This window comes from Vibrio fortis (assembly GCF_024347475.1).
Classification (GTDB): Bacteria; Pseudomonadota; Gammaproteobacteria; order Enterobacterales; family Vibrionaceae; genus Vibrio; species Vibrio fortis.
In genome coordinates, this window is record NZ_AP025487.1 from 519,043 (window position 1) to 576,713 (window position 57,671).

The following is a 57,671-nucleotide window of genomic DNA, read 5'->3' on the forward strand; positions in this document are numbered from 1 at the left end:
AATATCTGCACCGGCTTTGGCGACACCAACAGCAATAGTCCCGATGCCTTCAGACGACACCAGCTTAACAATTACACGTACACGTGCGGCTTTGGCGTCATGAATCAGCTGGCCTAAATCTTCAATCGAGTAGGTATCGTGATGTGGCGGCGGGCTGACAAGTTCCACACCCGGAGTACCACCACGCGCAGCAGCGATTTCGACCGTTACTTTTGGTGACGGCAACTGACCACCTTCACCCGGCTTCGCCCCTTGGGCAATCTTGATTTCGATCTCCTCAAGCTGTGGGTCTGCTAGGTAGCCAACCCAAACGCCGAAACGACCTGAAGCAAACTGCTTAATCTTGCTCGATTTGATCGAATTGAAGCGAGAAGAGTGTTCGCCACCTTCACCTGAGTTACTCATCGCCCCTGCGATATTAGTACCTTGTGCTACGGCTTGGTGAGCATTGGCATTTAGGGCGCCGTGGCTCATTGCGCCTGAAGCAAAGGCTGGTGTAATAAGGTGAGCGGGTTCGACCTGTTCAAGCGCAATTGGCGGCTTGGTCGATTTCACGCGAGACAAAAAGCTTTCAAGAACAGGTTTCGTGGTGAGCTCTATCGAGTCTCCAACCACAGCGACATGTTCAATTTTTTCTGACCACGTTGTTTCAATCGCAATTCTAAGTGAGTTAGTGAGTTCACGGTTGTTCAGTGTTAGGACGAATTGATTCGACTCTTTAGAAGAGGCTTGAACCTCTAAACCTGACCACAAGTAGTTCACATTCCCTTCAAAATGGAAACGATCCAGCAAGTGAGAGAACTCATCAGCACTTTGAGCCTGATTGAAGTTCAGTGGTAGTAGTAAGATATCGCGCAGTGTTGCCGGGCGAGTTTCACGCTCACGGTACAAGTTGTCAGCAAAGGCACGATAAGCAGGCGTTACTTGGAACTTATCGATCTCTTCAGGGCTGAGTTTTTCATAACCGGTCTGCTTGTATGCGATGTCTTCGCTGGTGGCGACGGTGGATTCGAGGGCTTGCTCAGCAACTGGGTCAACGTAGCGCACCTCTTCCTGCGTCATGTTGATGTACTCACGAACCGCAGTATTACCGAAGCTGTGGCCCGCACCATCTTGACGCTCTTTAAATAGTCCCAGTAGTGGAATTTGATTCTCTTCGTTGATCGCTAGGGCTTTAAAGTGCCACTTTGCTGAGCTCCACGCGAGATCATCAAACTGTGCACCGCCAACTGGCGAGCTGATATTCGGGAAGAAACTGATGAGTTGTTCTGAATCGGTATCCAAGAAGTTAGACTCGAAGAACTCACCACCGATATAACTCTCTACCGTACAAAGGCCAAATTTACCCATGGTCTTCATCAAGGATTTTTCACAGGCTTTCTGGAAGTTCTTTAATCCTTGTTCAATCGATTGGTTGTTACACAGTGTTTTCGCTCGGTGGTAGACAGAGATTGGGCAGACGGCTGAGATACCAAAACCTAATAGACAGGCGATGTCATGGCTACTTGCTGCCTGACCCGTTTGGTAAATCACGCTTGCATCGAAACGCAGACCACGCTTAATAAGTCTTTGGTTGACGGCTGTTGCAACAAGAATTGCTGGCAGTGCAGCCTTGCCATTGCCAATCTGTTTGTCGCTCAATACGACAATATTGGTGCCGTTTTCTACCGAAGCCTGAATCTGGTCACAGAGTTCCGTGAGCGCTTCAGCAACGCGTGCGGCGTTATCTTCTCGGCTGTTCAATGTTGGATTGAAAAGGGCATCAAATGTTTCAACTTTGATTCGATCTTGCGAGAAAATCTGTTCAAGTTGTTGAGGCTGTAGAATTGGAGAGTTAAGAACCAATTGTACGGTTTCGCTAGGGCTGAAGTTAGGTTTGGCGCCCAGCGCAACACGCAGTGTCATGCCATCTGATTCACGCAAAGAGTCGAGAGGTGGGTTGGTGACCTGTGCAAAACGTTGGCTGAAGTACTTGGACATGCCACCTTCTTCATCGGTCAGTACGTTTGGGGCAAGGCCAAAGCCCATTGCGGTGATCTTCTCGGCACCATGCTCGATCATAGGATCAAGGAAGAACTTAAAGCTCTCTTGGTTCAGAGAGTAGGCGACATGACGACTGTAGGCGCTGAAGTTTTCATTCTCAGTTACGTTATCTAAAGATGCTGTCTCAAGATCGCCAAGGGTAATACGAGCTGACTCAAGTAGAGCACTATAGTTACGCTCTTTAGCCAAGGTTTCTAGGATCTCGTTGGTCTCGTAGCTGCGTCCTGTCGCATGATCGAAGTAGATCATTCCACCGGCTTGAATTCGGCCAAAGCGCACAATCTCTTCTGCAGGAAAGTCAATCTGACCCGCTTCACTCATCACTGCAAGGTAACGGTCGGTTTCAACACTACGCAGTGGACGCAGCCCCAATCGATCTAATCGAGCTCCGACTTTTTGGCCGTCAGAAAATATCAGTGCTGCAGGACCATCGTTTTTCTCTTCCGAAAGACTGAAGTACTCAAGCATCGCTTTCACTTCAGGCGAGAGTCGTTCGTCGTTTTCCCAAGCTGGTGGCATCATTGCCAATACAGCGGTAACGATGTCTAGCTCATCTTCCACCACGCGACGTGCCAATGTTTGATCGAGTCGAGCAGAATCTGACTGACCTTTTGGAAAGATCACTCGTTTCTTTTGTTGACGAGCGATGGCATCTTCACTGAGTCGGTTTTTCTTATCGGTGTTCAATTCACCGTTGTGCGCCATGCGACGGAAAGGCTGAGCCATCATGGTGGCTGGTGCAGTATTGGTCGAAAAACGTGTGTGAAAGAATAGGGTTGTGATGTGATGCTCAGGGTGGCTGAGGTCACTAAAGTAGGGCACAACTTCCCATGAATTTAGGCGTCCTTTGTAAACCTGAGTTTTTGAGCTCATCGATAGTGGATAAAAACCGGATAAAGCATCATCGGTAAAGCCGACAGATTCAATCTCACCTAATGCTAGGTTGATTTGGTGTTCGAAAAGATCAGCATTGCGAGACAAATCACCATTCAAAAAGACCACTTGCTGGATCGATTGCTGTACTTGACGTGATGCATCATTGACGGCAGATGGATCGATAGGCACTTCGCGCCATAGGGCAATATCTAATTGATATTTAGATAGGTTTTCTTCTATGAGTTGTTTTGCTTGAGCGTGGTGTTCGCGATTGAAAGGAAAGAAGAAGTTCGCTACACCAAAGTCTCCAGACTCAAGGTTTGAGGTCTTGAGTAGATGACGGTAAAAGTTAATCGACAGGTCAATGTTGACCCCTGCGCCATCACCAATACCTTCTGCATTCATACCTCCACGGTGTGGAATAGTACACAGAGCTTGGTGGGCCAGAGACAGCAATTGATGGGTCTGTTCACCAGTTTTATCGGTGATGAAGCCCACCCCACAGCTGGAGTGTTCATGCTCGCGGTCATAAAGCGAGCGAGATTCCTGATTCATTCGATCATTTCCTTGATTGCTTGCAGTTGAGACTGCGGGTTCCTTTGGCATGTATCACTACAGTGCCGAAGCCTCAGCTTATGTCCCAATCGCGAGTGAAGCCTTTCACAACATCGAGTGGGGAAACCAACTAGACTGCTCCTGCAGAAAGTGTTGGTTTTCTTATTTGAACGATTCTTGTTCTATTAAAGCGATCTCCATACTTATCATGTTAAAAAATTGATAGCAAGTAGTTGGTTTTCTAGCTAGGAGTATTTTGAATAGTTAATTAATCTGAAAATGCGCACTAAAAATGACCAAGTTATGATTTTTTCTATTGTTTTGTTGTGTTTTCTAGACTTATTAACCCAGTTGATAATGATTATTAATCATTTTTGTTACATGTCATTTTTTCGTCTTAATTCATAAAAAATGGATAAATAGATAAATTAGAAGGGGGCAGTATTGCAGAAACAAAAAAGGCCAACACAGAGTGTTGGCCAAAAGTTTGGAAGGAATTGTTATTAAAATTCTATGCTGAAAGCATCAAAGAGTTGGCTTTCGCTTCTAGGTTAGAGTTGCCCATTAGGAAATCATCGATAGCAATCGCACATTCACGACCTTCGTTGATACAGCGTACAACCAGAGATTGACCAGTACGCATATCACCCGCTGCAAACACACCTTTTTGGTTAGTTGCAAAGCCGTCAGTCGCAACGTTACCGCGATCATCCAGTTTGATATCAAGTTGAGCAAGTACGCCTGTTGGTTCTGGATGTAGGAAGCCCATCGCTAGGAATGCCATATCACATGGAATCACACGCTCTGAGTTTGCCACTTCTTCAAATCCTGGGCGTTCACCTGGCTTAGCATCTTGCCAAACGATGTCAGCAATACGTAGACCAGTGACTTCGCCTTTATCGTTACCGATAAATTCTTTAGTCAGGATATTCCAGTGACGCTCACAACCTTCTTCATGAGAAGTAGTTGTCTTCATGATCATTGGATACTGAGGCCAAGGCATATTCGCTGGGCGCTTCTCTGGCGGGATCGGCATGATCTCAACCTGAGTAACGCTTGCTGCTTTATGACGGTTAGAAGTACCCACACAGTCAGAGCCCGTATCACCACCACCGATAACTACAACGTGCTTATCTTTTGCGTGAATCTCTTCAGTCTTCAGATCCATACCGTTTGCACGGCGGTTGTTTTGACCTAGGAATTCCATTGCGAAGTGAACACCTTTCAGTTCACGACCTGGAACTGGAAGATCACGTGGCACTGTTGAGCCACCGGTTAGTAGCACAACATCGAACTCTTGACGAAGTTGTTGAGCATTCACATCAACACCGATGTGTTGGTTTACTTTGAACTCAACACCCGCTTCAGCCATTAGGTTGATCTTACGATCAATCACGTCCATACCCAGTTTGAAATCAGGGATACCAAAACGCAGTAGACCGCCAACTTTCTCATCACGCTCAAATACGGTTACTGAGTGACCAGCACTGTTGAGCTGCTCTGCCGCTGCAAGACCTGCAGGGCCAGAACCGATGATTGCGATTGTCTTGCCGGTGCGTGAACGTGGTGTTTTAGGTTTTGCGTACCCTTCACGGTACGCAGTTTCTACAATCGTTTTCTCGATGTTACAGATAGTGATTGGGTCTTGGTTGATACCAAGTACACATGCGCTCTCACAAGGAGAAGGGCACACACGACCTGTGAATTCAGGGAAGTTGTTGGTTGAGCTTAGAATGTTCCAAGCTTCTTCCCAGCTATCACGGTAAACCGCATCGTTAAATTCTGGGATGATGTTACCAATCGGACAACCGCTGTGACAGAAAGGGACACCACAGTCCATACAACGAGAAGCCTGAGTATTGATCTTGTCACCAAACTCTTCGTTGAGTACGAACTCTTTGTTGTCTTCGATACGAACTGATGGGTCGAGCTTCTTAGGAAGCTCACGACCGTGTTCTAAAAATCCAGTAGGCTTACCCATTATACTGCCTCCACTTGTTCCGTTTGTGCTTGCTCTGCTTCAGCCTTACGCTTTTGAAGTACCGCTTTGTAGTCGCGCGGCATCACCTTAACCATTGAGGTTAGGCTTGCTTCAAAGTTGTCTAGGAAAGACTGAGCAACTTCACTTCCTGTGAATTGAACCTGCTTAGTTAGCATCTCTTTCAGTAGTTCACGATCTTCTTCTTCGATTGGATCTAGGTCTACTAGTTCAGGGTTTAGCTTAGTTTCAAAGTCGCCCGACTTATCCCAAACATAAGCCACACCGCCACTCATACCTGCCGCAAAGTTACGACCCGTTGAGCCAAGGATAACCGCGACACCACCAGTCATGTATTCACAACCGTGGTCACCAACACCCTCTACAACCACTTTCGCGCCTGAGTTACGTACACAGAAACGCTCACCCGCCATACCGCGGATGTATGATTCACCAGAGGTCGCACCGTAGAAACATACGTTACCTACAACGATGTTATCTTCAGCAACGATGGTTGATTTCGCGTCTGGGTAAAGTACTAGCGTACCGCCAGATAGACCTTTACCCCAGTAATCGTTCGCATCACCTTCCACTTCGAACTTCACGCCCTTAGCAAGGAAAGCACCGAATGATTGACCAGCAGAACCGTTAAACTTAACGTTCATTGGTTGAGGTAGACCTGCGTCTTTGTAAACCTTCGAGATTTCGTTCGACAGCATAGTACCCGCAGAACGGTCCGTGTTGATGATAGGGAATTCTGCATCGACAGCTTCGCCTTTCTCAAGTGCTGGAATCGCAGCTTGAATCAACTTACGGTCAAGAACTTCTTCTAGGTTGTGGTTTTGCTGTGTTTGGTTGTAAACACCATCTTCGTCACGAGCTTGCTCAATGTGAAGAACAGGAGACAGATCTAGGTTCTTGTATTTCCAGTGTTGGATGTCTTCACGAACTTTCAGTTTGTGTGACTGACCAACCATCTCATCGATAGTGCGGTAGCCAAGCTCAGCCATCACTTCACGTAGACCTTCAGCCATGTACTGGAAGAAAGTCACTACGTCTTCTACGCGGCCATCGAAGCGCTCACGTAGCGTCTTGTTCTGAGTTGCGATACCCACAGGACAGGTGTTCTTATGACACTTACGCATCATGATACAGCCTTCAACAACCAGCGCTGCTGTTGCTACACCCCACTCCTCTGCACCCAGTAGTGTTGCGACTGCAAGGTCGCGCGGCGTCTTCATCTGACCATCAGACTGAACCACGATACGGTTACGTAGGCCGTTCTTCAGAAGCGTTTGGTGCGTTTCCGCTAGACCAAGCTCCCAAGGTAGACCTGTGTGACGGATAGACGACATTGGTGATGCACCTGTACCGCCATCGAAACCAGCGATAAGGACAACGTCAGCTTTTGCTTTCGCAACACCTGATGCGATGGTACCTACACCTGCTTCCGATACGAGCTTCACGTTTACGCGGCCAGCACGGTTCGCGTTCTTCAAGTCGTAGATAAGCTGAGCCAAATCTTCGATTGAGTAGATATCGTGGTGTGGTGGTGGCGAGATTAGACCTACGCCCGGAGTCGAGTGACGTGTTGCACCGATCCAGTCATCAACCTTGTCACCTGGTAGCTGACCACCTTCACCTGGTTTCGCGCCTTGAGCCATCTTGATTTGTAGCTCATCTGCGTTAGTTAGGTAGTAAGACGTCACACCGAAACGACCTGAAGCAACCTGTTTGATTGCAGAGCGTTCCCAGTCGCCGTTCTCTTTGCGCTCGAAACGCATTGGGTCTTCACCACCCTCACCAGAGTTCGACTTCGCGCCGATACGGTTCATCGCAACGGCTAGCGTTGAGTGCGCTTCGTAAGAGATCGAACCGAATGACATTGCACCTGTTGCGAAACGCTTCAGGATGTTTTCGATAGGCTCAACTTCTTCTAGTGGGATTGAACCTGCTGGGTTCTTAACAAAGTCGAGCTGGCTACGTAGTGTTGCCGCGTTATCGCCTTGGTCATCAACCGCTTTCGCGTATTTCTTGAACTGAGCGTAGTCTTTGTTACGTGTTGACTCTTGCAGTAGTGAGATGGTTTCAGGGTTAAATAGGTGTTTTTCGCCACGCTGTTTCCACTGGTAAACACCACCTACATCTAGAACTTGTACTGGGATTTCACGCGTTGGGAAGCCGATACGGTGACGTACTAGAACTTCCTTAGCGATATCATCGATCGTTAGACCTTGGATACGTGAAACTGTACCTGTGAAGTACTTATCAACCACAGACTTACTGATACCCAATGCTTCAAAGATCTGTGCACCGTGGTAAGACTGTAGCGTTGAGATACCCATCTTCGAGAAGATCTTCAGAAGACCGCCGTTGATTGACTTACGGTAGTTCTCGAACAGTTCGCGAATGTCTGTTTCTGGATCAAGTTTCTTCGTACGTTGCAGGTCAACCATAGTTTCGATAACTAGGTATGGGTTCACTGCGTTTGCACCGTAACCGATCAGAGTGGCAAAGTGGTGCGTTTCACGTGCGTCACCTGTTTCAACCACGATGTCACACTTCGCACGTAGACCCTTACGGATTAGGTGATGGTGAACAGCGCCAACCGCCAGCATTGCTGGGATAGCCGCGTGGTTAGAGTTAACCGCACGGTCAGTTAGTAGGATGATTGAGTAACCATCGATAACTGCGTCTTCTGCGTACTGGCAGATACGTTTAAGTGCACGCTCAAGTTTGCCTTCGTCTTCGCTTGCTTGGAATACGATGTCTAGCGTTTTAGCTTGAAGGTGCTCGTTATCGATAGCACGCAGTTTTTCTAGCTCAGAGTTAGATAGAACTGGAGATTCAAGCTCTACTTTTTGACAGTGTTCTGGAGACTCTGCAAGTAGGTTCTGATCTTTACCTAGGTAAGTGTTCAGAGACATAACCATACGCTCACGGATCGGGTCGATCGGCGGGTTAGTTACCTGAGCAAACAGCTGCTTAAAGTAGTTTGATAGATGTTGTGACTGGTGCGATAGAATCGCTAGTGGCCAGTCGGCACCCATTGCAGAAAGTGGCTCTTTACCATCTTTCGCCATCGGTACAATGATTTCGTTAACTTCTTCTGAGCTGACACCAAACGCTTGCTGCTTGTGCAGTAGCTTCTCTGGTGAAGGTTGGCTGAATTCGTTGCTCGCATCCGGCAGCTTCTTCAGGCTCAGTAGGTTCTCTTCAACCCACTTTTCGTATGGTTGTGCTGATGCAATGCCATCTTTCACTTCTTCATCAGAAATGATGCGGCCTTGCTCTAGGTCAGCAACGAAGATACGACCTGGTTGTAGACGACCACGGAACTCAACGTTCTCAGGCTCAATCTCAACAACACCAGACTCAGAAGCCATTACTAGGAAGTCATCTTTAGTCACTGTGTAGCGAGAAGGACGCAGACCGTTACGGTCAAGCGTTGCACCTACTTGAACACCATCGGTGAAACAAACTGATGCTGGGCCATCCCACGGTTCCATCACGTTCGCGTGGTATTGGTAGAACGCGCGACGAGTTGGGTCCATGTTTTTGTTTTCTTGCCATGCTTCAGGGATCATCATCATCAACGCATGTGGCAGGCTGCGACCAGATAGAACTAGGAGCTCAAGTGCCATATCGAAGTTAGATGAATCCGAGCTACCTTCCTGACAGATAGGAAGTAGCATGTCGATCTCAGCCTGAGTAAACAGGTCAGATTCGATGATCGCTTCACGTGCCTTCATCCAGTTCAGGTTACCGCGAACTGTGTTGATTTCACCGTTGTGAGCGATGTAACGGAAAGGCTGTGCTAGACGCCAGCGAGGGAATGTATTGGTAGAGAAACGAGAGTGAACCAGTGCTAGAGCACTCACCATCGTTGGGTTTTGTAGGTCTAGGAAGTACTGAGGTACTTGTTCAGTGGTGAGCTGACCTTTGTACACAACCGTCTTGTAAGACATAGAGTTGATGTAGAAGTCGTCACCAATGTTAGACACACTCTCAAGGCATACTCGAACCGTGTAGTTACGTAGAACGTACAGTTTACGCTCTAGCTCTTCAGGTGTGATACCTGGACCACCAGAGATAAATACATGTTCAAATTGAGGCTCAGTGCTCAGTGGATCTGCGCCGATCATTGAGTTATCAGTAGGCAACACACGGTAACCAATCACTTCTAACTCTAGGCGTTGTGCATTGCGCTCCAGAATATCGCGACACTGTGCACGTTTGTGTTCATCTTTAGGGAAAAGTACAACACCAACACCGTATTTTTCAAAAGATGGCAGCTTAATACCCAGCTTTACCGTCTCTTCAAGTAGAAACTCGTGTGGTTTCTGCAGCAAGATACCTGCGCCATCACCTGAACACGGATCGCAGCCTTGGCCGCCACGGTGTTCCATTCGAGCTAGCATATCTAGTGCTTGGGTCACTACTTCATGAGACTTACGGTTTTTGAGGTGAGCTACAAAACCGATACCACAAGCGTCATGCTCCAATTCAGGAGTATACAGACCCTGTGAGTTCTGCTCTTGATCTACCATAGATACATCCTTCCAGTTAAATCTAGGCGTAACTAGTTTGCACTTCGTCAGCCTTGTCCTTTTATATTTATGAGTCTAAACCTGCCCTGTGTTGGCGGTTTGAGTCCTTTCTGTCTCTCGCAGGAAAAATTTTGCGAGAAAAACAATCCTTAGTGATATCCGTTTTTTTTTGACCACAAACTAGTGGTTTATATAGGTGGGATTTGGATAACACCGATTTATTAGCAAGTTTGAGTTGTAATAAAATACTCAAAAAAGGCCAATATGTGTAAGTATCCTACAATTTTGTTAAGGATAATTGCAATGAAAGTTGAACGATGTAGACCATTTTTTTCGTTTTGAATTGAATTTTTTGCATAACATTTGTGCAACATTAGGCAAATAGAGCCGTTTTTTTGCATTTTTATTGATATTTGTTAGGTGTCTCGCAAATGCTTTTCAGTAAGCTGCCTGGCTTTATTTATGAAATCCTGTAATTAACTTTCATAGATGAAATTGATATTCATTCTTATTTAGCTTGGTGCATCTCTCATGCAATTACACGAATTGGTCAATACGATTGGTCAAGATCTCCAACGTCGCTACGGCGAAAAGGTTCATAAACTGACTTTACATGGTGGTTTCAGTTGCCCTAACCGTGATGGAACGATAGGCCGAGGTGGCTGCACTTTTTGTAATGTTGCTTCTTTTGCCGATGAAGAGACTCAGGTTCAAAGTATTGCTGCTCAACTGACAGATAGAGCGGGTGAGATTGCACGTGCCAAGAAATATTTGGCGTATTTTCAGGCTTATACCAGCACCTATGCAGAGGTTCAGGTGCTCAAAAACATGTATGAAGAAGCGTTAAAAGCACCGGGTGCCGATATCGTTGGTCTATGTGTTGGCACACGCCCTGACTGCGTGCCAGATTCCGTACTAGAGTTGCTCTCGGGCTACGTTAAGCAAGGTTACGATATCTGGTTGGAGTTGGGACTGCAAACGGCAAATGATCAAACGTTGAAGCGCATCAATCGTGGTCATGACTTTGCTATCTACGAGAGCATTACCAAGCGCGCCAGAGCTCTTGGAATCAAGGTATGTACGCATTTAATTGTCGGCCTACCGAAAGAGACCAAAGCCGACAACCTTGAAACCTTGGAGCGTGTTTTAAACGTCGGTACTGACGGAATCAAACTGCACGGTTTACATATTGTTGAAGGCAGCACTATGGCAAAGGCTTGGAAAGCCGGAAAGTTAGAGGCGCCATCACTCGAAGAGTATGTTGATATCGCCACTGAGATGATTCAGCGCACTCCGGCTGAGGTCATTTATCATCGTGTCTCTTCCGCAGCACGCAGACCCACCTTGTTATCGCCATTGTGGTGTGAAAACCGTTGGCTGGCGATGACAGAGATTGGTCGTTCGTTAGATAGAAGCGGCGCGCAAGGTTGTAAGAATGGTGATGCCTTTGAGTACACGCTGCCACTGCTCAATTCCACTCTGAAGTAACCCTTTGCGGCTTTTAGAGATAAAAAGATCAATTGATGATAACATCTGCCCTTATTAGAGATGTGTATAGATAGAGGGTAGATGGAACCGTTGATGACTTGGTTGTGGGACAACGCGATTTGCTATGGATCGTTTATTGTTACCCTTCTACTGTTTACCTTGTTCGGCTGGTATCTCTATTCCCGTTATCAAGCGCATATCGAACACTTGCTGCTCGCTACGCCAACACCTTTGTGTATGGTCGATTTAAAGAGCGGTGAAATCGTATATACAAATCGCCAAGCCATGCAGTTATTGGGTATCCGTCAGATGGGGACTCACTTCCGCTATCCAACCAATGACTGCAAAACCGCTTTTACTGAAAGTCTGTCTAATCACCAAAGTAGCCACTCCTTCGAACAACGTTTGATGTGGGCGTTATCCGAGTTTGAATCCTGTAAGATCCACATGCTAGGGCGCAAGATGATCTTTCGTGGTAAACGCGTATGGATGATCTACCCAACGCCGCACAAATACTCTAGTGAAGAACAATCTCAAGAGTTGCGAGAGCTAAATATTGCTCGAACTGCCTTGGATTCACTATCAGAATTGATTCATGTAAAAGATCAAAAGGGTGAACTTGTTGCCAGTAATCGCTCGTTCAAGAAGTTTTGGCATGGTCGATTAGAAGAGGGCACGCTGAGTGTGTCGAGTGGCGTGCTCAAAGGACGAGTCAGTCAACGCAGTTGGACGACGGATCAAGAGGGAAAGAGTTGCCTGCTTGAAACCTATCAAAGCGTGTTGATTGATGGAAATGGCGAGAAGATTGGAACGCTCTCTATTAGTCATGACGTGACGGATTGGCACGACATGCAACAACAACTGCGTGATGAGATGGAGAAGCGTAAAGACACCGAGGTGGCTCTGGCTCAGAGAGATACCATTCTTCAAAATATTTTAGAGGCAAGTCCAGACTCGATCGGTATCTTCAACGAAAACATGGTCTATCAAGCGTGTAATAAACCGTTTGTCGCCGCTTTGGGGATCTCTGAAGTCAGTGATTTGGTGGGTAAGCGCCTTCAAGACGTGGTGCCAAACAGCATGTACTTGCGTCTCTCTGACTCTGATCATCAAGTTCTGCATCAAGGGAAATCCCTGCGCTATATCGATAAAGTTGTCTCAAGTGATGGTGAGCAGACGTGGTATGACGTGGTGAAATCGCCATTTAAAGATCCGGCATCAAGTACCAGTGGTGTCTTGATCATGGCGCGTGATATCTCTGAGCGCTACCTCGCTGAGCAGAAACTGGAAGAGGCTAATCTTGAGCTAGAGCGTTTGAGCTTCTTGGATAGCCTGACTCAGGTATCTAACCGCCGTCGTTTTGATGAGCAACTTTCTACCTTGTGGCACTTCCATGTTCGAGAAAGGCAGCCTCTGACCATCATGCTATGCGATATTGACTACTTCAAAGGCTACAACGATTTCTATGGTCACCAACAGGGTGATGATGCCTTGATCCAAGTATCGAAAGCCTTCAAACGTGTTCTGAACCGCTCCTCTGACTGTGTTGCACGTTATGGTGGCGAAGAGTTTGCCTTCATACTGCCGAATACGGCGACGGAAGGTGCTCAGCTGGTGGCGCAACGTATTCATGATGAGATCCAAAGCTTAGGGATTGTTCACGAAAAGTCACAGATTTCTGAGTGGGTGACAGTCAGTATCGGTGTGGTTTCTTATATCCCAACGCTGGATGATGAGATGGAATCGGCGGTTGCGTTGGCAGATAGCGCGCTCTATCAGGCTAAAGCGAACGGTCGTAACCAGACCAGTGTCCACCCTAACTCAACGGGGCGTCTTCATACCTTGGACTCATGAGTCATTCACTGGCACTAGATAAGCTCAATTAAATGGTGGGATGGGTGTTGCATGTGATGTGGCTAGCTTACCTCCCTTGTCTAAACAGGGTAGAATATTGCTAGTCTTATCGCATGGAGCGCTAAATGAAACCCATGAAAAATCTCGCCCAGTATTACGTTGATCTTCTCGTAAAGCTGGGTATCGTCCGATTCTCTATTCTCCTCGCATTAGCACTGGTCGCGCTTGCGGTCGTGGTTCAAGTTGGTATCACACTGGCTCTCAAAGGTAATGTCGATGATATCGATATTGTCCGTTCTGTCTTCTTTGGTCTCGTTATCACGCCTTGGGCCGTCTATTTCCTTTCTGTGGTTGTCGATCAGCTCGAAGAGTCTCGTCAGCGTTTAGCAAAGCTGGTTTCTAAGCTCGGCGACATGCGTGAACGTGACCAAGAGCTAAACAGCAAACTGCAGCTTAATATCGAGAAACTGAATCAAGAAATTGAAGAGCGTGAAAAGGCCGAAGAGGCGCGTGCTGAAGCAATGCATGACCTAGAAAACGAAGTCTTTCAGCGCGAGCGCACTCAACTCGAACTCGCAGAACGCACTGCGCTGCTTCGCTCATTCATTGATGCATCTCCTGACCTTATCTATTACCGAAACGAAGATGGCGTTTTCTCTGGTTGTAACCGAGCGGTTGAAGAGCTAACTGGTAAAACAGAGAAAGACCTAGTGGGCCTAACCCCTTGGGATGTCTACAGCAAAGAGGTAGCTCAACAAGTTGTTGAAACCGATGAAAAGGTCTTTGCAGATAACCAAGCCGTCACTTACGAGCAGTGGCTTGAGTATCCAGACGGACGCAAGAACTACTTCGAGCTGCGTAAAGTACCTTTCTACAGCAAGGATGGTCGCCATCTTGGTTTGGTTGGTTTTGGACGTGATATTACCGAACGCAAAGAGCATCAAGAGTCGCTTGAGAAAGCCAGCCGCGATAAGACCACGTTTATTTCAACCATTAGCCATGAATTACGTACTCCGCTAAATGGCATTGTCGGCTTAAGTCGTATGCTGCTCGATAGTCAACTGACTACAGAGCAACGCAAGCACATGCAGACCATTAAAGTCAGTGCGGTTACGCTTGGTAATATCTTTAACGATATTATCGATATGGATAAGTTTGATCGACGCAAGCTTGAGCTGTTCCCAACGCCAATTAACTTCGAAGATTTTGTTTCTGAGATGGAGAGTATCTCTGCATTGATGGCGGAACAAAAAGGATTGAGGTTTGATCTGGAGAGATTGTCTGACCTGCCAACCGCAGTCGAAGTAGATGGGACTCGCTTACGCCAAGTGCTATGGAATCTCGTCAGCAATGCAATGAAGTTCACCAAAGATGGTGGTGTGGTGATGACGGTGAGCGCGGACATTGAAGACGATTTCGCACACATCACGATGGAAGTGGAAGATACTGGTATCGGTATCCCAGAAAGTGAAATCGATAAAATTTTTGCGATGTATTACCAAGTGAAGTCGGGCTCCGATAACTTACATGCAGTAGGGACAGGGATTGGCTTGGCCGTTTCTAAGCAGCTGATTAACATGATGGATGGGGATATCACCGTAAGCAGTGAAGAGGGCTTTGGCAGTACCTTCACAGTGTCGATTCGCGTACCCGTTAATCACGATACCCAGGCTTTGGTGAAGACGCCAAGAAAACAGTCGCAATTGAACATCTTCATGGTTGAAGATATTGAACTCAACGTTACCGTTGCTCGCTCGCTGCTAGAAAGTTTGGGGCATCAAGTCACGGTGGTGATGACAGGTAAAGAGGCACAGATCGCCTTTAACCCACAAGAATTCGATCTGGTGTTACTGGATATTCAGCTTCCAGATATGACGGGCTTTGATATTGCTAAGTACTACCGTGAGAAATACTCTGAGCTACCGCCGCTGGTGGCGCTGACTGCCAATGTACTCAACAACAAGAAAGAGTATCTAAACAAAGGCATGGACGATGCGATCAGCAAGCCGCTATCAGTCAAAGCGATTCAAGATGTGATTGCGAAGCTGATAGAAAAGGAGCACTCCGATAAGCCACAGGTGATTGAGGAAGCGCAAGTGGTTGAACCGAAAACCACATCGATAGACACCAGCTTACTTGATATTGAGATGCTAGAGTCATATGTTGATATTGTTGGCCCTAAGCCTGTGCTCGACAGCATCGCGATGTTTGAGGAGATGATGCCTGACTACATGGATATCTTGAACTCGAACATGGTGGCAAAAGATCAAGCTAATATCGTTTCAGAAGCGCATAAGATCAAAGGTGCTGCAGGTTCGATTGGCTTGAAGCGCATTCAACAAGTGGCGCAAAAAGCGCAATCACCAGATCTTCCAGCATGGTGGGAGAATATTTCAGATTGGGTTGATGAAATTAACAACGAATATCAGAACGACATTGAAGTTTTAAAGAGTTGGTTAAATCAAAGGTAGAAGAATAATGAAAAAATTAGCATTCGCCGCCTGTGTAGTGGCATTAGCGGGTTGTTCTGCACCACAAGTAGAATGGCAACAAGATAACCAAGTCGAAGTCTCTACTACGACCATCACAATGAAAAGCAACCTGTGGCTGAATAAAATGCCAACCATAGGTGAAGCGCAAGATAAGACGCTACATGGTGCTATTTATCTTGAGTCTGACTCACAGCTACCGGCATCACTAGCGGTGGAGAGTGTTACGGTTAAGCAGGGTGCGGATACACTGCTCATTACAGCAGATGACCTAGACCTAAGAACGCATAATGAAACTCAGTGGGAAGTAGCGTTTGTGTGGCAGTTAGAGATCGACAGTGAACAGCCAGTTGATGTTGCCGTGGAGCTGAAAGATGGTGAGACTGTGAAGTGGCTGGTTGAGAAAGACGTTAAGGTTGATACGGTTTACTAAAGAAACGTTTGTGTAGGAATAGCATGTTTAGGCATGTGATTCATGCCGAATGAAACGGATATTAAAAAAGGGAGGATGCTGAGCATTCTCCCTTTTTCGATTCACTATGATGGCGTAACCATCACATGAATTAGTCTTCTAGATCACCACAGAAGCGGTAGCCTTCACCGTGAATCGTAGCAATGATTTCTGGAGTACCAGATACTGATTCAAAGTGCTTACGAATACGACGAATAGTTACGTCTACTGTACGGTCATGTGGCTTAAGCTCACGGCCAGTCATCTTCTTAAGAAGGTCTGCACGTGTTTGGATCTTGCCTGGGTTCTCACAGAAGTGCAGAAGTGCACGGAACTCAGAGCGAGGTAGCTTGTAGCCTTCGCCATCTGGGCTTACTAGAGAGCGGCTGTTGATATCCAAAACCCAACCGTTGAATTCGTACTTCTCAACGCTGCGCTTCTCTTCTTGAACAGAGCTTGTGCTCATTGAACGGTTCAGAAGGTTGCGTGCACGGATAGTCAGCTCACGAGGGTTGAAAGGCTTAGTGATGTAATCATCTGCACCAATTTCTAGACCAAGGATTTTGTCTACTTCATTATCACGACCAGTCAAGAACATTAGCGCAACATTTGCTTGCTCACGTAGTTCACGAGCAAGTAGAAGGCCGTTCTTACCAGGTAGGTTGATGTCCATGATAACAAGGTTCACTTGGTTGTCAGACAGCACTTGGTGCATCTCTTCACCGTCGCTAGCCTCAAAAACAGCATATCCCTCTGCTTCAAAAATACTCTTAAGAGTGTTACGAGTTACTTGCTCATCTTCTACGATAAGAATCTGCGGGGTTTGCATTTTGGCGGTACCTAAATTTGTGACGAAACTGTGCTAATAGAATAAATTCTAGGCAAAAACATAACATACAGGTAATGTAATTTTGATGATAACTCAAAGTTTTCAAAAATACACTTACTTCCAGCTGTCTGCCTTCCTTGAAGTATTGCCAATAACGTAAATCCAGTACGCCTTTTAATCATTCTGTTAGTGATTGCTGAGAATTCTATAATGTTAACAGCATGCTAACAACGCGATAATGTTAATTCCATTCACTTTGTTGATTTATATCAATTGCTGTCTGGTATCAAACTTGATTAGTATGAGCTACTGCTTAATCAACACTATAAATGATTAAATAGCCATAAATATGGAATGGCTATTCGAACTGGCTCGTATATTTTGCTTCCATAGTCACACTTAACCATATCAGAGGTAGGCTGTGGAACCTCGGAAGCGATAAGCTGTCTTTTTATTATAGACGGATTGAAAACAAAGGATTTATTTTTACTTTAAGCATGGGGCTAGCAGCATGGGCTGCCTGTCTCGCTCATGGAGGATATATGCACGATATAACACCGGACTTATGTGATGAGTTCGAAAGCAAAGTGACGCTACTCAGACTCCCTTTACAGAATTACGGCCAACGTGCTGCGTTCTGGGGCGAAATTGTAACAGTGCGTTGCTATCACGATAACTCTAAGGTTCGTGATGTGTTAGAAGGTGATGGCAAAGGTAAAGTACTGGTGGTCGATGGCAATGGCTCTTGCCAAAAAGCCTTGCTGGGTGATCAACTTGCCATTTTAGCGATTGAGAATGGTTGGGAAGGGGTAATCGTCAATGGAGCAATTCGTGATGTCGGTATGATGTCGCAGATGGATCTTGGCGTTCAAGCACTCGGATCTTCACCATTCAAAACCGAAAAGCGCGGTAGTGGTCAGGTTAATGTAACACTGACAATCCATAACCAACTCATCCAGCCTGGCGATTACATTTACGCTGACTGGAACGGAGTATTACTCTCTTCAGAGCTTCTCATTAATTCTTAGAGTCGCTTAGCTTAGAAGCGGAAACCAATTCCGACTTCAACACCTTGCTGCCACTCTTCATAATCGAGAGTGGCATGCAGATCTAGGTTATCAGTCAGTTGTACTCGGCTGGTCACCTCAGCCGCAATTAATTTTTCTTTCCCTTGTTCGACATCATCGTCACTGCTGTAGGTGTGCAGAGTACTGTTGAAAGAGATGCGATCACTCAATTGATAGCTCACACCACTGAGAAATCCATTTTCATGTCTTAGGGCATCGCTATTGATCCTAGCTCCCACGAATAGATCAACGTTCTTGAACACGGAATAGGAGTAGCCGCTGTCGACTTTCCACACATCGAAAGACTCATTGGTTGAGCTTTGGCTAGAGATAAAAAATTTGTGTACAGAGGTGTCGAGCTGACTCGGCAAGAGAGGTAATGAGTTAGCGCTACAAATAACAGGCATAGCAAAGGCTAAAAGAAATAGTAATCTTTTCACTTCCCACTCCTGATGTCGTTATTATTTGTTATATACGCTTGTTGTCTAATTAAAGCACAGATTTTGATGGTTAGCTGTACGACCTAGATACCTTTTTGCTCGATCTATATAGGCAACTGATTGCTTTTGCGATCTGGGGCAAACTCTGTTCATTTTTTATACCTTGCATTTCATGGCTACATTCTGCTCTAAATAACGTCTTACTATGAAAAATGTCGTGAATGCGAAAAAAAAGTAACTTTTCATTGACGAGATGTAGCAAAACTTGATACACGTAGAGATAAGCAAACGCAGAGAATTGAATATGCAGCACTCAAGCCACCTAGTAATGACCACAACCATTATTATTACCGACATTACAATTGTTGGGGCAGGCTGCTAACTAACGGATTTACAAATAAAGGCCTGTATCCCACAAGATACAGGCCTTTTTTTATACCATTTTTACGACTTATGGAGAGGAAGGGATGCGAGTTTTAAAGTTTGGAGGTTCATCATTAGCGGACGCCGATCGTTTTTTGAGAGCGGCGGATATCATTGCTAATAATGCCCAGCAAGAAGAGCTAGCGGTCGTGCTATCAGCACCGGGTAAAACAACCAATAAACTGGTTGCGGTGATTGAATCAGCACTTAAACATGGTGAAGCAGAATCTCAAATCAAAGAGATTGAGTCTTCTTTTGTTGCACTGTTTTCTGACATCAAAGCACTGGTTCCAGGTGTAGATGGTACGGCTTTCCAAGAGCAAGTGGATACGTCACTGACTCAACTACGTCAGTTTGTTAATGGTATCGACCTGTTAGGCATGTGTCCTAACCACGTTAACGCGCGCATCATCAGTAAAGGTGAGCGTATCTCTATTCAGTTAATGAAGGCGGTATTAGAGGCAAAAGGTCAGCCAGCTAACCTTATCGACCCTGTTCAGTACTTGTACGCGAAGGGTGATCACCTAGAAGCGATGGTCGATGTTGATGTATCAACGCAAAACTTCCGCCAAAACCCTCTTCCTCAAGGACACGTAAACATCATGCCTGGCTTTACAGCCGGTAATGACAAGGGTGAGCTAGTAACACTAGGCCGAAATGGCTCGGACTACTCAGCCGCAGTGTTAGCAGCGTGTTTGCGTGCCGATTGTTGTGAAATTTGGACTGACGTAGACGGCGTTTACAACTGTGACCCTCGCCTTGTTGATGATGCTCGTCTTCTTAAGTCATTGAGCTATCAAGAAGCAATGGAGCTTTCTTATTTCGGTGCTTCAGTTCTTCACCCTAAAACAATCGCGCCAATTGCGCAGTTCCATATCCCATGTTTGATCAAAAACAGCTTTAACCCTCAAGGTGCTGGCACTCTTATCGGCCAAGATACTGGCGAAGACAATCTTGCAATCAAAGGCATCACTACGCTAAGTGACCTGACAATGGTTAACGTGTCTGGTCCGGGTATGAAGGGCATGGTTGGCATGGCAAGTCGTGTCTTCGGTGCAATGTCTTCAGCTGGCGTTTCCATCGTTCTTATTACTCAATCATCATCTGAGTACAGCATCAGCTTCTGTATCGAATCTGCAGATAAGCAAAAAGCGCAACAAGTATTGTCTGAAGCGTTTGAACTTGAACTGAAAGATGGCCTACTTGAGCCAGTTGAGTTCATGGATGACGTAGCTATCGTTACACTTGTTGGTGACGGCATGCGTACTTCACGCGGTGTTGCTTCTCAGTTCTTCTCGTCATTAGCAGAAGTGAACGTAAACATCGTCGCGATTGCACAAGGCTCTTCTGAGCGAGCAATCTCTGCAGTGATCCCTGAAGATAAAATCTCTGAAGCGATCAAAGCGTGTCACGAAAACCTATTTAACTCTAAGCACTTCCTTGATGTCTTCGTTGTCGGTGTTGGCGGCGTTGGTGGTGAGCTGGTGGATCAAATCAAGCGCCAACAAGGTAAATTGGCAGAGAAAGGCATTGTTATCCGCGTATGTGGCCTAGCAAACAGTAAAGGCCTACTGCTTGATAGCGAAGGACTACCACTGGATCACTGGCGTGATCGCATGAACAGCGCAACTGAAGAGTTTAGCTTGCCACGTCTTGCTGCTTTGGTTCAGCGTAACCACATCATCAACCCAGTCTTGGTGGATTGTACTTCAAGTGAAGCGATTGCAAATCAGTATGCTGACTTCCTAGCGGCGGGTTTCCACGTTGTTACACCGAACAAGAAAGCAAACACAGCAAGCATGGCTTACTACCATCAGCTTCGTGAAGTTGCACGTAACTCACGTCGTAAGTTGATGTACGAGACAACAGTAGGCGCAGGCCTTCCGGTTATCGAGAACTTGCAGAACCTTATCTCTGCTGGTGATGAACTTGAGAAATTTAACGGCATTCTATCGGGTTCTCTATCTTACATCTTCGGTAAGCTAGATGAAGGTATGACACTAAGCCAAGCAACCAACATTGCGAAAGACAACGGCTTTACAGAACCAGACCCACGTGACGACCTTTCAGGCATGGACGTCGCACGTAAGCTACTAATCTTGGCTCGTGAAGCGGGAATGGCTCTAGAGCTTGAAGATGTAGAAGTTGATCAAGCACTGCCACCAGGTTTTGATGATTCCGGTAGCGTGGAAGAGTTCATGGCGCGTCTACCAGAAGCGGATGCCTACTTCCAAGAGCAGTCTGCGAAAGCGGCTGAAGAGGGCAAAGTACTACGTTATGTTGGCGAAATCGCCGATGGTAAATGTAAGGTTCGCATTGCAGCAGTCGATGGCGATGACCCAATGTTCAAGATTAAAGATGGCGAGAACGCACTCGCATTCTACAGCCGTTACTACCAACCAATTCCACTAGTACTGCGTGGTTACGGTGCAGGTACTGAGGTAACGGCAGCGGGCGTATTCTCTGATGTAATGCGTACCCTTGGCTGGAAATTAGGAGTTTAAGAATGAGTTCAAGTGATATGGATGTTGTAGTTTACGCTCCAGCTTCAATCGGTAATGTCAGCGTTGGCTTTGATGTACTTGGTGCAGCCGTGTCGCCTATCGATGGCACACTGCTTGGTGACCGAGTGATGGTCAAAGCGGGTGATGAACCATTCTCCCTAAAAACTGCAGGTAGCTTTGTTTCTAAGTTACCAACGGAAGCAAAAGAGAACATCGTTTACGATTGCTGGACCGTGTTTGCTCGTGAAATCGATAAAAAGGGTGTCGCTCTTAAACCACTAGAGATGACGCTTGAAAAGAATATGCCGATTGGTTCAGGTTTGGGCTCAAGCGCATGTTCAATTGTGGCGGCGCTGGATGCTCTAAACCGTTTTCATGGTCAGCCATTAGACGAGACTGAACTGCTCGCACTTATGGGTGAGATGGAAGGTAAGATTTCAGGCGGCGTTCACTATGATAACGTAGCTCCGTGTTACCTTGGTGGCGTACAACTTATGCTGGAGGAGCTGGGCATTATCAGCCAAGAAGTGCCTTGCTTTGATGACTGGTACTGGGTAATGGCGTATCCGGGCATTAAAGTATCAACCGCAGAAGCGCGAGAGATCCTACCATCTCAATACCGTCGTCAAGATATCATTGCTCATGGTCGCCACCTTGCAGGCTTTATTCACGCTTGCCACTCTGGTCAGCCTGAGCTTGCTGCAAAGATGATCAAAGACGTGATCGCAGAACCATATCGTGAGAAACTGCTACCAGGTTTTGCTGACGCTCGTAAATACGCGTTGTCAGCGGGAGCGCTTGCCACGGGAATCTCCGGCAGCGGACCAACCTTATTTAGCATTTGCAAAGAAAAAGATGTCGCTGAGCGTGTTGCACGCTGGCTAGAACAAAATTACGTACAAAATGAAGAAGGATTCGTCCATGTTTGTCGTTTGGACAAGCAAGGCTCGATCGTTACAGGAAGTGAGTTATGAAGCTGTACAACATCAAAGAAAATGATGAGCAAGTCTCTTTTGGCCAAGCCGTTCGCCAAGGTCTAGGCCGTAATCAAGGTCTATTTTTCCCATCAGAGCTACCAAAGTTTGATGATATCGATGCACTGCTAGCAGAGGACTTTGTCCCTCGTAGCGCAAAGATTCTCTCTGCACTGATTGGTGACGAACTACCAAAAGAGCAGATCGATCAAATGGTAGATGCAGCGTTCCAATTCCCTGCGCCTATCAATCAAGTGAAAGATGGCGTTTATGCGCTTGAACTGTTCCACGGCCCAACGCTGGCATTTAAAGATTTTGGTGGCCGTTTTATGGCGCAATCTTTGGCTGCGGTTTCCGATGGTGGCAAGATTACCATTCTTACAGCAACATCAGGTGATACGGGTGCGGCGGTTGCGCATGCGTTCTATGGTATGGAAGACATCAACGTTGTGATTCTGTACCCGAAAGGCAAGATCAGCCCACTGCAAGAGAAGCTGTTCTGTACACTAGGTAAAAACATCCACACTGTTGCTATCGACGGTGACTTCGATGCGTGTCAGGCACTGGTTAAGCAAGCGTTTGATGACGCAGCACTGCGTGAAGAGATCGGTCTTAACTCGGCGAACTCTATCAACATCAGTCGCCTAATGGCTCAGATCTGTTACTACTTTGAAGCCGCTTCTCAGCTAACGAAAGAGCAGCGTGAAAAGCTGGTTATCTCAGTACCAAGTGGTAACTTCGGTAACCTGACAGCGGGTCTGCTGGCGAAAGCATTAGGCCTACCAGTGAAGCGCTTCATTGCCGCGACCAACGAAAACGACACAGTGCCACGTTACCTAGAAACAGGTGAGTGGGATCCAAAGCCGACGGTTGCAACCACATCGAACGCAATGGATGTGAGCCAACCAAACAACTGGCCTCGTATCGAGGAGCTTTGCCAACTGAAAGGCTGGGGCTTGGATACTCTGGGTAAAGGTAAAGTATCTGATGAGCAGAGTGCAGAATCAGTTCGTGACCTAAAAGCACAAGGTTACCTATGCGAACCGCACGGTGCGATTGCTTACCGTCTACTGGACGAACAATTACAAGACGGTGAAACAGGTCTGTTCTTATGTACGGCTCACCCTGCTAAATTCAAAGAAGTGGTTGATGATATTCTAGGTTCAGATATCGATCTACCAGGTCCTCTAGCGAAGCACGCGGCGATGGAGCTGCTGTCTGAAGACCTTGCGAATGACTTTGATGCTCTGAAGGAAGTACTGCGCCGAGTTCAGTCATAGTTCTGAATACGCCAGTTCTGATAAGAGTATAACAACGACAAACTCATTGCGGTTTTGTTAGATTGAATGAAAAGGTGAGTACCATTGGTATTCACCTTTTTTATTGGATATTGATATGAGGAGAAGGTATGCACTTTTTGGTGTTTTTAGGATCCGTGCGAGAAAGCACACCACCGAAACCTGCCAGAGTGGGCGAGCGAGTAAGTCGAGCCTGTATGAAACTACTCAATAAGACCTATCCTGAGCATACGGTTGAGATCATCGATCCTCTGAACTATGAACTTGGACCGATTTTCAAACCGGAGTTCTCTTATCGACGTTCTCAGGTGCCGGCTTCTCTGAGTGAGTTAGCAGAAAAAATCCAACAAGCGGATGGTTACGTGATGGTAAGCCCTGAATACAATCATTCGATGAGTCCTGCGTTGGCTAATATTCTCAACCACTTCGGTAGTTCTCTATTTTCTTACAAGCCGAGTGCGATCGTAACGTACTCTGCAGGTCAGTGGGGCGGTGCACGCGCTTCGGTCTCAATGCGAACTTTCTTATCTGAGCTTGGTTGTTTGCCGGTGTCGGCGATGATCCATCTACCAAAAGCACAACAAGTGTTTGATGAGGAGGGGGATATAGCAGATACCACTGAGCAAGAGCAATGGGATGAGTACATGAACCGTACTTTACATCAATTAGTTTGGTGGGCTGAGGGAGCTGCACTCCAAAGAGAAAAGCAAGATCCTACCATATTGGCTAAAGCGTTTCGTAAAGATCCGTCGCAGCGTAATGCACCTTAACGCCGCTGATATTGAGACGAAAAAAAAGCTTGGTCGCGATGACCAAGCTTTTTCAAATTCGGTAACTCTAGAGTTCTAAATTATAGAGACTCAGTGAACGTACGTGCGATAACATCACGTTGCTGTTCAGTAGTTAGAGAGTTGAAACGTACAGCGTAACCCGATACACGGATAGTAAGCTGTGGGTAGTTCTCTGGGTGAGCAACTGCGTCTTCTAGCGTTTCGCGCTTAAGAACGTTTACGTTTAGGTGTTGACCACCTTCGATGCGTGGTGCAGTTTCGATTGCAACTTCACGGCTCTCGTACTCACCTAGATCAGCAGTTGGGATAACTTGGTCAGCTTCGAAACCAGCTGTTGCTGCAACACAACGCGCTTCGTTCTTTTCGCTATCTAGTAGCCAGATTGAGTTAAGTAGTTCGTCGTTTGCTGCTTTAGTAATTTGAATACCTTGGATCATCACTATCTCCTAGTCCACTGAATGTGGTTTGATTTATGGTGTTAACTTTCGAATTTTGTTGAGCTGGGTTATATATACCCATTTTGTGCTAGTGTAATATTGATTTAAGTCAAAAAACAACCAAAAACCTTAATTTTTTAATGGTAATTACTTTGAGTTAAATCAATAAAACCTTTGAAAACAATGTAGTTACAAAATATTTTAAACTATAAAAAATATTTAACGGTCGATTTTGTTGTAATTTTACTACAAAATTTGTGCTTTTATTGAACTGACGCGGATATAAACAAGCTTTTATCCACCATTCTGTAAGTGTGAAGTGATTTAATGACAAACAGCAATTCTCTGGAAAAAAAAGACTCAAATTCTCGCCAAAAGTTTATTGGTGCGCATGTGTCGGCAGCTGGCGGTGTCGATCAAGCGCCTATGCGAGCGCGTGAAATTGGCGCGAATGCTTTTGCGCTATTTACTAAGAATCAGAGACAATGGGCAGCGAAGCCATTAGAGCCAAAAACCATCAGTGCGTTTAAAGCCAACTGTAAGATGTTAGGTTTTAGCTCAGAGCACATTCTTCCCCATGACTCCTATCTGATTAACTTAGGTGCGCCAGAAGAAGAGAAGTTAGAAAAGTCGCGCGCTGCTTTTATTGATGAAATGGAGCGTTGTAACCAACTCGGCCTGACGTTACTGAATTTTCATCCTGGGAGTCATTTAAAGAAGATTTCCGAAAGTGACTGTTTGGCGAGAATCGCCGAATCTATCAATATTGCTCATCGTGCAGTGCCAGATGTGATCGCTGTGATTGAGAATACCTCTGGGCAAGGCACTAATTTAGGTTGGAAATTCGAACACCTTGCTGAAATTATTGATCAGGTTGAAGATAAAACTCGTGTTGGTGTTTGTTTAGATACCTGCCATACCTTTACTGCAGGCTATGACTTACGTACTAAAGATGCGTGTGAAGCCACTTTCGCTGAGTTTGATCGCATTGTTGGAATGCACTATCTCAGAGCAATGCACATCAATGATTCAAAAGCTGAGTTCGCAAGCCGCGTCGATCGACACCATTCGCTTGGTCAGGGTGAGATCGGTTGGGCGTGTTTTGAATATATAGCGTCAGATTCGCGCTTTGATAACATGCCGTTGATCTTGGAAACGATCGATTCTTCGATTTGGAAAGAGGAAATTCAACAGCTTAGAATGTATCACCATACGTCTGTTAATGCAGAGTGACGGTGGAACATACTAAGCCATAAAAAAACTGTGGCTAAATAGGATTGTTGGCACCTTTCTTTCATAGTGTTTAATGAATATGTATTTCACTATGTAATAGAGGAGGGTGCCATTATGTATTCGACCACTTACACACCTAAAGCTAATCTTCATGTTTCAACGATTCATGCGACCCCTAGATTGCCAACTCCGAATCGTCACATTCACAGCCATGGTCATCATCGAACGCCTCAGAAAGGCCAATCATGATTCTCCCTCTTTTTACTCAGCGGTGAGTATCAATGAATCTCTATCTGCGAACTTGGACAACGATGTCTATTAATAGCGGTATGAGGTATAACTAGGCTTTACAGTCACAGTTATCACTCATACCGTTATTTTTATGCAGGGAACTAGTTTAATCCAAAGAGCTAGCTCTACTCGAGTGACACCGTTTGGGAGCAATTCAATGAGTTCGTCGCAGACTTGGCAAGAGATTATTCGTCAGCAACAGAGCCAACCTTACTTTCAGAAAATGAACGACTTTGTAGAGCAGCAAAGACGTGATGGAAAGGTCGTATACCCACCAGAAAATCAAGTGTTCAGCGCCTTTGATATGACGCCATTCGAGGACGTACGTGTCGTGATTCTAGGACAAGATCCTTATCATGGTGCTCAGCAGGCACATGGTTTGGCTTTTTCTGTGCTACCTGGCGTTAAGATCCCACCCTCCCTGCGTAATATGTATAAAGAACTTGCTGATGACATAGAGGGCTTTGAAGCGCCAACACACGGTTATCTAGAATCTTGGGCACAACAAGGTGTATTGATGCTCAATACTGTATTAACAGTAGAAGAGGGCAAGGCGCACTCACACGCTAAATGTGGCTGGGAAACCTTTACTGACCATATCATCGCGCAACTTAATGAACGCACTGAACCGATTGTCTTTTTATTGTGGGGCGCACATGCTCTGAAGAAAGGCCAAGCCATTGATGAGAACAAGCATTTTGTATTGAGTGCGCCACATCCATCACCACTATCTGCAAGACGCGGCTTTTTTGGCTGTAAGCACTTCTCTCAAACTAATGAGCTATTAAAGTCACAAAATTTGCCTGCAATTGATTGGTGTTTACCATTTGATGTCTAGTTTGATGGTTTTCTGAGCAGTATCAAACCCTATTTTCGCATCTTCATATACACTTACAAAGAGTAGGTTTAATGGAGTGCAATACTATGATGATAGAAAGGATAAGAAGAGAGCATGGTTACATGGCTCGTCTGCTCACGATCTTGAATACCAAGCTTGAGCTTCTAAAGAAAGAACGAGCGATAAACTACAGCTTAGTGGCGGAAGTGGTGCATTATTTAATGAATCACTCAGATAGTGTGCATCACCCTAAAGAAGACATAATCTACCGTCACTACTTAAAGCACTATGGTAAACAACAGGCAATTGAAGACCTAGAGCTTGAACATCAGATACTCGCTGAAAAGACCGCTGACTTTTTAGATGTCGTTGAGATGATTCTTCAAGATGCGGTTGTTCCGCAGCAGGTGTTTATCGATCAGCTCGCAGCGTTTATAGAAGCGCAGAGAAAACACATGGAGTATGAAGAGAAAGTGATTTTGCCGATTATCGTCGGTGCTTTCTCGGTGCAAGATTGGCGCAGTGTTGAAGAGCTTTGGCAACAGCCGGAAGACGACCCTGTGTTTGGTGACACGATTGCAGACCAATACCGTCAGTTAGCGACTCGCGTTCGCCAAAGTGAAAAAGAGTGTGTATAGCCAGCGAAGTCGGTAGGTAATCAAAAGAAGACCCGTATCAGTAATCTGCTATCTATGTTACGACAGAAAAAGGAAAGGCACCCAACGTGGGTGCCTTTGTTTTGTTTATCGTGTCTATTAAAGCTTAATATCGTCGAGGTCGAAATCTAAACCAAGATTCATGTCCATGAGTTCTTTTTGAAGGCGTCGACGATCGTTAATCTCTTCAATCTCTCGCCACTTGCGTTTTAGAGGTTTTGAACGCGCTTTTTGCGTTGCACGAGGTAGATCAAGTTCAGTGATTTCATCGTATTGAAAGTTATCCATAAGCTATATCTCCTTCCGTGGGAATAGTCCTTTCGGACCCATTAAATACCATAATTAATGCCACCATAACTTTGATTTGTTTCTCATTTGTTTCATATTCATGAAGGTTTCGTGTGGTTTTTTGACTTACCCTCACACATACGGTCGACATTTATGTTTAAAAATTAGGCAAACAAACTTAGGAAAACGATTAAATTCACTCTCTGCGAATGTTAATTCATTGTGCGAAGCTTATGCTCCTTTCGTTACAATGCAACCAATTACCTATCAAGAGAATGGGTAGGAGTTTTACTTGATACTTCCAAAAACGGTGATTGTTCACTATACCTTGTAAAGCCTAGCCTGACGGCTATTTTATGGGATGCTGTGCAGGTTGAAGTGAGATACTGTCCATTGTTGAGCTTATGTCCCGATAATGTGACTTTTATGAGGTGTTGTTGTTGCGGTTTGTGTTAATAAAAGGTGATTTTTTAGTGAAATGTCACTTTGATATGAATTTGTTTGCATATTGATTTTTGCTAAATCTCACTGCATTATCCGCCCGTCAAAAATACACTGATACGTAAAATGGATGCATGAAGCGACATTTACAGTCTCAATCGCTGCAAGAACATAACAATGAATGCCGACACAACATTGACAGAGGCATAGGCGATTAAGAGGAAGGCTAGGAAGCATGATCAGTGCTTAAACTCAATACGAGGTTCACGTGACAGATTTAATCAATTTAATGAACGATCTTCTTTGGGGATCAATCTTAGTTTACTTACTCGTTGGTGTGGGTATCTACTTCACCGTACGACTAGGCTTCATTCAATTCCGCCATTTTGGCCACATGTTCTCTGTTCTGAAGAACAGCCGTAAAGCAGACAGCGCTGGTATCTCATCTTTCCAAGCTCTTTGTACTAGTCTTGCTGCACGTGTTGGTACTGGTAACATGGCTGGTGTTGCTGTAGCTCTAACAGCGGGTGGCCCTGGTGCTATCTTCTGGATGTGGCTAATTGCAATGCTGGGTATGGCAACGTCGTTTGCCGAGAGCACACTGGCTCAGCTATACAAAACGCGTGATAACGACGGTAACTACCGTGGTGGTCCTGCATACTACATGGAGAAAGGCCTAGGCATGCGTTGGATGGGGGTTCTATTCTCTATCTTCCTAATCATCGCATTTGGTCTGGTTTTCAACGCGGTACAAGCAAACGCGATCGCAAGCGCAATGAATACAGCGTTTGACTTTGAGCGCAGCTACACAGGTGTCGCGATTGTGGTTATCTCTGCATTCGTTATCTTCGGTGGTATCCGTAAGATCGCACGTACTGCTGAAATCATCGTACCAATCATGGCGCTGGCTTACCTTGCTATTGCACTGTTCATCATGTTTGCAAACATCGAGAAAGTGCCTGAAGTATTGGCTCTTATCTTCAAGAGCGCATTCGGTCTGCAAGAAGCAGCAGCGGGTGGTCTAGGTTACGCAATCGCTCAAGCAATGATCAACGGTATTAAACGTGGTCTGTTCTCGAACGAAGCAGGTATGGGTTCTGCGCCAAACGCAGCGGCATCAGCGACGCCTTACCCACCGCACCCAGCATCTCAAGGTTACGTTCAGATGCTAGGCGTGTTCATGGATACTATCGTTATCTGTTCAGCAACAGTTGCAATCATCCTAATGTCGGGCGAATACGTTCCTCACGGTGAAGTAACGGGTATCGAATTGACTCAACGTGCACTAACAGCACAAGTTGGCTCATGGGGTGGTATCTTTGTAGCGGTAGCGATTTTCTTCTTCGCTTTCACTTCAATCATCGCGAACTACTCGTACGCTGAAACGAACCTAATCTTCCTTGAGCATAACAACAAGAAAGGTCTAGTGCTTTTCCGTATCATCGTTCTAGGCATGGTAATGTTCGGTTCAATGGCAACGCTGCCAACAGTATGGGCATTGGCTGACGTATCTATGGGCCTAATGGCGATTGTTAACTTGGTAGCGATTATCCTGCTATCGGGCATCGTGATTAAGCTGGCAAAAGACTACAACCGTCAACTGGACGCGGGTAAGGTTCCAACGTTTGATGCGAACGATTTCCCTGAGCTTAAGTCTCAACTAGAAGATGGTATCTGGGACGGCAACAAGAAGTAATCTTGTGCATGGAGCGTTAAGTTAAACCGAGCGCTCACCGTTTACAGATTGAAAGGCTAAGGTAGTGATACCTTAGCCTTTTTTATTGTGTGGATATAACTGAAATAGGTGTTTATCTATTGAAGTAATAGGAAGAGTCATAAAGACAAATTGATGTTTTTTCTATACTCTATCCAGCATAAAGTCAGATAACCGATTAGGGTAAAGTTATGTTAGTTGTCGTATCACCAGCAAAGACATTAGATTATGAATCGCCATTGGCTACCGAGCAGTTTACTCAACCAGAGTTTATTGAACACTCTGCCGAGCTGATTGAAGAGTGCCGTAAACTAACGCCTGCAGATGTATCGGCGCTGATGAAGGTGAGCGATAAGATTGCCGGCCTTAACGTGGCACGTTTTGAACAGTGGAGTGAGACCTTCACACAAGAGAATGCTCGCCAAGCGATTCTGGCGTTTAAGGGCGATGTTTACACTGGCCTTGAAGCGGAAACTCTGACGGACGCGGATTTCGAATACGCACAAAAGCACCTACGCATGTTGTCAGGCCTATATGGTTTACTTAAGCCGTTGGACTTGATGCAGCCTTACCGCTTAGAGATGGGTACACGTCTAGCGAATGCACGTGGCACCAACCTTTATCAGTTCTGGGGCAATCTGATCACTGACAAGCTTAATGAAACGTTAAATGCACAGGGCGATAATGTTTTGATCAACCTTGCATCGAATGAGTACTTCAAAGCGGTGAAGCCAAAGAACTTAGATGGTCAGGTGATCACGCCAGTATTTAAAGATTGTAAGAATGGTCAATACAAGGTGATCAGTTTCTATGCGAAAAAGGCGCGCGGTATGATGGCACGTTACATCATTGAAAACCGTGTTGATTCGATTGAAAAACTGACTCAGTTTGATGCTGCGGGCTACTACTTTGTTGAAGAAGAGTCGAATGCAAAAGAGCTAGTGTTCAAGCGCGAAGAACAGAACTAGTTATCACTTTATCTTAATCATTAAAAAGCCCCTGACAGCATTGCTATCAGGGGCTTTTGTTATTCTGGAGAGTGTTTTAAGTCACTGAGTGACTCGATAAAACTACTTCTTCTTTTTCTTAGCGGTTTTTTTAGCTGCGCCTTTCTTATCGTCCTTCTTCACCTTTTTCTTTTTCTTGAAGACAGGCTTTTTGTGCGTAGGACGCATACCTTCGATGAAACGCTCTTTGATGCTCTCTTTAGTGTAACGTGCAACACGCTCAATCATTGGCTGATCGTGTGCTTCGATTAGCGAGATCGCATTACCTTTTTTACCAGCACGAGCCGTACGGCCAATACGGTGCAGGTAAACGTCAGCAGTGCGTGGCATGTCGTAGTTAATTACGTGGCTCACATCTGGAAGGTCGATACCACGAGCTGCTACGTCTGTCGCGAGTAGCACATTCACAGAACCATCACGGAAGCGAGCAATCGCATTGTTACGGCGATCTTGTGGCATTTCACCTTGAATCCAAGCACATGGGATTTGCGCACTTTCTAGTTGAGCTCGTAGATCAGCTAGGCGCTCACGTGTTTTAAGGAACACGATGGTACGCTCTGCTTGTTCAGTAATGATGTGCTTTAGAAGATCCAGCTTGTGCTCTGCAGTGTCTGCGCGGTGGTACCACTGAGTGATCTTTTTACGTTCACGCAGAGATGATTTAGCATCGATCTCCGCTGGGTTGTTTAGTAGGTCTTCAGTGAAGCCTTCAACGCCTTTACCCTCTAGTGTTGCCGAGAATAGTAGCGTCTGTTTACGCCAGCGACACTCTGCTGATAGACGGTCAACAACTGGACCAAAGCCCATGTCTAGCATGCGGTCTGCTTCGTCTAGGATCAGCCACTCGATAGCGCGACAATCAAAGCGCTCAGCTTCGATGTATTCCATTAGACGACCTGGAGTCGCAACAACGATGTCTTGAGTTGTGCCAAGAATATCCGCGTGCTCTTGGTACATCACGCCGCCCGTGATCGTGAAGATGTTAAGGCTAGTGTATTTAGCAAGATCACGAGCTTGGTCGGCGATCTGCATCGCTAGTTCACGTGTTGGCGTTAGGATCAGCATACGAGCAGGGCCAGCTTTCTTACGTGGGAAGTCGAGCAGGTACTGCAGTGCTGGCAGAACAAAAGAAGCCGTTTTACCAGTACCTGTAGGTGCAGAAGCTAAAACGTCTCGTCCATCTAACGCTTGTGGGATTGCTTCAGCTTGTATCTGTGTTGGGCGTTCGTAACCCATCTCGTCGATTGCTTTAAGCAGCTCTTGTTCTAGATCGAGTTCTGCAAAGGTTCTGATCACTGTTGTTTCTCCACAAGCAATAAATGTGTCTGCACGTCGTTGGCAGACGATAAAAAAGAGTAGTCGGACATTATAGAAGCATTAGTGATTAGGATCACATGGTATTTGCTACATCTTGAGATAAAAATCTTGGGTTAGCGCGATAAAAGCGTCGCTGTAACCATTTTGATCATGAATTAGTAGCTGCTGGTGGTCGAGTTGCACATCAGGATCTTTAGATAGCTCAAACAAAAGACGCGTTGGCTGCTTTCTGGCGGTGGTGCTTACATCCAGTCGGCGCGATAGGTGCCATCCGCTCTGTTTGGCGAGCTCGATAAACTGTTCTCCTTCAACCATCGGCAGAATAAAGCTCGCAGTAGCAGACTCTGTCGTTAGCTCATAACAGCGAGCAGCCAGTGCTTTGTGATCAAGACTAGCAGTATGACGAGCAGTAGCACGTTGACTATGTGCAGCTTGCTCTCCGGAGTTAAAGTAGGGTGGGTTACAGATGATCGCCTCAAAACGTTCTGGTAATTCAACCTCCAACACACTACCAAAATAGAGCTGTAGGCGATTGCTCCAAGGCGAGTGGTCGAAGTTAATCTTGGCTGCGTGAATCGCGTCTGGGTCGATATCAATCGCCGAAAGAGTCACTGAAGGATAACGCTGCGCCAGCATCAGTGTTAATAAGCCGGTACCAGTACCAATATCCAGAACGTTTTGCTGCTGATTAAGTTCTGTCCATGCTCCCAGTAATACGCCATCGGTGCTAACAGGCATTCCACTCTGTCCGCCATAAATAGAAAACTGTTTAAAATTAAAGCTTTTTGTCTCGAGCGTTTTTTCTTTCATAAATCTGCAGGTACCGGAATTTTTAACTATTTAGCTTTGTTGTTGATCTTTTGTACAGGCTTTTGTTCTGATTTGGTTTTAATTGTTGCAACTTATGAGTAGTTTATAATTGTGGTTATTTTTTCAAAACTAGTGAAATAAACTGCTTTTTGCATGAAATTGCAAATTAATATGGTGTTTTTCTGCGGTAGCTTGCAGCTGACTGAGTGTTTCGTCATTATGCGCGACTATTTTATAGATTGAATGGCAGTTTTTAGCTGTAACATTCACGCAAGTACAACATCATTTCAAAAATATAATTAAGGATTATCTGTGAAACAGAGTCTAAAACTAACAGATATTATGGCATTGGGCTTTATGCTTTTTGCGTTTTTCTTAGGTGCGGGTAACATCATTTTCCCACCTCTCGCCGGTCAATTAGCGGGCGAAAATGTCATCCCAGCGATGTCTGGTTTTCTTTTAACTGCGGTAGGTCTCCCTTTAATTACGATTGTTGCTATCGCAGTTGCTGGTGGTTCTTGGGGCCATCTAACGAAAGATCTTCCAAAACAAGCTGCAACGATCATGGCGGTGCTGATCTTCATCATCATCGGTCCTGCGTTTGCAGCTCCACGTACTGGTCTAGTGGCTTATGAAATGGCGGTGAAACCGTTCTTCATCGATGCTTCTCAAGCGCACCTGACTATTTTCTCTATTGCGTTCTTTGCGATTGCGATGTTCTTTGCATGGTCACAGGGCAAGTTGATTGATGTGATCGGCAAGGTACTGACTCCAGCTCTATTCATTGGCCTAGTGATTCTAGCGATTGCGGTTTTCGTTAACCCGCAAGGCGAGATCGTTGCGGCTCACGGTGAGTACCTAACTCAACCGCTAACCAAAGGTTTCCTTGAAGGTTACAACACCATGGATACTTTCGGTTCTCTAATGTTCGGTATGCTGATTGTGGATGCGATTCGCAGCAAAGGCATTACTGATCGCGCTGCGACAACTAAGTATCTGATCAGTGCAGGCTGCATTGCTGCGGCTGGTCTAGCGTTTGTTTACATCTCTCTGTTCTACCTAGGCGCAACAAGTGCTGCAGTAGCTTCAGGTGCAGATAACGGTGGCGTGGTTCTAAGCCAGTACGTTCAATCTCTATTTGGTCCTTCAGGTCAAATCGTTCTATCTGTGATTGTACTGCTTGCGTGTTTGACAACGGCTATCGGTCTTATCTCTGCGTGTTCTGAGTACTTTAGCTCTCTAACGCCGATGTCTTACAAAACTTGGGTAATCATCAACGGTGTAGCATGTGCGACAGTTGCTAATGTTGGTCTAGCTCAGCTTATCTCGTTGTCAGTACCGGTTCTGTTTGCGCTATACCCAGTAGCGATTGCTTTGGTAGCACTGACTTTCCTACGTAAGAAACTACCAAACCCTCAAATGGCTTACCGTGTGGTTATTCTAGTATCTCTGCTATTCGCTCTGATCGATGCGGCGAAGGTAGCGGGTGTAGATGTATCTGCACTGAAGATGCTACCACTGTTTGAAATCGGTATGGGTTGGTTGCTACCAACAGCTGCAGCGATCATCTGCATGTTCTTTGTGGGTAAATCGACTGCGCCAGAGATGGCTGAAGAGACGGTTTAATCCTTTTGAATTAATCTGTTTTCGAGCTAATTTGTTTTCGAACTAACTTGTATTCGAACTAAGATAGAAAGGCCCCGCTACCAATGAGTAGCGGGGCCTTTTTGTATTCGTAGGTTCTAATGCTGAGCACCAATGTTATCTTGGGTTTAAGCTGGGCTAGATTTTCTCGCTGTACTCAACCAGAACTTGCTCAACCCAAGCTGCGATTCGGTCATCACTCAGCTCATATTGTGAGTCTTCATCAAGAGCAAGGCCAACAAACTGTGATTGGTCTTCTGTTAGGGCTTTTGATGCTTCAAATTCATAACTGTCGTCGTTTGGCCAGTATCCAACAAACTCAGCGCCTACGGTTTTGAGTTCGTCGTGCAATAGACCCATCGCATCAAGGAACCACTCGCCATAGCCTTCTTGGTCGCCCAGTCCGAACAGTGCCACGACTTTACCTTTTACTGGTGTGGTTGCTAGGTCATCCCAGATTTCATTCCAATCTTCTTGGATTTCACCAAAGTCCCAAGTTGAGATACCCAGTAACAGTAGGTCGTAGTCGGCCATCAATGAAAGTGGCGTTTCTTTTACATTGTGAATGTCGACTAAGTCTTCGCCGATGATGCCGCGAATCTTTTCTGCAGCCATTTCTGTATAGCAGGTGGTTGAGCCGTAAAACAGTCCAATTTTCATAGCATGTGTTCGATTTTTATTTTGAGATGGCGAATTCTAACCATAAATTGAATTCGATTGCAGCGATTATCCGCCCAAGTCGTAATTTTTATAGCTTTCATCAGGTCTGTAGCTTAATCTCAAAACAGTTTCCAATATGATGAGAATAGCTATGCAGTCGCCGCAAGGGCAGAACGCCGATCATGGTCTTGTTGAACAATTTTTAGATGCGATGTGGATGGAGAGAGGGCTTTCTGAAAATACGCTCACCTCTTATCGTACGGATCTTGCCAAGTTACTTGATTGGATGGAAAAGAATAATTATCGCTTGGACTTCATTAGCTTATCCGGTTTGCAGGATTATCAGAGTTGGCTGGTGGATGCGAACTTTAAACAGACTTCGCGTGCACGTATGTTGTCGGCGATTCGTCGACTGTTTCAATACTTGCATCGTGAAAAAGTAAGGGCAGATGACCCGAGTGCTTTATTGGTGAGCCCAAAGCTGCCTCAGCGCTTACCAAAAGACCTCAGCGAAGAGCAGGTAGATGCCTTACTGGATGCTCCAGATTCGAATGATCCGATCGAGCTAAGAGATAAAGCGATGCTGGAGCTGCTCTACGCAACCGGCCTTCGTGTGACTGAGTTGGTTAGTTTGACGATGGAGAACATCAGTCTAAGACAAGGTGTGGTGCGTGTGATTGGTAAGGGGGGCAAGGAGCGCTTAGTACCAATGGGCGAAAATGCCGTAGACTGGATAGAAACCTTTATTGAACAAGGTCGCCCACAGCTGCTTGGAGAAAATAGCTCGGATGTGGTTTTCCCAAGTAAACGTGCCAAGCAAATGACCCGACAAACCTTTTGGTACCGTATAAAGCACTACGCGGTTATTGCTGGAATAGACACAGAACTGCTGTCTCCACACGTATTGAGGCATGCGTTTGCAACACATTTACTGAACTATGGTGCCGATCTCAGAGTCGTACAGATGTTATTGGGACATAGTGACTTATCGACAACCCAAATTTATACTCACGTGGCAACGGAAAGACTGAAGCAGATCCATGCTCAGCACCATCCACGAGCTTAGATTCAAATAATTTTAAGGTGAACTTAATGAGCGTATTACGCCGTCTTCCTTTACTGGTATTACCGTTTGTCATTACTGCTTGTAACGCATCTGAAGACAATGTTGAGCAGGTTAAGACTGCAGTAGAGGCTGCACCCACTCAAGCTTACGATGTTAAAGCTCTGACCCAGCGTTTTGAAAAGATTGGTGTCAAAGTGACGGACGTTGTGCCATCAGATATCGATGGTCTGCTAGAGGTTCAAACCAACAGCGGTATCATTTTCTCGTCGCCATCAGGTGATCACTTCATCGCAGGTACGCTTTACTCACTCGATGAGAATGGCAAATTTAGCGATGTATTAGCGGAGCGTCAGGCGCCAATCAATGCAGCTAAAATTGCGGAGATGGCGGATTCTGCGATTGAATACAAAGCGGACAACGAGAAATACGCGATCACTGTCTTTACCGATATCACCTGTGGTTACTGTGTGCGCCTACACAGTCAAATGCAAGGTTATAGCGACCTAGGTATTACGGTTCGTTACATGGCTTACCCTCGTCAGGGGGCGACCGGTCAAGTAGCAAATCAGATGGCGGCAATCTGGGGTTCAGATGATCCAAAAGCGGCGATGCATGACGCGAAAGTGAATCGTCAAATGCCTGACTCGGCGAAGGCAACATCTGAGACCAAATCTGTGGTTGCTAAGCAGTACCAATTAGGCCGAGAGCTTGGCATTACTGGTACGCCAGCTATCTTCTTACCAAGTGGTGAGCTTGTGAGTGGTTACCTGCCTCCAGCACAACTTATCCAGCGCTTAGAGCAGTAATCTGCAGTTCAGCAACAAGCATTTCCAAATTTACACATAAGGAACGGCCCAACTTAGTTTGGGCCTAATAGGTCATGATAGAGATACAACGCCGCCCTGAAGTCGATACCTCCGTTCTTCCAGCAGACTTACCAGAGTTACTCAAGCGTATCTACGTAAGCCGTGGTATTAATAGCCCAGCTCAACTAGAGACAGCAGCCAAAGGCTTGCACTCATACCAAAAGCTAGGCGGGATCGATGCAGCGGTTGAGTTGCTATTCAAAGCTATTCAACAACAGAAACGCATTATTGTTGTTGGCGATTTTGATGCTGATGGCGCGACCAGTTCTGCGCTTTCAGTGTTGGCCTTACGCATGCTTGGCAGCAATAACGTTGACTACTTGGTACCAAACCGCTTTGAAGATGGTTATGGCTTGAGCCCTGAAGTGGTAGAGCAAGCAATCGAGATTGGCGCGGAAGTGATCATGACCGTGGATAACGGTGTCTCGTCGATTGAAGGGGTACGCTTTGCTAAAGAGAAAGGCTTAGATGTACTTGTTACCGACCACCACTTACCGGGGCATGAGCTACCGATGGTGGATGCGATGGTAAACCCAAACCTTGAGAGTTGTGCGTTTCCCTCAAAGGCGCTAGCGGGTGTTGGCGTTGCCTTCTACCTGATGATGGCATTGTGTGTTCATATGCGAAAACTGGGATGGTTTGCCCAGCAAGGTATGGCTGAGCCGAAGCTTATGGAGCTGATCGACTTAGTAGCTTTGGGGACTGTGGCTGACGTGGTGCCGCTTGATGAGAATAACCGCATCCTAGTGCACCAAGGTTTGCAGCGTATTCGCGCAGGTAAAGCGCGCCCGGGGATTCAGGCTCTGATTGAAGTCGCCAAACGCGATGCACGCCGTCTGGTTGCTTCTGATTTTGGTTTTGCTCTTGGCCCCCGTATCAATGCGGCAGGTCGTCTTGATGACATGTCGTTTGGTGTTGAGCTGCTAATGAGCAATAACATCCACGCCGCGCGCCGTATGGCCAGTGAGCTAGATGGTCTCAACCAAACTCGCAAAGAGATTGAAGAGGGCATGAAGCAAGAGGCAATCGCCTTCTGTGAACGCCTAGAATTCGGTGAAGCAGACTTGCCGTGTGGTTTGGCACTGTTCCAGCGCGATTGGCATCAAGGGGTGATTGGTATCCTTGCTTCTCGTATTAAAGATAAATATCACCGTCCCGTTATCGCGTTTGCTGACGGCGGAGAGGGCAGTATTAAAGGCTCTTGTCGCTCGATTCCTGGCTTACACATGCGTGATACTCTGGATCGCATTGATACGCAGAATCCAGGTCTAATTGTGAAGTTCGGCGGCCATGCAATGGCGGCAGGCTTAACCATCATGGAAAAAGATTTTGAACGCTTTAGCAAACTGTTTGATGAAGCGGTAAAACAAGATCTTGGTGAAACGGCGCTGAAAGGCATCATCTTGTCGGATGGTGAACTTCTGCCAGAAGAGTTCTCAATGCACACCGCTGAGTTTTTGCGTGCTGGTGGTCCTTGGGGACAAGCCTTCCCAGAACCTATCTTTGATGGTGAATTTAAAGTCCTTCATCAGAAGCTGGTGGGCGAAAAGCACCTGAAATTGATGCTAGAGCCACTCTACAAGGGTCACCCAACCAATGTGATGATCGACGGTATCGCTTTTAATGTTGATCTGCGTCGCTGGCCGGATGCGTCAGTTAAAACCGTCCATCTTGCCTACAAGCTCGATATCAACGAGTTTCGCGGTAATCAGTCACTGCAATTAATGATCGATAATATCGAGGCTAAGTAGTGACGATTCGTTTACCTTAACGTCAGAAATTCGCACGTGCCCCGTTTATTTTGGGGCGCGTTAATGCTGATTTTAACCTCCTGTTAACGCCATTCCATCATCGTTGATTTCCTTTTGAGCATTCACAAGTGATTGTTCGGCTTTCTTATCTAAAAATTCCTGTATCTCCGTCACACTTTTGAGTACAATTCTTCGGTTAAATTCTACTCATAAATGATGAGCTAAAATGTTTGAAATCAATCCAATCAAAAACCGTCTGCAGGATGTGTCTGAGCGCACAAATATCCTGAGGGGGTACCTTTGACTATGACGCTAAACAAGAGCGTCTAGAAGAAGTAAACGCAGAACTAGAACAGCCGGATGTATGGAACGAACCTGAGCGTGCACAAGCGTTAGGTAAAGAGCGTGCATCACTGGAAGCTGTGGTAGAAACTATCGACCAACTTGACCAAGGTGTTGAGGATGTTGAAGGTCTACTGGAGCTGGCGGTTGAAGAAGAAGACCAAGAGACATTTGACGAGATCGAACCTGAACTGGCTGAGCTAGAAGCTAAGCTAGAGAAGCTAGAGTTCCGTCGTATGTTCGCAGGCGATCACGACGCATCAGACTGCTACATCGACCTACAATCAGGTTCGGGCGGTACAGAAGCGCAAGACTGGACCTCAATGATGCTACGCATGTACTTGCGTTGGGCTGAAGCGAAAGGCTTTAAGACCGAAGTTATTGAAGTTTCTGAGGGTGAAGTTGCAGGCCTGAAAGGGGCAACGGTTCGTATCTCGGGTGAGTACGCTTACGGTTGGTTACGTACAGAGACTGGTGTTCACCGTCTGGTTCGTAAATCTCCGTTTGACTCAAGTGGTCGTCGTCATACTTCATTTGCTTCTGCGTTTATCTACCCAGAGATTGATGACAACATTGATATCGACATTAACCCTTCTGATCTACGTATTGACGTATACCGTGCATCTGGTGCGGGTGGTCAGCACGTAAACACCACGGAATCGGCGGTTCGTATTACTCACGTGCCAACCAACACTGTGGTTCAATGTCAGAATGACCGTTCTCAGCATAAGAACAAAGACCAAGCGATGAAGCAGCTTCGTGCAAAACTGTTTGAATTAGAGATTCAAAAACAGAACGCAGAGAAGCAAGCGAACGAAGATGCAAAATCTGACATCGGTTGGGGTAGCCAAATCCGCTCTTACGTACTGGATGACTCGCGCATCAAAGACCTACGTACTGGCGTTGAAAACCGCAATACTCAAGCGGTTCTTGATGGCGACCTAGACAAATTTATCGAAGCTAGCCTGAAATCAGGTCTGTAAGCTTTTCACCGAAAAATACTCGTTAATAACGAAAAACAGGATACATCGAAAATGACTGATGCTGTTCAAAACGAAAACGCACAAGAAGAGAACAAATTGATTGCTGAGCGCCGTAGCAAGCTGGATCACATCCGCAAGAGCTGCAAAGCAAACGGTCACCCAAATGATTTCCGCCGTGAGCACCTAGCTGGCGATCTTCAAGCGGAATTCGGTGAAAAGACTAAAGAAGAGCTAGAAGAGTTAAACCACGTTGTTGCAATCGCTGGTCGTGTAATGGCTAAGCGTGGTCCATTCCTAGCAATTCAAGAAACATCTGGCCGTATTCAAGCATACGCTGCGAAAGATGTTCAAAAAGAGCTTAAAGAGAAGTACCAAGGCCTAGATATCGGTGACATCATCGGTGTGAAAGGTGCGCTTCACAAGTCAGGTAAAGGCGACCTTTACGTGAACATGGAGTCTTACGAGCTGCTAACTAAGGCACTTCGTCCACTTCCAGAGAAGTTCCACGGTCTAACTGACCAAGAGATGCGTTACCGTCAGCGTTATGTTGACCTAATCGTGAATGAAGACTCTCGCAACGCATTCATCGTGCGTTCTAAGCTAGTATCTTCAATCCGTAACTTCATGAGCTCAAAAGGCTACCTAGAAGTTGAAACGCCAATGATGCATGTGATTCCTGGTGGTGCGACGGCTCGTCCATTCATCACGCATCACAACGCACTAGACATCGACATGTACCTACGTGTTGCACCTGAGCTTTACCTGAAGCGTCTAGTAGTCGGTGGTTTTGACCGTGTATTCGAGATCAACCGTAACTTCCGTAACGAAGGTCTTTCTCCACGTCACAACCCAGAATTCACAATGATGGAATTCTACCAAGCGTACTCTGACTACAAAGATCTGATGGATCTGACTGAAGAGATGCTAAGCACTGCGGCTATGGACGTTCTTGGTTCAACTTCAATGCCTTACGGTGATGAGACTGTTGAGTTTGGTGGTAAGTACGCGCGCATGAGCATGTTCGACGCGATCAAACACTACAACCCTGAGCACGCTGAGATTCAAGCGCTAACAGAAGCCGATCTACAAGACCGTGACAAGATGGTAGCAATCGCGAAATCTGTACACGTTGAAGTAGAGACATTCTGGACATGTGGTCAGCTTCTAGAAGAGATCTTTGGTGAAACGGCTGAGCCTCAGCTAATTCAACCAACGTTCATCACTGGCTACCCAGCGGACATCTCTCCTCTAGCTCGTCGTAGCGATGACAACCCGTTCTTCACAGACCGTTTTGAGTTCTTCATCGGTGGCCGTGAAGTAGCAAACGGCTTCTCTGAGCTTAACGATGCACAAGACCAAGACGAGCGTTTCAAAGCGCAAGTTAATGCTAAAGATGCAGGTGATGATGAAGCAATGTACTACGATGCAGACTACATCACAGCACTTGAGCACGGCCTACCGCCAACAGCGGGTCAAGGTATCGGTATCGATCGTCTAGCGATGCTATTTACCAACACGCACACAATCCGTGACGTGATTCTATTCCCAGCGATGCGTCCTCAAGCGTAATCTGTCGCTTTCGCATTTAGCGTGAATTCTAAAAGCCACCTTCGGGTGGCTTTTTTATTCTTAGGAGTATCAAAACCTTACCCATACCGCACTCTGAGTTCGAAAAATCATTATTTGTGACATAGTCTTACTATTGAGACGAAGAATCTTAGATAGTCTCACTACTAGACGTCTTTGGCGTGAATATGAACTTGCTTGCGCAGTAAATTTCCCATATATAGGGAAGAGCAATAGTTAGTACTCGGCCAAATAAATAGAAAATTGAATAAGGAAGAAGGATGGGAACTCAATTTAAGATGGATTCCTTACCAGGCTCTCTTATCGTCGTTGGTGGTGCGTACGAGCCTTGGTTATCTGTATTAGAACAAGTTGGTTGGCAATGCACTCAGTGTGCAGACTTGCGAAAGGCAGATGCACTGTTTACGGAAACAGGTCCTTGTATCGGGATTGTTGATCTCAGCCATGATGAGTTTAGTCTCAATGGTGTGGCTAATTTAGTGAGCAATAACAAACAGGTAAGATGGTTAGCTCTGATTCGTGAATCACAATTAAGTTCAGACACTATCTGCCAGTTTATCGTGAATTTCTGTATCGACTTCTTCACGACTCCGATTCCGGATGCTCAGCTACTTAGCACGATAGGGCACCAGCTAGGCATGTTAAAGCTAGAGAAGAAGGTGTGGCCCAATTACGGTTTGAATAGTGATATGGGGCTGCTAGGGGACTCTGTAGCAGTCAAACGACTGAGAGATCAGGTCAAGCGTATTGGTCCGACGGACGTTAGTATCTTGATCTCGGGAGACAGTGGGGCAGGTAAAGAGACTGTTGCTCGTTCAATTCACAGGCACTCTTCTCGTGCAAAACACCCTTTTCTAACTGTGAACTGTCGTGCGCTTTCAGAGTCACGAATCGAGCGTGAATTGTTTGGCTTGGCAGGAAAAGCAGAAGAAACCTCTTGTATGCTCGAAGAAGCAGACGGCGGAACGATTCTGTTTAATGATATCTTAGCAATGCCTAGAACCCAGCAGATGAACCTGCTTAAGTTTTTGCAAGACGGGAAGGTTGAGACTTCAAAAGGTTTACGCTCTGTTGATGTGCGTATTCTTGCCTCGAACTCTTCGGATATCGAGAAAGCTTTGATTGAAGGGGACTTTAATGAAGAGCTTTATCACTATATCAATGTATTACGAATTCATGTTCCTAGTTTGAAGGAGCGTGTTAGCGATATCCCGATCTTAGCAAATCACTTTCTGCATGATTACTCTAAAGAGTTCAACGCGCAGGCTAAGAACTTCTCAGAATCTGCGGTCACTGCACTGTCTCGTTACCACTGGCCTGGGAATGTGCGCGAACTGATGAATCAAATTAAGCGCGTGGTGCTAATGTCTGATTCGATCATCATTGACGAAGAACATCTTGATTTGCCAAAACAACAAGATGAGAAGCGCAGCTTGAAGAGCATACGAGAACGCTCAGAGCGTGATGCTTTGATCGTCGTGTTAGAGTCGCATGCGGGTCAGGTATCGTTAGCTGCGAAAGAATTGGGTGTCTCTCGAGCCACTATGTATCGCCTACTCAATAAGCACAGCCTGATATCTGAAGGGTTAATTTAAATAACCCATCACTATTGAAAAGCCACGCACTGCGTGGCTTTTTGTTTGAGGGGGACCTTTGTATCTGATTAGAAAGCGAGATTAGAGATAAGCTCTATAAATTTATATAATCATAGTGAATATCTTATGCTAAATATCATATGCAACTGATATTTTGGGTGAATGCTTTGTTTTCAGATTGTTAACAGATTAGTGGTTGAATAATGTTCTCAGTTGGATAGAATTTAACCGTGAAAGCAATGGTTTGGTATCAGACCGGAAGCATTCAAATCATATCTTTTTGGATTAATTAATTAGCTTGGAGGCGCAAATGAAACATTTCGATTTTATTCAGCACATTTGCGCGTCGTTTGATCCTAGCACTGACTTGGTGGCTGCTATGCCACGACTATCAGTGATGGCCGATCGCAACACCCAAGATAAATGTAACTAATTAATCCGTATCCTTACTTGGCTGCGGAAAAATAGCAGCTAAGACATCTCTATCTCTTATTTCACGCTATTTTTCCCCAGTTTAATTCCACCACTGGAGAATACATTATGCGTCACTCAGTTTACCTAAAATTAGCCACAGTTCTTATTCGAGCCGACCTTCGTCATGAGGAGCGAGTTTGGAAACGGAAAGTTCGTCGTAGTGCTTACGATCTTCCATGGGAAAATGCACACTTGCTGAAAGATATTGGCCTTGAGGCAGATGGACGACCAATCGGATTCTCAGAGCCAGAAGCTGTCACTATTGAACGTCGAGTCCGTCACCTTCGTCGTGTCCTTAGTGCGCGAATACTGACGTAATCCGAGGGAGTGATGGCACCTGTCACTCCCTAGGATAATAAAATAGGTGCTGGTTATGGCGTCGGAGGGAGATCTTCTGAATCAGTACCGTTGAAATGAGGAGCTATACGCTCCTCTTTTCATATTTTTTAAGAGGTTATTTAGCAAACAAAAGCAGTTCTACTAAGCTAAAGATATCGATGGAGGTGAGGTATGCAAAAGCATCAACTAGATATGTGGTTGCATGGCGATCACAAAGACTCTTATCGAACACCCAAAGTCTATGTTATCGGGTGTTCAGATATCCCAGAGTATCTATTAGCAGTGGAATATAAGCATAAATTAGAGCCAGTGAAACAAGGTGGTGAGCCCGTGCATTTTGGGTCACTTGATCAAGTCAAAGAGGAGCTTCTCAGGCTTGGTTTCGATAAGGCCTATTTACGCCTCCACAACACTTATGATGAGTTTGGTAGTGAACCAAGCCAGCGTTATTGCGACATAGAGTTAGCACTTAATCCGCATTAAGGCGTTATTACAAGGGACCTGTTTGTTATTAAGCGTAATGTTTTGTCAGTATCTGATGAGTAAACTGAGGTCTTAGATAGAAGCCGCGCGGTTTGGTTTTAATTGGCTTGCCACTCGCGCCGTACGCCTCTGTTAGAACTCGGCTGTTTGCTGCTTTAGGACGAAGGTGCAGAGCTTCACCATGGCGTGCGGTGATCTGTTCGACATTACCTAGCACGATCAGCTCCATCAGCTCTTCCCAATCTGTTTGAAGTATCTCTTCTTCTTCCTTACTCGGTGTCCACAATAGTGGGGATCCTACATGGCGATCTGCTAATGGGATCTCGCGCTCTCCCTCAACTGGGATCCATAAAACTTTGGACAGTTTATTGCGGACATGACTGGTTTCCCAAGTGAGACCTTGAACGCCCATTAAAGGCGCGACACACACGAAGGTGGTCTCTAGTGGTTTGCCACTATAACTGATCGGGATACTCTTGAGTTCAATGCCTAAATGCGCGAAGTCCTGTTCTGGTTTACTTCCAGCAGGCGCACCTAGGTGCCACTCTAGCAATTGCCCAACCCACCCTTTATCTCGTTTAAGATCTTTAGGCATCGTCATTTCTGCTTCGTCTGCCAGCTCTTGAAAGGTCATTCCGGCAATCGCGTAGGCTCGCTCTAGCAGTTCAGCTTCAGTTTGTGGTTCAGGTTTCATAAGGCTTTGAGTTGGTAAAACGTCGATTTTATCAGATTGGAATGAAAATGCAGTGTGGTTAATAAATGATCACAGTGGTGATTTGCGGATCAATCCTACGGTTATCCACAGGCTGAGGAGCCAAAATCCAATAAAAACAAACTAATGGATAAATAAACAGGGGTTTTAAGGGGATAAAATGCTTGCTAAATGGCGTACAAAATGAATCTTTTAATGATGAGTGTGGATAAAGCTAAGGGTGGTTGATCTTTGACCATGTTAAGTTTTTAAAAGATCATTTGAAAAATATAATTTTTGTTTAGCATTGGTTTTTGTTTAAATTATTGATTTTTAAGCTTTATATTTGTTGGTTGATTTGAGTTTGTTTTAGCTGTTGATGAAAGTATGGATTAAAAAAAACGTTTGCGGTGAATTCTACACATAGTTATTCACAGAAAAGGTGAATAAATGTGGTCTATGTCTCACTATTATGTGGGTAACTATTTTATGAGCAAAAGTTATCCAGTTTTAAGAAATTATTCATAAATATCGCCCTAATCACGTCACGAAGTTTGCTCCGCTTGGGGATATGTGGAAAAATCAGTGTAATTAAAAATTTAAATAGAGGTTGGCCAGTGATAGATGGCGATGGTTACCGATTAAATGTTGGTATTGTAATCTGTAACAACCATGGTCAGGTCTTCTGGGCTAAACGATACGGGCAACATTCATGGCAATTCCCTCAAGGGGGAATCGATGAAGGTGAAACTCCGGAACAGGCAATGTACCGCGAGTTATATGAAGAGGTTGGCCTTACCAAAAAGGATGTAAAGATCGTCGCAACTAGCCGTCATTGGTTACGCTATAAGCTACCCAAACGACTGGTTCGATGGGATTCAAAACCTGTCTGTATTGGACAAAAACAGAAGTGGTTCCTTCTGCGTTTAGACTGCGATGAGTCACGCATCAATATGCAGCGCGGAAGTACACCTGAATTTGATGGTTGGCGTTGGGTAAGCTACTGGTACCCAGTTCGACAAGTTGTTTCTTTCAAGCGAGACGTTTATCGTCGTGCGATGAAAGAGTTCGCCTCTTTAGCTATGCCATTTAAAGAGCGAAAAACAAAAGGAAAACGCAAACAGCGTAGAGGTTAAGCATGCTCAGTCAACTAAGGGAAATAGTTGAACACGTATCTAGAGTTGAAGATGTCTCAACTGCATTGGATATTTTAGTTAAAGAGACGTGCAGCGCGATGCAGACTGAGTGCTGCACTGTGTACTTAGCCAATAATGATATGCAGCGCCTTGAGTTGATGGCAACTCAAGGCCTCATTTTTGAAGGGAATAGCATTCATATAGGGTTTAACGAGGGCTTAGTGGGCTTAGTTAAACGCAGTGCTGAACCTATTAACCTAGCGCAAGCTTCTGCGCATCCCGCCTATAAGTTTTTCCCTGAACTTGGGGAAGACATTTATCACTCTTTTCTAGGTACTCCTATTATTCACCGCAAGCAAGTGCTTGGGGTATTGGTCATTCAGCAAAAATCACCTCGCTTATTTAGCGAGATGGAAGAGTCGTTTCTCGTTACTTTGTCTGCACAGTTAGCGGTGATCGTCGCCCATGCTCAAACGCAAGGGTTGTGGCTGCTAGAGCATCAAGACCAACCGTCAACCAAAGGTATCGCAGCCTCATCGGGGGTTGCTATTGGTGAGCTGTGGTGGGACAACACTCAACCTGAACTAACAGATGTTTATCCTGCTTCTACGCTTGATATAGAACGCGAGCATGAGCTGTTAGCCGTTGCTGTTGAGAATGCACTGAATGATTTCAAGCGCATGCGTAAGCGTTTGGACAGCGATATCAACAAAGACGCTCTGGCAATCTTCGATCTATTTACTCACCTTTTAAATGATCCAATGCTGCGCAAAGATCTTAAGGCGCAGGTGCAAAAAGGGGACAAAGCAGACTGGGCGCTGAGACAAGTGGTGGAGAGCTACTCGAACCGTTTCGCTCGGATGTCTGACGTGTATCTGCGCGAAAGAGCGCAAGATATTCGAGAGCTTGGACAACGACTGCTCTATTTCCTACACAATTCAGAACAAGAACAGCGCTCTCTTGAGAAGCCTATCGTATTAGTAGTTCGTGAGTTGACTGCCTCTGTCTTGGCTTCGATCCCGAAAGAGAAACTACTGGCAGTGATTTCGCTGGAAGGTGCAGCTAACTCTCACGCTGCAATTTTGTCACGCGCGCTAGGTATTCCATCGGTGATGGGGGTGACCCTTAATCTTGCTAATGTGAATGGCAAGCAGGTGATTGTCGATGGATACAGTGGCGAGATCTTCATTGAGCCTACCCAGAATCTACTGAAAGAGTATCGAGAGCTGATTCTTGAAGAGACCGAACTCTCTTCAATGGTGAATCGTGATATCCACCTACCGGCCAAAACGCAAGATGATCATCAAGTTGAGATTCTACTTAATGCGGGTTTGAGTGCCGATACCAATATCGCGCTTAATCAAGGGGTAGATGGTGTTGGCCTTTACCGAACCGAGATCTCTTTCTTGCTGCAACAACGTTTCCCTTCAGAAGATGAACAAGTTAAGCAGTATCAATCTGTTCTTGAGAGTTATCCTGACAAGCAAGTGGTCATGCGTACTCTGGATATCGGTGGTGACAAGGCTCTGCCTTACTTTCCGATTGAAGAGGACAATCCATTCTTGGGCTGGCGCGGTATTCGATTCACGCTCGATCACCCAGATATCTTCATTATTCAGCTTCGAGCCATGCTGAGAGCCAGTTGTGGCAGTCAGAACCTCAGTATCCTTCTACCTATGATCTCTGGTGCTCGTGAGCTTGATGATGCCTTGCAGCTCATCGAACAAGCTTACGAAGAGGTGCATGAACTTGATGACCGTGTTCGTATGCCACGTATCGGGATCATGCTTGAAGTACCTTCAATGCTCTACTTGTTGCCATTGATCGCCGACCGTGTCGACTTCGTGTCTGTCGGTACCAATGACCTGACTCAATATTTATTGGCGGTTGACCGGAACAATTCTCGCGTCTCTGATGTCTATGAATCCATGCACCCTGCAGTGATCATGGCGCTTAAGCAGATCCACGATACTTGTAAGCAGTATCAGCTGCCGGTGTGTATTTGTGGTGAGCTAGCGGGTGATCCGATGGGGGCGCTGTTATTGATTGGTCTTGGATACCAAACTTTGAGTATGAACACCTCAAACGTGGCAAGAACCAAATACTTGATACGTCAGTCCTCATTGAGTGATTTGCAAGATTTAGCAAATAATGCACTTGTACAACCGTATGGCAGTGACATCTATAGTATGATGCTGTCCTATTTCGAACAGCGTGAATTTACCGGCTTTATCAGAGCGGGCAAAAAATAGGATTAAACGTGTCATACGAACTCATTAGTTTGCTAGCGAGCCTCGGCGCCGTCGTTGGTGTATTGGCTGGCTTATTGGGCATTGGCGGTGGCTTATTGGTGGTCCCTGCATTGTTGTTCTTATTGCCTAAAGCAGGTATTGCACAAGAGTTTGCGATGCAAATGGCACTAGCAACCTCGTTGTCGACTATCATCGTGACTTCTGGATCTTCGGCGTTGAACCACTTAAAGCTAGGTAATGTCGAGATGTTCGTCGTGAAATGGTTGATGCCAGGCGTGGTTGTTGGAGGCTTTATGGGCTCTTTTATTGCCGATTCTATTCCGTCTCAATATCTACCTAAAGTCTTTGGCATTATCGTGTTGTTATTGGCTCTACAAATGTTGCTGTCGATACGTTCGCGTAGTCAGAAGACCATGCCAACACCTGCAAAAACGGTAGCGTGTGGTGGTGGTATTGGTGTGATCTCCAGTTTGGCTGGGATTGGTGGCGGTTCATTGTCTGTGCCTTTCCTGAATCACCATGGCGTAGAGATGCGCAAGGCGGTCGGCTCTTCGTCGGTCTGTGGTTGTGTGATTGCTATTTCCGGTATGATGGGTTTTATTTGGCACGGTTCGTCGGTTGAATCCCTGCCTGCGTACAGCTTAGGTTATGTTTATGTGCCTGCGCTGGTGGCTATCTCTTGTACTTCGGTGTTAACCACTCGCATTGGTGCTAAGTTAGCGACACAACTGCCAACACCAGTGTTAAAGAAAGTGTTCGCCGTCTTTTTAATGTTTATAGCTGCAACCATGCTGCTGTAGTGTATTCCTCTTAGCCGTTGGCTAATTCTTTTATATTAGATAGAGAGCTAAATATGTCTCAGGGTTTTATCGAATTCCCAAATATCGATCCTGTTCTGATTGAACTAGGGCCTATTTCTGTTCGTTGGTATGGCTTGATGTACCTTGTCGGTTTTGTCTTTGCGATGTGGCTGGCTAATCGTCGTGCAGACCAACCAAACAGCGGCTGGACTCGTGAGCAAGTCTCAGATTTATTGTTTGCCGGTTTCCTGGGTGTGGTTGTTGGTGGCCGTGTTGGTTATGTACTGTTCTACAACTTCGATCTTTTCTTAGCCGATCCTCTGTATCTCTTTAAAGTGTGGACGGGTGGAATGTCATTCCACGGTGGTCTGCTAGGTGTTATTACAGCGATGTTCTGGTATGCGAAAAAGAACGGTCGAACCTTCTTTGGCGTAGCTGACATGATCGCACCACTAGTGCCATTTGGTTTAGGTATGGGGCGTCTAGGTAATTTCATGAACAGCGAATTGTGGGGCCGAGTGACCGATGTGCCATGGGCGGTAGTATTCCCGAATGGCGGCCCTCTGCCACGTCACCCGTCTCAACTGTATGAGATGGCGCTTGAAGGTATTGTGCTGTTCTTCATCTTGAACTGGTTTATTAAGAAACCTCGTCCATTGGGTTCTGTATCTGGTTTGTTCCTGGCGGGTTACGGAAGCTTCCGTTTCCTAGTAGAATACGTGCGCGAACCTGATGCTCACCTAGGTCTGTTTGGTGGATTCATTTCAATGGGTCAAATCCTATCTCTGCCTATGGTTATCATCGGTGTTCTTATGGTGGTTTGGGCTTACAAGCGCGGTCACTACAAAGATGAAGTCCCACAACAAACGAAGTAAGGAATTGGTGTGAAGCAGTATTTAGAACTCTGTCAGCGAATCGTTGATGAAGGCACGTGGATTGAAAACGAGCGTACAGGCAAACGTTGCCTAACGGTGATCAATGCAGACCTTACCTACGATGTTGGCAACAACCAATTCCCACTAGTTACGACGCGCAAGAGCTTCTGGAAAGCAGCAGTCGCTGAGCTACTCGGTTACATTCGTGGCTACGACAACGCTGAAGATTTCCGTAAGTTGGGTACCAAAACATGGGATGCAAATGCGAACCTAAATGAAGCATGGCTGAACAATCCTCATCGTAAAGGTGAAGATGACATGGGCCGTGTTTATGGTGTTCAAGGGCGTGCATGGGCAAAGCCGGATGGCGGCCACATTGATCAGCTAAAGAAGATTGTTGATGACTTAAAACGCGGTGTTGATGATCGCGGTGAGATCTTAAACTTCTACAACCCAGGTGAATTTCACATGGGGTGCCTACGTCCGTGCATGTACAGTCACCACTTCTCTCTACTGGGCGATACTCTGTACCTGAACAGCACTCAGCGCTCTTGTGATGTCCCGCTAGGCCTTAACTTCAATATGGTTCAGGTTTACGTATTCCTAGCGATTATGGCGCAAATCACAGGCAAGAAGCCGGGTGTTGCTTACCATAAGCTCGTGAATGCACATATCTACGAAGACCAACTGGCACCAATGCGCGACATCCAGTTGAAGCGTGAGCCTTTAGCGCCTGCAACCTTCCACATTAACCCAGAGATTAAGTCTCTAGAAGACTTGGAGACATGGGTAACACTGGATGACTTCTGGGTAGAAGGCTACGAGTGCCACGAAGCGATTAAATACCCATTCTCGGTATAACACGCTCACAAACTGATTTGAAAGGCTGCCATGGTGCAGCCTTTTTTGTATCTGAAGAGTAGTAATTAGATTCGAGTAAGCGAGATGCGGGATTCGAGATACGAAGAGCGTGCTTAATCAGATAGATACGTTAGCGACTAAAAACGATAACCACAGTTCGTGCTTTTCGCTACTCGTTTACCCGTATCTCGAATCTGCTTTAACCCGTCATTCCCTAGACTGACGAAGGAAGGAGTAGGGAACCTCTTTCGTTGTGCGTCTGCAAGATTCCCTATCACGCTCGTCCCTCGCTGTAGGGAATGACGGAGTTTTAGATAAGAGTAAACGGGATTCGAGATGCGAAGAGCGTGCTTAATCAGAGAGATACGTTAGAGACTAAAAACGATAACTACAGTTCGTGCTGTTCGTTACTCGTTTACCCGTACCCCGAATCTGCTTTTTGCTCTTCGCTACTCGCTTACTCGTATCCCGAATCTGCTTTTTGTTCTTCGCCACTCGTTTACTCGAATCTCTCATCTGCTATTAAAAAAGAAAAAGCCCGCAACTTTCGTTGCGGGCTTTGGTTATGCGATGGACTTTTTGCTTAAGCAGTTAGCGCTAGGATAGAACCTGGTAGCACTAGGAAGATAGCGATTAGGTAACCAGCTACTACTGCTTTGTTCTTCACAGCCATGTCTGAAATCATGTCTGCTGCTTTAACTGGTAATTCACGTAGGAACGGAATACCAAAGATGAATACTGTTGCCATGATGTTGAACACTAGGTGTACAAGAGCGATTTGCAGAGCGAATACTGCGAACTCACCTGATACCGCTGTTGCTGCTAGTAGCGCTGTAATACATGTACCGATGTTTGCACCTAGAGTGAACGGGTAAACGTCGCGTACTTTAAGAACACCTGAGCCTACTAGTGGAACCATCAAGCTTGTTGTCGTAGAAGATGACTGAACAAGGATAGTAACGATAGAGCCAGAAGCGATACCGTGAAGTGGACCACGACCGATAGCGTTCTTTAGAATTTCACGAGCGCGGCCTACCATTAGGCTCTTCATTAGTTTACCCATCACTGTGATAGCAACGAAGATAGTTGCGATACCAAGAACGATAAGTAGTACACCACCTACTGTGTCACCGAATGTAGATAGTGGCTCTTTGATTGCACTTACTACAGGCTTAGTGATTGGTTTGATGAAGTTCAGGCCTTTCATGCTCATGTCGCCAGTTGCAAGCATTGGCGATACCAACCAGTGAGAGACTTTCTCAAGAATACCAAACATCATCTCTAGCGGTAGGAAGATCATTACAGCCAGTAGGTTGAAGAAGTCGTGAATCGTTGCACTTGCAAACGCACGTTTAAACTCATCTTTACAACGAACGTGGCCAAGACTTACAAGTGTATTGGTTACGGTTGTACCGATGTTTGCACCCATGATCATAGGGATAGCAACTTCAACAGGTAAACCACCCGCAACTAAGCCAACGATAATAGATGTCACGGTGCTTGATGATTGGATAAGTGCTGTTGCAACTAAGCCGATCATTAAGCCTGCAACTGGGTGTGAAGCAAATTCAAAAAGAACCTTTGCTTGTTCGCCTGTTGCCCATTTAAAGCCAGTACCTACCATTGATACAGAAAGAAGTAGTAGGTAAAGCATGAATGCCAAGTTAGCCCAGCGTAGCCAGCGAGTAGTGCTCGAGATTGGCGCTGCTGCAGTAGTAGCTTGGTTCATAATGTTATCTCCATGGACCGTTTAAGTCTGTGTTTGGTCTGTTAGTTAATCTGAGCGTGATGTTAGAGGGGAAATATTTCAGTAATATTACATTTTTATTGGTGCGGCTTTTTTTTGTGATGATTTGCTGTTTAAATATTTTGACAGCTGATTGTATCGATGTAAGTGATTGTATTTTAAGTAATTAATGGCATCTTGTTTATTGCGGGTATGATCAAGAAAATTGAAAAAAAATCGATTTTCTATCATTGAATATGACAGTGTGAATCTGAATGTTTCGGTAAATGTATTGGTTTTGATGTTTAACTTATACAAAAACCGAGGTTATTGAGGTGGGGTGTCATATTTGCTATAAAAGAATGTCATATAACTCTATACGGCTTGAATCATGTCGCATCTTAATTACAACCACCTCTATTATTTCTGGATGGTGTGCAAGCAAGGCTCAATCACGAAAGCGGCTGAAGCGCTATTTTTGACCCCTCAAACAGTAACGGGGCAAATTAAAGCTCTTGAAGAACGGATGGATGGCAAACTCACTAAACGCAATGGGCGAAGTGTAGAGCCAACAGAGCTCGGTCAATTGGTATTTAAATACGCCGATCGCATGTTTGGTCTGAGCTATGAGATGCTTGATATCGTTAATTACAGCCAGCATTCCAATATTCTATTTGATGTCGGTGTGGCAGATGCGCTGTCAAAAAGGCTCGTTAGTAAGATCTTAATGTCTACTATTCCTGAAGATAACAGTATCCATTTGCGCTGTTTTGAATCGACTCACGAAATGCTGTTAGAACAGCTGTCGCAACATAAGCTCGATATGATTCTGTCGGATTGCCCTGTGGATTCAAGCCAAAGCCCGGGGTTATTCAGTAAGAAGTTAGGTGAGAGTGGTATGAGCTTCTTCTGTACTGGCAAAGTCGACAATGTCAGTTTCCCTGCGGTGCTAGAGCAAAGAAAGTTGTTAATACCCGGAAGCCGAACCTCAATGGGGCGCAAGGTATTACAGTGGTTTGATAGGCAAGGTCTAAAACCAGACATTTTGGGTGAGTTCGATGATGCCGCATTAATGAAGGCTTTTGCTCGTTATCACCATGATGCGATCTTCCTGGCTCCGACTCTATACCTTTCAGAAGTAGAAGAAGATACATCATTACAGATGCTGGGCGGGATTGAGGAGCTAAAAGAAGAGTATTACGTTATTTTTGCTGAGAGGATGATCCAACATCCGGCAGTAAAAAATGTATGCGACGCAGATTTTAGTAATTTGTTCGAGTGAGTTAGTTTGTTAATGAATTGATATCGATTATCATAACTCTACAATATGCCGTAAGTAGTACTGATAGCCCGTAGTTGGCGTTGAAGGTAGTAGGGAGCCAAACTATGAACTTGCAAGAGATGGAGAAAAACTCGGCCCAAGCCGTTGTGTTGTTAAAAGCGATGGCTAATGAACGCCGTCTACAGATTTTGTGCTTGTTGCATGGTACAGAGTTATCGGTAGGGGAGTTATGCAATAAGTTAGAGCTTAGCCAGTCGGCTTTGTCTCAACACTTAGCATGGTTAAGACGAGATGGTTTAGTTGAAACGCGTAAAGAAGCTCAAACGGTTTACTACACATTGAGTAGTGAAGAAGTGAAAGCAATGATTACGTTACTGCATGGTATTTACTGTAAGCAGTAGTGTGTAGAGCGTAAGTTTCAGAGCACATGGATGTGTGTCATTACGCCAAATGAAGCCAAACGGCAAATCGCAGATATAAAAAAACCGGCCAAGGCCGGTTTTTTTCGTTTTGCTTTGAAATCAAGTATCTATTAAAGAGCTTTGATTGCAGCAGCGAAACGAGACTTATGACGAGCAGCTTTATTCTTGTGAATAAGGCCTTTAGTCGCCATGCGGTCTAGAAGTGGTGTAACTTCTACGAAAGCAGCAGTTGCAGCTTCTTTATCGCCAGCTGCGATAGCTGCGATAGTTTTTTTCATGTAAGTGCGCATCATAGAACGACGGCTAGCGTTGTGCTGGCGACGTTTCTCAGCTTGGATAGCGCGCTTCTTAGCAGATTTACTGTTTGCCAAGGGTCTAACTCCCAAAAACTTAGTTCGGTGACAATTTAAGGGCGAGGACTATCCCTCATTTGCGCTTAATTGTCAAATGATTTGTGCAAAAACCAATCGTAGCCAAACAAATTTTGGAATGGAAAGGTTATCGCGGTTAAGATGGCGGGGATTCTAACAGCATTTTTAGACCAATGCTAATAAATATGCTTCTAACGATCGGATAGTATTTATCCTCGCTTAGAACTAATCAATCAGTGTCAGAGGTTTTTGTGAGTAAACGACTATTAAAGTCAGGCATGATAGTAAGTGCGATGACTTTTGTTTCCCGTGTATTGGGACTTGTGCGCGACGTTGTTGTTGCCAATTTAATGGGGGCAGGAGCCAGTGCCGACGTCTTTTTCTTCGCTAATAAGATCCCTAATTTCTTGCGTCGCCTGTTTGCAGAAGGCGCCTTCTCACAAGCCTTTGTTCCTGTTCTAACCGAGTATCATGCCGCGGGAGATAAAGACAAAACTCGCGAATTAATAGCCCGTGTTTCGGGTACGCTTGGGGTGTTGGTCTCTATTGTTACTTTAGTTGGTGTGATCGGCTCTGGCGCTATTACAGCGCTATTTGGTGCGGGGTGGTTTATCGACTGGCTCAATGGTGGCCCGTCTGCACATAAATTTGAGTTAGCCAGTCTGATGCTCAAAATCACCTTTCCTTATTTATGGTTCATTACCTTTGTCGCTTTATCTGGGGCGATCCTTAATACCTTAGGAAAGTTTGCGGTCTCCTCTTTTACACCGGTGTTCTTGAATGTCATGATCATAGGTTCTGCGCTTTTTATTGCTCCGAATCTAGAGCAACCTGAAATTGGATTGGCAATCGGTGTCTTTTTGGGCGGTTTGGTTCAGTTTCTATTCCAGTTACCTTTCTTAATTAAAGAGGGTGTTCTGGTTAAGCCTAAGTGGGGCTGGCGCGATCCTGGCGTTGTTAAGATACGTACTTTGATGATCCCAGCTCTGTTTGGCGTCTCAGTCAGCCAGATCAACCTGCTGTTCGATACCTTTATTGCCAGTTTCCTAGTAACAGGCTCTATCAGTTGGCTCTATTATTCTGACCGTTTATTAGAGTTTCCATTAGGTTTGTTCGGTATTGCGATTGCGACCGTGATTCTACCTGCGCTATCTCGTAAACATGTCGATGCACAAGGTGAGGGCTTTGCCCATACGATGGACTGGGGTGTGCGTATGGTTCTATTGCTCGGTATTCCTGCTATGTTCGGTTTGATTGTGCTGGCGAAACCTATGCTAATGGTGCTGTTCATGCGTGGTGAGTTTAGCCCTCATGACGTAGAGCAAGCGTCGATGTCACTGGTCGCTTATGCTTCGGGCCTACTTAACTTTATGCTGATCAAGGTGCTAGCGCCGGGTTATTACTCTCGCCAAGATACGAAAACGCCAGTTAAGTACGGCATTATCGCAATGGTCAGCAATATGGTGTTTAATGCCATCTTTGCTTATTTCTATGGATATGTTGGTTTGGCGATCGCGACTGCGCTGTCGGCCTTTGTCAATATGGCTCTGCTATATAGAGGCCTGCATTTAGCCGGCGTTTACCATCTAACCAAAACAACCTTAGTCTTTAGCGGAAAGCTTTTACTTGCGGGTGGCGCAATGGTTGCTGTTATTTTATGGCAATTAGAGAGTATGCAACAATGGCTTGAGTGGAGTTTCAGTTACCGAGCGCTTATGCTAACTGGCTTGATTGCACTTGGCGGCTTTGCTTATATTGTCTCTGTGCTCGCTTTGGGTATCCGAGTAAAACATTTAAAAGCAGCGACAGAGTAATACTGATTA

The 57,671-nt window shown here is 45.6% G+C and carries 45 protein-coding genes and 1 other annotated feature (1 of these 46 running past the window's edge); of the genes, 32 read left to right on the plus strand and 13 right to left on the minus strand.

From position 1 onward, the window contains the following. The 3 genes from OCV50_RS02335 to gltB all read right to left on the minus strand — a co-directional run. Nucleotides 1-3,474, minus strand: partial view of a glutamate synthase-related protein gene (locus OCV50_RS02335; RefSeq protein ID WP_261903607.1) — the 5' portion only. 1,977 nt of this gene lie to the left of the window's left edge; only the first 3,474 of its 5,451 coding nucleotides appear in the window; it begins with the start codon at nt 3,472-3,474; its stop codon lies beyond the left edge, outside the window. Nucleotides 3,475-3,985: 511 nt separating this feature from the next. After that, nucleotides 3,986-5,455, minus strand: a complete 1,470-nt coding sequence (locus OCV50_RS02340) for a glutamate synthase subunit beta (protein WP_239841573.1) — start codon at nt 5,453-5,455, stop codon at nt 3,986-3,988. Continuing rightward, the gene (gene gltB, locus OCV50_RS02345; RefSeq protein ID WP_261903608.1) at nt 5,455-10,002 is read right to left on the minus strand and encodes a glutamate synthase large subunit; all 4,548 of its coding nucleotides are present in this window, start codon (nt 10,000-10,002) and stop codon (nt 5,455-5,457) included. Before gltB ends, OCV50_RS02340 begins: the two co-directional genes overlap by 1 nt. 531 nt (nt 10,003-10,533) lie before the next feature. Between gltB and OCV50_RS02350 the strand changes: the two genes are divergently transcribed. From OCV50_RS02350 to OCV50_RS02365, 4 genes are all read left to right on the plus strand, one after another. After that, entirely contained in the window at nt 10,534-11,490 is a 957-nt protein-coding gene (locus tag OCV50_RS02350) for a TIGR01212 family radical SAM protein (protein WP_261903609.1), read from the plus strand. An 81-nt stretch (nt 11,491-11,571) separates the two neighbouring features. After that, nucleotides 11,572-13,344 carry a diguanylate cyclase domain-containing protein gene (locus OCV50_RS02355; RefSeq protein WP_261903610.1) on the plus strand — a complete coding sequence of 591 codons (1,773 nt, stop codon included), beginning with the start codon at nt 11,572-11,574 and terminating at the stop codon, nt 13,342-13,344. Between the two features lie 125 nt (nt 13,345-13,469). Beyond that, nucleotides 13,470-15,815, plus strand: coding sequence for an aerobic respiration two-component sensor histidine kinase ArcB (arcB, locus tag OCV50_RS02360; protein ID WP_261903611.1), 2,346 nt, complete (start codon nt 13,470-13,472; stop codon nt 15,813-15,815). Nucleotides 15,816-15,822: 7 nt separating this feature from the next. After that, nucleotides 15,823-16,266 (plus strand): hypothetical protein, encoded by a 444-nt coding sequence (locus OCV50_RS02365; RefSeq protein WP_239841568.1) that lies wholly within the window; start codon nt 15,823-15,825, stop codon nt 16,264-16,266. 130 nt (nt 16,267-16,396) lie between these two features. On the opposite strand, the gene arcA is transcribed toward OCV50_RS02365, so the two are convergent. Then, a complete protein-coding gene (gene arcA / locus OCV50_RS02370; protein WP_004741534.1) occupies nt 16,397-17,113 on the minus strand; it encodes a two-component system response regulator ArcA in 717 nt (238 codons plus the stop codon). A 542-nt stretch (nt 17,114-17,655) separates the two neighbouring features. Here arcA and OCV50_RS02375 point away from each other — a divergent pair. Continuing rightward, nucleotides 17,656-18,141, plus strand: coding sequence for a putative 4-hydroxy-4-methyl-2-oxoglutarate aldolase (locus OCV50_RS02375; RefSeq protein WP_261903612.1), 486 nt, complete (start codon nt 17,656-17,658; stop codon nt 18,139-18,141). A gap of 11 nt (nt 18,142-18,152) precedes the next feature. On the opposite strand, the gene OCV50_RS02380 is transcribed toward OCV50_RS02375, so the two are convergent. Continuing rightward, nucleotides 18,153-18,620, minus strand: a complete 468-nt coding sequence (locus tag OCV50_RS02380) for a ribonuclease regulator (RefSeq protein WP_261903613.1) — start codon at nt 18,618-18,620, stop codon at nt 18,153-18,155. 320 nt (nt 18,621-18,940) lie between these two features. Next, nucleotides 18,941-19,056 (plus strand) — a sequence feature (Thr leader region). Nucleotides 19,057-19,087: 31 nt separating this feature from the next. Here OCV50_RS02380 and thrA point away from each other — a divergent pair. The 4 genes from thrA (at nt 19,088) to OCV50_RS02400 (ending at nt 24,589) form a co-directional block, all read left to right on the plus strand. Beyond that, nucleotides 19,088-21,547, plus strand: a complete 2,460-nt coding sequence (gene thrA, locus OCV50_RS02385) for a bifunctional aspartate kinase/homoserine dehydrogenase I (protein WP_261903614.1) — start codon at nt 19,088-19,090, stop codon at nt 21,545-21,547. A gap of 17 nt (nt 21,548-21,564) precedes the next feature. Beyond that, nucleotides 21,565-22,521, plus strand: coding sequence for a homoserine kinase (gene thrB / locus OCV50_RS02390; protein WP_032553216.1), 957 nt, complete (start codon nt 21,565-21,567; stop codon nt 22,519-22,521). Continuing rightward, on the plus strand, nt 22,518-23,801 hold the full coding sequence (thrC, locus tag OCV50_RS02395) for a threonine synthase (protein ID WP_261903615.1): 1,284 nt from the start codon (nt 22,518-22,520) through the stop codon (nt 23,799-23,801). The genes thrB and thrC overlap by 4 nt, the downstream gene beginning before the upstream one ends. A 128-nt stretch (nt 23,802-23,929) precedes the next feature. Continuing rightward, the gene (locus OCV50_RS02400) at nt 23,930-24,589 is read left to right on the plus strand and encodes an NADPH-dependent FMN reductase (protein WP_261903616.1); all 660 of its coding nucleotides are present in this window, start codon (nt 23,930-23,932) and stop codon (nt 24,587-24,589) included. An 80-nt stretch (nt 24,590-24,669) separates the two neighbouring features. Here the strand turns inward: OCV50_RS02400 and grcA are convergent, their stop codons facing one another. Beyond that, nucleotides 24,670-25,047 carry an autonomous glycyl radical cofactor GrcA gene (grcA, locus tag OCV50_RS02405; protein ID WP_261903617.1) on the minus strand — a complete coding sequence of 126 codons (378 nt, stop codon included), beginning with the start codon at nt 25,045-25,047 and terminating at the stop codon, nt 24,670-24,672. Nucleotides 25,048-25,374: 327 nt separating this feature from the next. Here grcA and nfo point away from each other — a divergent pair, with 327 nt between their 5' ends. From nfo to OCV50_RS02420, 3 genes are all read left to right on the plus strand, one after another. Beyond that, on the plus strand, nt 25,375-26,280 hold the full coding sequence (nfo, locus tag OCV50_RS02410; protein ID WP_261903618.1) for a deoxyribonuclease IV: 906 nt from the start codon (nt 25,375-25,377) through the stop codon (nt 26,278-26,280). Nucleotides 26,281-26,728: 448 nt separating this feature from the next. After that, on the plus strand, nt 26,729-27,409 hold the full coding sequence (gene ung / locus OCV50_RS02415) for a uracil-DNA glycosylase (RefSeq protein WP_261903619.1): 681 nt from the start codon (nt 26,729-26,731) through the stop codon (nt 27,407-27,409). Between the two features lie 86 nt (nt 27,410-27,495). Further along, a complete protein-coding gene (locus OCV50_RS02420; RefSeq protein ID WP_239841560.1) occupies nt 27,496-28,047 on the plus strand; it encodes a hemerythrin domain-containing protein in 552 nt (183 codons plus the stop codon). Nucleotides 28,048-28,164: 117 nt separating this feature from the next. Here the strand turns inward: OCV50_RS02420 and OCV50_RS02425 are convergent, their stop codons facing one another. Next, the gene (locus OCV50_RS02425; RefSeq protein ID WP_239841559.1) at nt 28,165-28,353 is read right to left on the minus strand and encodes a DUF3545 family protein; all 189 of its coding nucleotides are present in this window, start codon (nt 28,351-28,353) and stop codon (nt 28,165-28,167) included. A 709-nt stretch (nt 28,354-29,062) separates the two neighbouring features. On the opposite strand from OCV50_RS02425, the gene OCV50_RS02430 reads away from it, so the two are divergent. Both OCV50_RS02430 and yaaA read left to right on the plus strand, forming a co-directional pair. Beyond that, nucleotides 29,063-30,490 (plus strand): alanine/glycine:cation symporter family protein, encoded by a 1,428-nt coding sequence (locus OCV50_RS02430; RefSeq protein ID WP_239841558.1) that lies wholly within the window; start codon nt 29,063-29,065, stop codon nt 30,488-30,490. Between the two features lie 209 nt (nt 30,491-30,699). After that, nucleotides 30,700-31,476, plus strand: a complete 777-nt coding sequence (yaaA, locus tag OCV50_RS02435; protein ID WP_261903620.1) for a peroxide stress protein YaaA — start codon at nt 30,700-30,702, stop codon at nt 31,474-31,476. A 102-nt stretch (nt 31,477-31,578) separates the two neighbouring features. Here the strand turns inward: yaaA and srmB are convergent, their stop codons facing one another. Beyond that, nucleotides 31,579-32,811 (minus strand): ATP-dependent RNA helicase SrmB, encoded by a 1,233-nt coding sequence (gene srmB / locus OCV50_RS02440; RefSeq protein WP_239841556.1) that lies wholly within the window; start codon nt 32,809-32,811, stop codon nt 31,579-31,581. Between the two features lie 108 nt (nt 32,812-32,919). After that, complete coding sequence (locus OCV50_RS02445; protein ID WP_261903621.1) at nt 32,920-33,642, minus strand: tRNA1(Val) (adenine(37)-N6)-methyltransferase; 723 nt, start codon at nt 33,640-33,642, stop codon at nt 32,920-32,922. A gap of 312 nt (nt 33,643-33,954) precedes the next feature. Between OCV50_RS02445 and brnQ the strand changes: the two genes are divergently transcribed. After that, nucleotides 33,955-35,268: a branched-chain amino acid transport system II carrier protein gene (gene brnQ / locus OCV50_RS02450; protein WP_239841554.1), complete on the plus strand. Its 1,314-nt coding sequence runs from the start codon at nt 33,955-33,957 to the stop codon at nt 35,266-35,268. A 156-nt stretch (nt 35,269-35,424) separates the two neighbouring features. Here the strand turns inward: brnQ and fldB are convergent, their stop codons facing one another. Continuing rightward, nucleotides 35,425-35,946 carry a flavodoxin FldB gene (gene fldB, locus OCV50_RS02455; RefSeq protein ID WP_032553159.1) on the minus strand — a complete coding sequence of 174 codons (522 nt, stop codon included), beginning with the start codon at nt 35,944-35,946 and terminating at the stop codon, nt 35,425-35,427. Nucleotides 35,947-36,097: 151 nt separating this feature from the next. Here fldB and xerD point away from each other — a divergent pair, with 151 nt between their 5' ends. The 9 genes from xerD to OCV50_RS02500 all read left to right on the plus strand — a co-directional run bounded on the left by xerD (nt 36,098) and on the right by OCV50_RS02500 (nt 45,432). Further along, a complete protein-coding gene (gene xerD / locus OCV50_RS02460; RefSeq protein ID WP_261903622.1) occupies nt 36,098-37,012 on the plus strand; it encodes a site-specific tyrosine recombinase XerD in 915 nt (304 codons plus the stop codon). Between the two features lie 26 nt (nt 37,013-37,038). Next, complete coding sequence (locus OCV50_RS02465; RefSeq protein ID WP_261903623.1) at nt 37,039-37,818, plus strand: thioredoxin fold domain-containing protein; 780 nt, start codon at nt 37,039-37,041, stop codon at nt 37,816-37,818. Nucleotides 37,819-37,892: 74 nt separating this feature from the next. Beyond that, the gene (gene recJ / locus OCV50_RS02470) at nt 37,893-39,629 is read left to right on the plus strand and encodes a single-stranded-DNA-specific exonuclease RecJ (RefSeq protein WP_150895813.1); all 1,737 of its coding nucleotides are present in this window, start codon (nt 37,893-37,895) and stop codon (nt 39,627-39,629) included. Between the two features lie 226 nt (nt 39,630-39,855). Next, a protein-coding gene (prfB, locus tag OCV50_RS02475; protein WP_150895812.1) for a peptide chain release factor 2 occupies nt 39,856-40,954 on the plus strand; the annotation gives its coding sequence in 2 pieces (ribosomal slippage) (nt 39,856-39,930 and nt 39,932-40,954; 1,098 coding nt in all). A 51-nt stretch (nt 40,955-41,005) separates the two neighbouring features. Then, the gene (gene lysS, locus OCV50_RS02480) at nt 41,006-42,523 is read left to right on the plus strand and encodes a lysine--tRNA ligase (RefSeq protein WP_261903624.1); all 1,518 of its coding nucleotides are present in this window, start codon (nt 41,006-41,008) and stop codon (nt 42,521-42,523) included. A gap of 278 nt (nt 42,524-42,801) precedes the next feature. Continuing rightward, nucleotides 42,802-44,136: a cyclic-di-GMP-binding transcriptional regulator VpsR gene (gene vpsR / locus OCV50_RS02485; RefSeq protein ID WP_239841551.1), complete on the plus strand. Its 1,335-nt coding sequence runs from the start codon at nt 42,802-42,804 to the stop codon at nt 44,134-44,136. A gap of 310 nt (nt 44,137-44,446) precedes the next feature. Beyond that, the gene (locus OCV50_RS02490; RefSeq protein WP_261903625.1) at nt 44,447-44,569 is read left to right on the plus strand and encodes a hypothetical protein; all 123 of its coding nucleotides are present in this window, start codon (nt 44,447-44,449) and stop codon (nt 44,567-44,569) included. Between the two features lie 107 nt (nt 44,570-44,676). After that, entirely contained in the window at nt 44,677-44,928 is a 252-nt protein-coding gene (locus OCV50_RS02495; RefSeq protein ID WP_239841550.1) for a DUF1127 domain-containing protein, read from the plus strand. 192 nt (nt 44,929-45,120) lie between these two features. Continuing rightward, nucleotides 45,121-45,432 carry a DUF6482 family protein gene (locus OCV50_RS02500; RefSeq protein WP_032553168.1) on the plus strand — a complete coding sequence of 104 codons (312 nt, stop codon included), beginning with the start codon at nt 45,121-45,123 and terminating at the stop codon, nt 45,430-45,432. Between the two features lie 28 nt (nt 45,433-45,460). On the opposite strand, the gene mutH is transcribed toward OCV50_RS02500, so the two are convergent. Further along, nucleotides 45,461-46,126, minus strand: a complete 666-nt coding sequence (mutH, locus tag OCV50_RS02505) for a DNA mismatch repair endonuclease MutH (protein ID WP_261903626.1) — start codon at nt 46,124-46,126, stop codon at nt 45,461-45,463. Nucleotides 46,127-46,740: 614 nt separating this feature from the next. Between mutH and rppH the strand changes: the two genes are divergently transcribed. From rppH to OCV50_RS02530, 5 genes are read left to right on the plus strand one after another with little or no spacing between them, the layout of a single operon-like run. Next, complete coding sequence (gene rppH, locus OCV50_RS02510; RefSeq protein WP_239841548.1) at nt 46,741-47,259, plus strand: RNA pyrophosphohydrolase; 519 nt, start codon at nt 46,741-46,743, stop codon at nt 47,257-47,259. A 2-nt stretch (nt 47,260-47,261) separates the two neighbouring features. Beyond that, nucleotides 47,262-49,511 (plus strand): phosphoenolpyruvate--protein phosphotransferase, encoded by a 2,250-nt coding sequence (gene ptsP / locus OCV50_RS02515; protein ID WP_261903627.1) that lies wholly within the window; start codon nt 47,262-47,264, stop codon nt 49,509-49,511. An 8-nt stretch (nt 49,512-49,519) separates the two neighbouring features. Then, the gene (locus OCV50_RS02520) at nt 49,520-50,311 is read left to right on the plus strand and encodes a sulfite exporter TauE/SafE family protein (protein WP_261903628.1); all 792 of its coding nucleotides are present in this window, start codon (nt 49,520-49,522) and stop codon (nt 50,309-50,311) included. 53 nt (nt 50,312-50,364) lie between these two features. Further along, nucleotides 50,365-51,186 (plus strand): prolipoprotein diacylglyceryl transferase, encoded by an 822-nt coding sequence (lgt, locus tag OCV50_RS02525; RefSeq protein WP_239841545.1) that lies wholly within the window; start codon nt 50,365-50,367, stop codon nt 51,184-51,186. Between the two features lie 9 nt (nt 51,187-51,195). Further along, nucleotides 51,196-52,047 carry a thymidylate synthase gene (locus OCV50_RS02530; RefSeq protein WP_239841544.1) on the plus strand — a complete coding sequence of 284 codons (852 nt, stop codon included), beginning with the start codon at nt 51,196-51,198 and terminating at the stop codon, nt 52,045-52,047. Between the two features lie 583 nt (nt 52,048-52,630). On the opposite strand, the gene OCV50_RS02535 is transcribed toward OCV50_RS02530, so the two are convergent. Next, nucleotides 52,631-53,776 carry a Na/Pi symporter gene (locus OCV50_RS02535; protein ID WP_239841543.1) on the minus strand — a complete coding sequence of 382 codons (1,146 nt, stop codon included), beginning with the start codon at nt 53,774-53,776 and terminating at the stop codon, nt 52,631-52,633. A 388-nt stretch (nt 53,777-54,164) separates the two neighbouring features. Between OCV50_RS02535 and nhaR the strand changes: the two genes are divergently transcribed. Then, entirely contained in the window at nt 54,165-55,055 is an 891-nt protein-coding gene (gene nhaR / locus OCV50_RS02540) for a transcriptional activator NhaR (protein ID WP_239841542.1), read from the plus strand. A 104-nt stretch (nt 55,056-55,159) separates the two neighbouring features. Further along, complete coding sequence (locus OCV50_RS02545; RefSeq protein ID WP_261903629.1) at nt 55,160-55,456, plus strand: ArsR/SmtB family transcription factor; 297 nt, start codon at nt 55,160-55,162, stop codon at nt 55,454-55,456. Nucleotides 55,457-55,587: 131 nt separating this feature from the next. Here OCV50_RS02545 and rpsT read toward each other — a convergent pair whose 3' ends face one another. Continuing rightward, complete coding sequence (gene rpsT, locus OCV50_RS02550; RefSeq protein ID WP_032553178.1) at nt 55,588-55,848, minus strand: 30S ribosomal protein S20; 261 nt, start codon at nt 55,846-55,848, stop codon at nt 55,588-55,590. Between the two features lie 251 nt (nt 55,849-56,099). Between rpsT and murJ the strand changes: the two genes are divergently transcribed. Further along, nucleotides 56,100-57,662, plus strand: a complete 1,563-nt coding sequence (gene murJ / locus OCV50_RS02555; RefSeq protein WP_315974621.1) for a murein biosynthesis integral membrane protein MurJ — start codon at nt 56,100-56,102, stop codon at nt 57,660-57,662. Nucleotides 57,663-57,671 lie beyond the last annotated feature (9 nt).

Coding starts and splice junctions, on each gene's coding strand:
- thrC (WP_261903615.1), top strand. CDS start 22,518: ATGAAGCTGTACAACATCAAAGAAAATGATGAGCAAGTCTCTTTTGGC.
- OCV50_RS02445 (WP_261903621.1), bottom strand. CDS start 33,642: ATGAAAGAAAAAACGCTCGAGACAAAAAGCTTTAATTTTAAACAGTTT.
- OCV50_RS02355 (WP_261903610.1), top strand. CDS start 11,572: ATGGAACCGTTGATGACTTGGTTGTGGGACAACGCGATTTGCTATGGA.
- fldB (WP_032553159.1), bottom strand. CDS start 35,946: ATGAAAATTGGACTGTTTTACGGCTCAACCACCTGCTATACAGAAATG.
- xerD (WP_261903622.1), top strand. CDS start 36,098: ATGCAGTCGCCGCAAGGGCAGAACGCCGATCATGGTCTTGTTGAACAA.
- mutH (WP_261903626.1), bottom strand. CDS start 46,126: ATGAAACCTGAACCACAAACTGAAGCTGAACTGCTAGAGCGAGCCTAC.
- OCV50_RS02350 (WP_261903609.1), top strand. CDS start 10,534: ATGCAATTACACGAATTGGTCAATACGATTGGTCAAGATCTCCAACGT.
- ung (WP_261903619.1), top strand. CDS start 26,729: ATGAGTTCGTCGCAGACTTGGCAAGAGATTATTCGTCAGCAACAGAGC.
- OCV50_RS02365 (WP_239841568.1), top strand. CDS start 15,823: ATGAAAAAATTAGCATTCGCCGCCTGTGTAGTGGCATTAGCGGGTTGT.
- vpsR (WP_239841551.1), top strand. CDS start 42,802: ATGGGAACTCAATTTAAGATGGATTCCTTACCAGGCTCTCTTATCGTC.
- OCV50_RS02545 (WP_261903629.1), top strand. CDS start 55,160: ATGAACTTGCAAGAGATGGAGAAAAACTCGGCCCAAGCCGTTGTGTTG.
- arcA (WP_004741534.1), bottom strand. CDS start 17,113: ATGCAAACCCCGCAGATTCTTATCGTAGAAGATGAGCAAGTAACTCGT.
- arcB (WP_261903611.1), top strand. CDS start 13,470: ATGAAACCCATGAAAAATCTCGCCCAGTATTACGTTGATCTTCTCGTA.
- OCV50_RS02490 (WP_261903625.1), top strand. CDS start 44,447: ATGAAACATTTCGATTTTATTCAGCACATTTGCGCGTCGTTTGATCCT.
- recJ (WP_150895813.1), top strand. CDS start 37,893: ATGATAGAGATACAACGCCGCCCTGAAGTCGATACCTCCGTTCTTCCA.
- OCV50_RS02495 (WP_239841550.1), top strand. CDS start 44,677: ATGCGTCACTCAGTTTACCTAAAATTAGCCACAGTTCTTATTCGAGCC.
- thrA (WP_261903614.1), top strand. CDS start 19,088: ATGCGAGTTTTAAAGTTTGGAGGTTCATCATTAGCGGACGCCGATCGT.
- nhaR (WP_239841542.1), top strand. CDS start 54,165: ATGTCGCATCTTAATTACAACCACCTCTATTATTTCTGGATGGTGTGC.
- thrB (WP_032553216.1), top strand. CDS start 21,565: ATGGATGTTGTAGTTTACGCTCCAGCTTCAATCGGTAATGTCAGCGTT.
- OCV50_RS02420 (WP_239841560.1), top strand. CDS start 27,496: ATGATGATAGAAAGGATAAGAAGAGAGCATGGTTACATGGCTCGTCTG.
- lysS (WP_261903624.1), top strand. CDS start 41,006: ATGACTGATGCTGTTCAAAACGAAAACGCACAAGAAGAGAACAAATTG.
- OCV50_RS02425 (WP_239841559.1), bottom strand. CDS start 28,353: ATGGATAACTTTCAATACGATGAAATCACTGAACTTGATCTACCTCGT.
- OCV50_RS02535 (WP_239841543.1), bottom strand. CDS start 53,776: ATGAACCAAGCTACTACTGCAGCAGCGCCAATCTCGAGCACTACTCGC.
- grcA (WP_261903617.1), bottom strand. CDS start 25,047: ATGATCCAAGGTATTCAAATTACTAAAGCAGCAAACGACGAACTACTT.
- OCV50_RS02465 (WP_261903623.1), top strand. CDS start 37,039: ATGAGCGTATTACGCCGTCTTCCTTTACTGGTATTACCGTTTGTCATT.
- OCV50_RS02500 (WP_032553168.1), top strand. CDS start 45,121: ATGCAAAAGCATCAACTAGATATGTGGTTGCATGGCGATCACAAAGAC.
- yaaA (WP_261903620.1), top strand. CDS start 30,700: ATGTTAGTTGTCGTATCACCAGCAAAGACATTAGATTATGAATCGCCA.
- gltB (WP_261903608.1), bottom strand. CDS start 10,002: ATGGTAGATCAAGAGCAGAACTCACAGGGTCTGTATACTCCTGAATTG.
- ptsP (WP_261903627.1), top strand. CDS start 47,262: ATGCTCAGTCAACTAAGGGAAATAGTTGAACACGTATCTAGAGTTGAA.
- OCV50_RS02340 (WP_239841573.1), bottom strand. CDS start 5,455: ATGGGTAAGCCTACTGGATTTTTAGAACACGGTCGTGAGCTTCCTAAG.
- OCV50_RS02400 (WP_261903616.1), top strand. CDS start 23,930: ATGCACTTTTTGGTGTTTTTAGGATCCGTGCGAGAAAGCACACCACCG.
- lgt (WP_239841545.1), top strand. CDS start 50,365: ATGTCTCAGGGTTTTATCGAATTCCCAAATATCGATCCTGTTCTGATT.
- nfo (WP_261903618.1), top strand. CDS start 25,375: ATGACAAACAGCAATTCTCTGGAAAAAAAAGACTCAAATTCTCGCCAA.
- OCV50_RS02375 (WP_261903612.1), top strand. CDS start 17,656: ATGCACGATATAACACCGGACTTATGTGATGAGTTCGAAAGCAAAGTG.